At 49.0% G+C, this 52,479-nt stretch carries 37 protein-coding genes and 1 tRNA gene; 14 read left to right on the forward strand and 24 right to left on the reverse strand.

Translation table 11 applies throughout. From position 1 onward, the window contains the following. Nucleotides 1-540 precede the first annotated feature (540 nt). On the reverse strand, nt 541-1,233 hold the full coding sequence (gene cmk, locus JHU38_RS06680; RefSeq protein WP_107581181.1) for a (d)CMP kinase: 693 nt from the start codon (nt 1,231-1,233) through the stop codon (nt 541-543). Between the two features lie 17 nt (nt 1,234-1,250). Then, entirely contained in the window at nt 1,251-2,198 is a 948-nt protein-coding gene (gene porQ / locus JHU38_RS06685) for a type IX secretion system protein PorQ (protein WP_107581180.1), read from the reverse strand. 104 nt (nt 2,199-2,302) lie between these two features. Between porQ and JHU38_RS06690 the strand changes: the two genes are divergently transcribed. The 5 genes from JHU38_RS06690 (at nt 2,303) to JHU38_RS06710 (ending at nt 5,687) form a co-directional block, all read left to right on the forward strand. Continuing rightward, nucleotides 2,303-3,022, forward strand: coding sequence for an energy transducer TonB (locus tag JHU38_RS06690; RefSeq protein ID WP_107581179.1), 720 nt, complete (start codon nt 2,303-2,305; stop codon nt 3,020-3,022). A gap of 16 nt (nt 3,023-3,038) precedes the next feature. Next, entirely contained in the window at nt 3,039-4,010 is a 972-nt protein-coding gene (locus JHU38_RS06695) for a polyprenyl synthetase family protein (RefSeq protein ID WP_107581178.1), read from the forward strand. Nucleotides 4,011-4,036: 26 nt separating this feature from the next. After that, entirely contained in the window at nt 4,037-4,735 is a 699-nt protein-coding gene (locus JHU38_RS06700; RefSeq protein ID WP_107581177.1) for a hypothetical protein, read from the forward strand. Between the two features lies 1 nt (nt 4,736). Further along, the gene (locus JHU38_RS06705) at nt 4,737-5,540 is read left to right on the forward strand and encodes a TatD family hydrolase (RefSeq protein WP_107581176.1); all 804 of its coding nucleotides are present in this window, start codon (nt 4,737-4,739) and stop codon (nt 5,538-5,540) included. A gap of 59 nt (nt 5,541-5,599) precedes the next feature. Continuing rightward, nucleotides 5,600-5,687, forward strand: a tRNA-Ser gene (locus tag JHU38_RS06710). An 807-nt stretch (nt 5,688-6,494) separates the two neighbouring features. Here JHU38_RS06710 and JHU38_RS06715 read toward each other — a convergent pair. The 6 genes from JHU38_RS06715 to JHU38_RS06740 are packed head-to-tail and all read right to left on the reverse strand — an operon-like array spanning nt 6,495 to nt 21,723. After that, nucleotides 6,495-8,624: an alpha-galactosidase gene (locus tag JHU38_RS06715; RefSeq protein ID WP_107581175.1), complete on the reverse strand. Its 2,130-nt coding sequence runs from the start codon at nt 8,622-8,624 to the stop codon at nt 6,495-6,497. 46 nt (nt 8,625-8,670) lie between these two features. Beyond that, nucleotides 8,671-12,666 (reverse strand): hybrid sensor histidine kinase/response regulator transcription factor, encoded by a 3,996-nt coding sequence (locus JHU38_RS06720; protein ID WP_158267266.1) that lies wholly within the window; start codon nt 12,664-12,666, stop codon nt 8,671-8,673. A gap of 51 nt (nt 12,667-12,717) precedes the next feature. Continuing rightward, nucleotides 12,718-15,117, reverse strand: coding sequence for a T9SS type A sorting domain-containing protein (locus tag JHU38_RS06725; RefSeq protein WP_107581173.1), 2,400 nt, complete (start codon nt 15,115-15,117; stop codon nt 12,718-12,720). A 40-nt stretch (nt 15,118-15,157) separates the two neighbouring features. After that, nucleotides 15,158-16,954 carry a T9SS type A sorting domain-containing protein gene (locus JHU38_RS06730; RefSeq protein WP_107581172.1) on the reverse strand — a complete coding sequence of 599 codons (1,797 nt, stop codon included), beginning with the start codon at nt 16,952-16,954 and terminating at the stop codon, nt 15,158-15,160. Nucleotides 16,955-17,001: 47 nt separating this feature from the next. Further along, nucleotides 17,002-18,570, reverse strand: a complete 1,569-nt coding sequence (locus JHU38_RS06735) for a RagB/SusD family nutrient uptake outer membrane protein (protein WP_107581171.1) — start codon at nt 18,568-18,570, stop codon at nt 17,002-17,004. 54 nt (nt 18,571-18,624) lie between these two features. Then, on the reverse strand, nt 18,625-21,723 hold the full coding sequence (locus JHU38_RS06740; protein WP_107582301.1) for a SusC/RagA family TonB-linked outer membrane protein: 3,099 nt from the start codon (nt 21,721-21,723) through the stop codon (nt 18,625-18,627). A 1,128-nt stretch (nt 21,724-22,851) separates the two neighbouring features. Here JHU38_RS06740 and clpB point away from each other — a divergent pair. After that, nucleotides 22,852-25,359 carry an ATP-dependent chaperone ClpB gene (gene clpB / locus JHU38_RS06745; protein ID WP_107581170.1) on the forward strand — a complete coding sequence of 836 codons (2,508 nt, stop codon included), beginning with the start codon at nt 22,852-22,854 and terminating at the stop codon, nt 25,357-25,359. Nucleotides 25,360-25,467: 108 nt separating this feature from the next. Beyond that, a complete protein-coding gene (locus JHU38_RS06750; protein ID WP_107582300.1) occupies nt 25,468-26,043 on the forward strand; it encodes a manganese efflux pump MntP in 576 nt (191 codons plus the stop codon). Nucleotides 26,044-26,546: 503 nt separating this feature from the next. Here the strand turns inward: JHU38_RS06750 and JHU38_RS06755 are convergent. Next, nucleotides 26,547-28,544: an OPT family oligopeptide transporter gene (locus JHU38_RS06755; protein ID WP_107581169.1), complete on the reverse strand. Its 1,998-nt coding sequence runs from the start codon at nt 28,542-28,544 to the stop codon at nt 26,547-26,549. Between the two features lie 92 nt (nt 28,545-28,636). Here JHU38_RS06755 and JHU38_RS06760 point away from each other — a divergent pair, with 92 nt between their 5' ends. Beyond that, a complete protein-coding gene (locus JHU38_RS06760) occupies nt 28,637-29,155 on the forward strand; it encodes an Lrp/AsnC family transcriptional regulator (RefSeq protein ID WP_107581168.1) in 519 nt (172 codons plus the stop codon). A gap of 514 nt (nt 29,156-29,669) precedes the next feature. Here the strand turns inward: JHU38_RS06760 and JHU38_RS06765 are convergent. From JHU38_RS06765 to JHU38_RS06775, 3 genes are read right to left on the reverse strand one after another with little or no spacing between them, the layout of a single operon-like run. Continuing rightward, nucleotides 29,670-30,170: a dihydrofolate reductase gene (locus JHU38_RS06765; protein WP_107581167.1), complete on the reverse strand. Its 501-nt coding sequence runs from the start codon at nt 30,168-30,170 to the stop codon at nt 29,670-29,672. Between the two features lie 5 nt (nt 30,171-30,175). Beyond that, nucleotides 30,176-30,970: a thymidylate synthase gene (locus JHU38_RS06770; protein ID WP_107581166.1), complete on the reverse strand. Its 795-nt coding sequence runs from the start codon at nt 30,968-30,970 to the stop codon at nt 30,176-30,178. 4 nt (nt 30,971-30,974) lie between these two features. Further along, nucleotides 30,975-32,258 (reverse strand): methyltransferase RsmF C-terminal domain-like protein, encoded by a 1,284-nt coding sequence (locus JHU38_RS06775; RefSeq protein WP_107581165.1) that lies wholly within the window; start codon nt 32,256-32,258, stop codon nt 30,975-30,977. Nucleotides 32,259-32,431: 173 nt separating this feature from the next. On the opposite strand from JHU38_RS06775, the gene JHU38_RS06780 reads away from it, so the two are divergent. Genes JHU38_RS06780 through JHU38_RS06790 form a run of 3 tightly spaced genes read left to right on the forward strand, consistent with a single transcriptional unit; the run spans nt 32,432 to nt 33,926 of the window. Continuing rightward, the gene (locus tag JHU38_RS06780; RefSeq protein ID WP_107581164.1) at nt 32,432-33,049 is read left to right on the forward strand and encodes a DUF6249 domain-containing protein; all 618 of its coding nucleotides are present in this window, start codon (nt 32,432-32,434) and stop codon (nt 33,047-33,049) included. A 6-nt stretch (nt 33,050-33,055) separates the two neighbouring features. Continuing rightward, nucleotides 33,056-33,598 (forward strand): RNA polymerase sigma factor, encoded by a 543-nt coding sequence (locus JHU38_RS06785; RefSeq protein WP_107581163.1) that lies wholly within the window; start codon nt 33,056-33,058, stop codon nt 33,596-33,598. Then, the gene (locus tag JHU38_RS06790; RefSeq protein ID WP_107581162.1) at nt 33,579-33,926 is read left to right on the forward strand and encodes a DUF5056 domain-containing protein; all 348 of its coding nucleotides are present in this window, start codon (nt 33,579-33,581) and stop codon (nt 33,924-33,926) included. The genes JHU38_RS06785 and JHU38_RS06790 overlap by 20 nt, the downstream gene beginning before the upstream one ends. A 21-nt stretch (nt 33,927-33,947) precedes the next feature. On the opposite strand, the gene porE is transcribed toward JHU38_RS06790, so the two are convergent. Together porE and JHU38_RS06800 are read right to left on the reverse strand one after the other, a co-directional pair. Beyond that, nucleotides 33,948-36,017 (reverse strand): PorE family type IX secretion system protein, encoded by a 2,070-nt coding sequence (gene porE / locus JHU38_RS06795; RefSeq protein WP_107581161.1) that lies wholly within the window; start codon nt 36,015-36,017, stop codon nt 33,948-33,950. Nucleotides 36,018-36,037: 20 nt separating this feature from the next. Beyond that, entirely contained in the window at nt 36,038-37,894 is a 1,857-nt protein-coding gene (locus JHU38_RS06800; RefSeq protein WP_107581160.1) for a DNA topoisomerase 3, read from the reverse strand. Between the two features lie 267 nt (nt 37,895-38,161). Between JHU38_RS06800 and JHU38_RS06805 the strand changes: the two genes are divergently transcribed. Continuing rightward, nucleotides 38,162-39,268, forward strand: a complete 1,107-nt coding sequence (locus JHU38_RS06805) for a PCMD domain-containing protein (RefSeq protein WP_317196014.1) — start codon at nt 38,162-38,164, stop codon at nt 39,266-39,268. After that, nucleotides 39,265-40,017: a porin family protein gene (locus tag JHU38_RS06810; protein ID WP_107581159.1), complete on the forward strand. Its 753-nt coding sequence runs from the start codon at nt 39,265-39,267 to the stop codon at nt 40,015-40,017. Before JHU38_RS06805 ends, JHU38_RS06810 begins: the two co-directional genes overlap by 4 nt. A gap of 91 nt (nt 40,018-40,108) precedes the next feature. Here the strand turns inward: JHU38_RS06810 and JHU38_RS06815 are convergent, their stop codons facing one another. The 6 genes from JHU38_RS06815 to JHU38_RS06840 all read right to left on the reverse strand — a co-directional run bounded on the left by JHU38_RS06815 (nt 40,109) and on the right by JHU38_RS06840 (nt 46,504). Continuing rightward, entirely contained in the window at nt 40,109-40,498 is a 390-nt protein-coding gene (locus tag JHU38_RS06815; RefSeq protein ID WP_107581158.1) for a MarR family transcriptional regulator, read from the reverse strand. 10 nt (nt 40,499-40,508) lie between these two features. Then, nucleotides 40,509-41,000 (reverse strand): thioredoxin, encoded by a 492-nt coding sequence (trxA, locus tag JHU38_RS06820; RefSeq protein ID WP_107581157.1) that lies wholly within the window; start codon nt 40,998-41,000, stop codon nt 40,509-40,511. Between the two features lie 269 nt (nt 41,001-41,269). Next, nucleotides 41,270-41,524: a hypothetical protein gene (locus JHU38_RS06825; RefSeq protein ID WP_107581156.1), complete on the reverse strand. Its 255-nt coding sequence runs from the start codon at nt 41,522-41,524 to the stop codon at nt 41,270-41,272. Between the two features lie 5 nt (nt 41,525-41,529). Continuing rightward, nucleotides 41,530-42,564, reverse strand: a complete 1,035-nt coding sequence (gene queG, locus JHU38_RS06830; RefSeq protein WP_107581155.1) for a tRNA epoxyqueuosine(34) reductase QueG — start codon at nt 42,562-42,564, stop codon at nt 41,530-41,532. Next, entirely contained in the window at nt 42,542-43,153 is a 612-nt protein-coding gene (locus JHU38_RS06835) for a polysaccharide deacetylase family protein (protein ID WP_107581154.1), read from the reverse strand. Before JHU38_RS06835 ends, queG begins: the two co-directional genes overlap by 23 nt. 18 nt (nt 43,154-43,171) lie before the next feature. Further along, nucleotides 43,172-46,504, reverse strand: coding sequence for a glycosyltransferase family 117 protein (locus tag JHU38_RS06840; protein WP_107581153.1), 3,333 nt, complete (start codon nt 46,502-46,504; stop codon nt 43,172-43,174). 108 nt (nt 46,505-46,612) lie between these two features. On the opposite strand from JHU38_RS06840, the gene JHU38_RS06845 reads away from it, so the two are divergent. Further along, nucleotides 46,613-47,095, forward strand: a complete 483-nt coding sequence (locus tag JHU38_RS06845) for a hypothetical protein (RefSeq protein ID WP_146156974.1) — start codon at nt 46,613-46,615, stop codon at nt 47,093-47,095. 98 nt (nt 47,096-47,193) lie between these two features. Here JHU38_RS06845 and aspA read toward each other — a convergent pair whose 3' ends face one another. Genes aspA through JHU38_RS06865 form a run of 4 tightly spaced genes read right to left on the reverse strand, consistent with a single transcriptional unit; the run spans nt 47,194 to nt 52,295 of the window. Continuing rightward, nucleotides 47,194-48,600: an aspartate ammonia-lyase gene (gene aspA, locus JHU38_RS06850; RefSeq protein ID WP_107581151.1), complete on the reverse strand. Its 1,407-nt coding sequence runs from the start codon at nt 48,598-48,600 to the stop codon at nt 47,194-47,196. Between the two features lie 27 nt (nt 48,601-48,627). Continuing rightward, complete coding sequence (locus tag JHU38_RS06855; protein ID WP_107582298.1) at nt 48,628-49,836, reverse strand: porin; 1,209 nt, start codon at nt 49,834-49,836, stop codon at nt 48,628-48,630. Nucleotides 49,837-49,859: 23 nt separating this feature from the next. Continuing rightward, complete coding sequence (ansB, locus tag JHU38_RS06860; protein ID WP_107581150.1) at nt 49,860-50,909, reverse strand: L-asparaginase 2; 1,050 nt, start codon at nt 50,907-50,909, stop codon at nt 49,860-49,862. Nucleotides 50,910-50,948: 39 nt separating this feature from the next. Then, nucleotides 50,949-52,295 (reverse strand): anaerobic C4-dicarboxylate transporter family protein, encoded by a 1,347-nt coding sequence (locus tag JHU38_RS06865; RefSeq protein WP_107581149.1) that lies wholly within the window; start codon nt 52,293-52,295, stop codon nt 50,949-50,951. Between the last annotated feature and the right edge of the window lie 184 nt (nt 52,296-52,479).

Here is a 52,479-nt window from a genome sequence, read left to right on the forward strand (position 1 = left end):
ATCGCTTATTTTCGTCCTTCTCTTTTCTTTTTCAAAATAATGCCACTTTTTTGATAGTATATGTAAAGATAATTCAGGGTGCGGTAGATATCATCGATACTTGTAAACCCTGTCCCCACTAATTTTCTACTGCTCCACAAAAACTCTGCTGCTCACCGTAAGTCTTCAATAAAGATATACGAAAAAGGATCACTTCTCACGAAGTAATCCTCTCAAAAAAAACAGTAATTAACTCAAAATTTATAATCTAATTTCTATTTACCTTTCTGATATTATTCTTTAAATTCATAAATCCGTATTTGCCATTTCCACCTCTTTTGCTTTTTTAAAAGCTAAAGGGAGAGCAAAAGGATAAAACAAATATCAATTATTTTGTAAGAAAGACATTGCTTATTAACTTTTACTGCTGCAAAGATAATAAAACATTTGTCTCATTCCAAATATTTTTCAAACAAATTATAAGCGTAGCACGAAAAATTATTATTTTTTATCACTAATCCATTAAATAATTAATCAAAACAGCATTATCCTGTCATAAAATTACATTTTTGCTGCTTTTTTATACTGATTAAAGAGCCATGCTCTCTGTTCCTCGATCGTAAGATTACTATTATCCAACTCTATTGCGTCATCAGCCTTACGAAGCGGTGAGACCTCGCGGTGCGAATCGATATAGTCGCGTTCCTCTACATTCTTGAGAATATCGTCGTAGTTGGCTTCCATTCCCTTTTCACGCAACTCCGCAAACCTACGTTGCGCTCTGACTTCAGGACTGGCTGTGACAAATATCTTCAACTCCGCGTCGGGGAAAACAGTCGTACCGATATCACGGCCATCCATCACAATCCCCTTCTCGCGCCCCATCTGCTGCTGCTGACAAACCATAGCCTCGCGAACAAAAGGCAACGCGGCAATCGGACTGACATGAGCGCTTACTTCAAGTCCACGGATTTCCTTTTCAACAAGTTCACCGTTAAGATATGTGTCCGGTCTACCCGTTGTCGGATTAAAACGAAATGTAATCTGGATTTGGTTCATCTGCTTTTGCAGTCGGGTTTCGTCAATAGAACCATCGCTCATGAACATATTGTGGCGCAAAGCGTATAATGTGACCGAACGATACATGGCACCTGTATCAACATACACATAACCTATCTCCTTAGCCAAGTCCTTAGCCATTGTACTTTTACCACACGACGAGTAGCCATCTATCGCTATCGTAATTTTCTTCATATATAATACTGTTTGTTTTAAAGCGAGAAAGCAACATTAAAGATTAACGAACTGCTATCAATATGATATTTCCCATAGGCCAGATTCAATTTAAAGCGCTCAAGGTTGAGCCCCGCGCCAAAAGAAAGGCCGGCACCATTCGTCACGCTCGTGTCTTCGGCCGACGAAATCCTCATCTCGTGTGCCCTTCTAAAGTTATAACCGGCCCCAATCCAAACGGAAGGAGACAACAATACGTCAAGTCCGGCTTTGCAATGGTCAATGAATTTATAGTTCCAATGATTCAAATCTACCAACGTAGCATGAACTCTGAAAGGAGTATTCACCAAATGCTTGGATACGCCGAACTGAATATCAACCGGCATACGCTCAAAGTCTTCATTAAAAGCTTTCAACTGACCTCCGAGATTTTTGGCCACCAGCGAGAACGACAGTTCATTGTCCGGGAGATAATAATTAAGTCCCAGATCAACTCCGGTTGCCACCGCGTGATAAGATCCTAATGAAGAGAATATCCATTTGACGGCAACACCGCCTGCCAAATAATCAGTAAGCAAATAAGAAAAATAACCTGTCAAGGCAATATCCTTGGCTGTAAAACTGCCTGTTATCACGCCTTGCTCATCCGTTTGCTTCATCGTACCATAATGAAGGTACTGCCCAGAGACGGCCCAACTGGCTCGTTCGGTAATATTCCGATTAAAAGCAGCGGCGGCAGCGTTAGCATCATGCATATAACGCATATAACTGAAAGAGACATTCTTGTCGTCTACAGCGGAAAGAAGAGCCGGATTATGGAAAATAAGAGATGCGTCATTATCAACCAACGATATATTATCACCTCCCAAAGCACCGGCATGGGCACTTACGGGCAACCTTAGAAAATTATATCCTGTCTGGCTTTCCTGCGCTGTTGCTTGTATAAAGGCAAAGCATAATAAAAGTGACAATCCTATCTTTTTCATCTATTTTCCCTAAATATTTGGCAAAGATAATGTATTTTTCAATTATATAGCTTAACTTTGTATTATTATTTACGCTGAAATAAAGGCGCAACAGATGGTTTATCGTGGATATTAAGAAATCAAGAAAGGCAGATCTGGAGCGAAAGCGAATAACATATTATCTGTTGGGAACCATTCTTGTTCTCATGTTATTCCTCACCGCGCTGGAATATACGAGCCACAACAATAACCGGGCAATGAATGAAGAGGTCTTTGATGATATGAGCGAAGACATCGAAATGCTGCCTGCCATCGACACGAAAGACATGATTGCGACTGCTCCTTCGCTTATTCCTTCAATAAGCCAAAAGGTAAAACCCGTTGACTCTCCCACTAAATTATCTCCTAAAATCATTGCGTCCGCCCTTGATAGGCTTACGGACAGCCAAGGTTCTGCCCCTTCGACAACCGATAACGAACAAACAGACGAGCAAGCCGTGTCACAAGTTGCGGTAGACAACGACGATAATCCACTTAATTTCAGAATCGTTGAACAACTCCCAGAGTTTCCGGGAGGGATGGTTGCCTTTGTGCAATGGCTCACCCAAAACCTCAATTACCCTGTCATTGCACAAAGACAAAACATAGAAGGCAAAGTCGTCATCTCATTTATCATCAATAAAGACGGCACAATCGTAGATTCTAAAATAGCCAAATCGGCACATCCTCTACTCGATAAAGAGGCCATGAGACTTATCAGAATCATGCCTAAATGGAAACCCGGCATGCAAAACAACAAGCCTTGCCGTACAATGTTTGCAATACCAATCAATTTTAAATTGTAAAAAACAACAGAAAATTATGACCGTTGAAGAAATCTTAGCCAGCCTAAACGAAAGTATTGACCTGCTGGCTTGTGACAAAAAGCCTACCGGACTCTATGAACCGATACGCTATGTGCTCAGTATGGGCGGCAAACGAACCCGTCCTATCCTGATGATGCTGGCCTATAATCTTTACAAAGATCATATAGAAGAGGTGCTCCCTTCTGCCATCGCATTGGAAACATACCATAATTACACGCTTTTACATGATGATTTAATGGATCAAGCCGACATGCGCCGCGGCAAAGCCACCGTACATAAGAAGTGGAATGCCAACACCGCCATTCTCTCGGGCGACTCCATGCTTGTGCTGGCCTATCAATACATGTCTCAATGCAACACAAAATTCCTCAAGGAAGTGCTTGATACGTTTACCCAAACCGCGCTTGAGATTGGCGAGGGGCAACAATTAGATATGGATTTTGAGCACAGAGACGACGTCACCGAGCAGGAATACATCGAAATGATTCGCCTCAAGACCAGCGTACTCTTGGCCTGTGCGCTCAAGATAGGCGCCATTTTAGCCGACGCTCCTCAAAAGGACATTGACAATTTATACAAATTCGGCGAACAGATAGGGCTGGCTTTCCAGTTACAAGACGACTATCTCGACGTCTATGGCGATTCTGCCGTATTTGGAAAACAGATTGGCGGCGATATCGTTTCCAACAAAAAGACATTCATGCTGATACAGGCCGTGAACAGAGCAACCGGCAATCAGAAAACCGAACTCAATCTGTGGTTGAATGCCAAGACATTTAACCGCGACGAAAAGGTTGCCGCCATAACAGCCATTTATAACCAATTGCATATAGACAGGCTTGCCCAAGAGAAAATAGAATATTATTTTAATGAAAGCAAAAGGTATCTCGACGCTATACAGGTAGCGGAAGAACGCAAGCAGGAACTTGCAAGCTACGTCATGCAAATGATGAACCGAAACTATTAAATAACAACTATAAACTTCTTTCATACGTGCCTTACAGAAGATTACCCAAAACAGACGCGGCTCGTCTCAAAGCACTGAAGACCTTACTCGACAGCGATGATATCTATACGGTCAGAAACCGGTTTATAGATTGGAAGATTCTGAACCGTGCGAAAACGGCTTTTGAACGTCTACAGACAGCTGTTGAACAATACCAGATCAGCTTTCAGACGCAAACGAGGCATAACAGCAAAATCGAAAAGCTTCAGCGAAACGCGACCATGTATGTCAGTCATTTCCTGCAAGTGCTGCTGATGTGCACCGAACGAGGCGAAATCAAACGAAGCCAGCTATCGCTTTATGGGCTGGAAACGGACGCAACGTGCATCCCGAATATCAAAACCATCGCAGGACTGCTTGATTATGGCCAAAAAGCCATACAGGGAGAGAAAGCACGAATCAAAGCGGGCGGACGCCCCATTTACAATCCGCCCATCGGTATTGTGGCAACTCACCTGGACATTTTCCGAGATTTTTATAATCAACAGCAACGCCTTTCGCGGCGCACAAGGCAAGACTTAGACGATTTGGTTCAACAACGCCCGGAAGTTGACAGCATTCTTCTCGAGCTCTGGAATCAGATTGAGGCACACTTTGCTCAAGAACCGCCCGAAATCAGATACGCTGCGTGCCGCAAACTGGGCGTGATTTATTACTATCGCAAGAACGAAGAACATTTATACTGACATGATTATAGATACACATAGCCACCTCGACGTAGCCGATTTCACGGACGATCTGCCACAAGTCATCAGTCGGGCGCAAGCCGCGGGCGTGGGTAAGATATTCATTCCGGCCGTTGACCTGCCCTCTGTCTCTGCCCTATTGGCTATATGCCGTCAATATCCCAACTACGTTTACCCCATGATTGGCTTGCAACCCGAAGAGGTCAGAGCCGACTGGAAAGAGGTTTTGCAGACCATGAAGCAATTGCTCGATGCCGATCGGGCCGACAGTCATCCGCAATTCATCGCCATCGGTGAATGCGGTCTTGATTTTTACTGGAGTCGGGAGTTTGAAAAAGAGCAGTTAGCGGCATTCGAACAGCAGGTTGAATGGTCTGTCGAAACGCGTCTTCCGTTGATGATTCACTGCCGTAAAGCCCAAAACGAATTGCTGTCTATCCTCCGCAAATACAAAAACGACCTGCCCGGCGGTGTCTTCCATTGCTTTACGGGAAATCAAAAAGAGGCTCAGGACTTCCTGAGCATGCCCCGTTTCATGCTCGGCATCGGCGGAGTTTCGACCTTCAAAAGCAGCCATCTGCGCGAAGATTTGCCGGCCGCAGTACCTTTAAGCCGAATTGTTCTGGAAACCGACAGCCCCTATATGGCCCCGGTTCCTTATCGTGGCAAACGCAATGAGAGCACGTTCATAACCGAAGTTCAGAAAACGCTCGCCACGAGTTATGGTGTTTCGGAAGAGCAGATTGCCACTATCACAACAGATAATGTCAAAACTGTATTTGGAGAATTTATTAAAGAATTTTAAATAAGCCCATTGGCTAATGAGTTTTTGCAAGAAAAGCTCTACTTTTGCACATCGATTTAGGAAAGGTGCTCGAGTGGCTGAAGAGGCACGCCTGGAAAGCGTGTAATCGTCAAAAGCGATTCGGGGGTTCGAATCCCCCTCTTTCCGCAGCGAAAGCAAGTCTTTACAAAAACATTGATTTGCGTTTCACCCACCATTTAAGGCAGTGGCATTAAACGATTGTTTAGTGCCACTGCTTTTTTTATCCTCCTTCAACAGATGCTTACGATAGTTTTTGTGAACAAAAACCTTATCCATTCTCTTCGTTTTTGTATAAAAATATTACCTCAAAAGCGTTCAAAAAAATGGCGCAAATAGCGTAATCATCGCCGCCTTTTTCGCTATTTGGGGCTGAAGACGCCCCCATGATGGCATGATTTTTATGTTTTAATGGGTCATTGCTATGCTTTTATCACCCCAAAGCTATGCTTTTAGCGCGTCAAAGTTATGCTTTCGCAAGGTAAAAGGGCCACTATGAGCGGGTAAAAGCTATGCTTTGACGGGGCCGGAAGGGGTAAATCGCAGGAGCAATTTAGATAAACGACTGATTATCAAACCAATACTAAAACCGCCGTAGAATCGCGTATTTCCGGCCAAAGTCTGATTATTTTGAAATAATGCCACTTTTTTCAGCCTTTTGTAAATTTATTTCAGCCCCGCAGAGAGCACAAAACTATCTTCCCATTTTTTATAATAACAAAGGCTGTTTATTTCTTACGACTGTATTAGCAAAAAAGTAAAACTTGAGAAAAGAAGAAGAATTAAAGAACGTAATTCGTTCCGGAACTTGTCGGATGAGCTTATGAGCGTCCGGAACAGCTTATAGAAAAGCGTTCCGGACGTTTCTGTTCTCATAATCGACATGCAGCTTATGCAGAAGCAGTTGAAAAGGAATAACCATCGACCACGGAGCCTTTATCTTGCCGTGAGTTCATATACACGACTGCAAAGTTTGTTGCCGGTAAAAAGCGGCAGGCCAACTGTCATCAGATAATTGCCCGAATAGGCCGTTACGCTGCCTTGTGATCCGTCGGCCCGATTGATTTCTTTTACATGATACGTGGCGGCCGGGTCGAGTCCCTCCATAACGACAGGATATAACTTCTCACTGTAGCGGGGGTAGACGTCGAAAGCGAAGACCACAGCCCGTAGACGATCCTTTGAAACATACATGGTAGAGGCATGATTGCCTTCGTAGGGCGAAATAAGCCGGTACTGGTCGCCTTCGAGTACGAGAGGCTTGAGTCTGTTGAAATCGGTCACCGACTGCTTACAGTAAGCCAGGTCATGCGCCGACATCTCATGTAAGTTGATATCAAAACCAAGTTTGCCCATCATGGCTACGTTCACTCTGAACTTTAAACTGGCATCTTTGTTCCACGAAGTAACATGCGCACACTGCACCTTAGCAGGGAATACCTGCGAATAACCCCATTGTATGAACAGCCGTTCCACAGGGTCGGTGTTGTCGCTGGGCCACATTTCTACAAAATACTTCAATGCTTCATAGTCGGTGCGCCCCCCTCCGCCCGAGCATAGCATCATGGGCAGGTTGGGATATTTGGCCTTAACGCGTTTGAGCACACGATACAATCCCTTCACATAATCTATGTAGAGATTGCTCTGAGAGGCTTTCTGGTAAGATGAATAAATGTTGGTGATGGGGCTATTGCAGTCCCATTTGAAATAAGCAATGTCGGGATAGCGGGTCATCAAACCATCGACCACGCCATAAACATAGTCCTGTACTTCCGGATTACCGAGGTCGAGCACAAGCTGGTTACGGAAATAATACTCCTCGCGGTTATCATATCTGATCACCCAATTGCGGTGCTTCTCGTAGAGTTCTGATTTGGGACTCACCATTTCAGGCTCAATCCAGAGGCCAAACTTCACACCCTGCCGCCGGGCTTCTTCGGTAAGTCCCCCGATACCATCAGGCAACTTGTCGGCTGTAACTACCCAGTCGCCGAGTGCCTGCGTGTCATTATATCGCTTATACTTGTTACCAAACCATCCGTCGTCGAGCAAAAACAGGTCTACACCAAGCTTTTTGGCATCGCCGATGAGCGAAAGTAGCTTCGGTTGGTCAAAATCGAAATAGGTTGCCTCCCAGTTATTAAGTAATGTCATGCGGTCGCCCAGACCGTCCTTCACCTGATAACGGCGGGCCCAATCGTGCAGACTGCGGCTGGCCGTGCCCGTACCATTCAGGCTGAGCGTGAAGATGAAGTCGGGGGTTCGGAACGTTTCGCCCCGGGCAAGGGCGTATTGCGAGGCGTAAGGGTTGATGCCGCTGATGACTCTCAGTCCTCCGATATTATCAACTTCAAACGTAAACCTGAAATTTCCGCTCCATGCCAGTGTCCCCACAAGTACCTTTCCCGCGTTCTCGGTCGCTTCCCTGTCAAACGAGAGCTGAAAGAATGGGGACGTAAACATATCGGCCCGTGCCCCCAGCTTGGAATCAACAACCTTCTTGCCGAAGAGTAGCTCCTGCGTGTGCCGATGCACTTCGCTCGCCCAGTCACCATCGTATTGGGTTAGGAAATATTTCTTTGAATAAAAATGAAGCATCGACGAGGCAAACTTTTCAAGCGTCACCTTGTTTTTATTGCTAATCTCCGTCCAAGTCTTGTACACATTTTCTTTCTCATAGGCCACATAGTGCATGGCCACTTCATCGCCGTACACAGGATCGGCAAGCCGGATTATCGTCTCAGTGTATCCTTCGTGACGCGTGGTTGCGTGCGACTTATATTTCAGTAGCGTTGACGTGTTGCCATCACTGTGATTGATGTGCAGTGCCGGTTCAAAATAATCCTCCATACCATGGGTGAGATAAGCCTCCTTGCCGAGAGGCAGAAGGGCGTAATCGGCAGCATTGTCCAGCTTTTTTCCGAAATAACTTTGATACAACCGTCCGTTGTCACCGATGGTGAACACGATACTGGTGTTTTGTGTCGCTACTACAACCTGCTCTTTTGCATACGTTGCACAGGTTGCCGAGAGCATTGCGAGCACGCTTAATAGTTTTGTAATCATTCGCATGTCAATATATAAATTATGTTTTGGTCTATATTGGAGAGAGTTATGTTCGCCTTTCGCGATTCTGTCGTTCAAAATCCTTGGGACTGATACCGAACTGCGTAAAGAATATCTTGCTGAAATAAGACGGCGACGATATTCCTACCATGTAACAGATGTCGCCGATGAGGTATCTTCCCTCTTGTATCAGCTCTGCTGCTTTTTTCAGTTTCACGGTACGTATGAGTTCTATGGGCGACATGTTGAACACCAGTTTTATCTTACGAAGCAGACTGGAGTGGCTCATACACAGCAGGCCGGCCATGGTCTCTACATTAAAGTTTTCCTCACCTATATGTTCTTCTATGATTTTAGTCACCTTCTTCATAAACTCTTCATCGGCCTTAGGCATGTGCATGTTGTCGACCGTGAAGAATGGCTTCTTCGAAAACGACTCGCGCTCGCGTTGTCTGTTCTCGAGCAACGAGCAGATAAGCTGTCTGAGATATTTGATGGAGAAGGGTTTCTCGATGTAAGCCTCTGCTCCGAGCTTCAGCCCCTTGATCTTGCTCTCCATATCGTTCTTGGCAGTGATGAACACAATAGGAATATGCGAAAGATCCAGATCTGTCTTTACGGCTGTGCACAGTTCGAATCCATCCATCTCAGGCATCATCACGTCGGAGACAATGATGTCGATCCGACTGTCAGCCAATCGCCTAAGCGCCTCAAGCCCATTGTGTGCTGTCTCTGTAGTGAACGACATGTTAATTTGTTCGGCCAGGAAATTCCGCATACTGTCATTGTCTTCTACAATGAGCACGGTGTAGCCTCCGCCTTCCTCACGAACCTGATTAGAGTTGTCGTCGAGCAGATAGTCGGACGTACCTATCGCCTGAAGGTTGTTTTGACGAATGCCATCCTTATTCAGCGGAAGAGTTAGGGTGAATGTGTTGCTGACAAGGTCGCCGTCATCAAGGATTATGGTTCCTCCAAGAAGTCTGGCCAGTGAAAGTGCCAATGAGAGACCGATGCCCACGCCATTCTCACCGCATACCGACTTGTCGACCTGATAGAATGGTTCGAAAATTTTCTTTCGTTCCTCTGGTTTTATCTTTTCGCCGTCGCTCACTACGCTCACCGTAAAGCAAGTGTCGTCGGCATCAAGCTTCACCGCGATAGTGCGCCGCGCATATTTCATGGCGTTGTTAAGCAGATTGCTGAGAATCTTGGTAACAGCCTCCTTGTCAATTGATGCCACCAGCGGCTCAGTGAACCTCACATCACGCGACAGCAACTTGCCGCGTAGCATGATGGTGGGCTCAAAACGATCGGCAGTCTCGTTAACCAATGCCGCAATGTTTACATTTTCGAATTTCAGTGTTAGGCGCTTTTCTCCTATTTTCTGAAAGTCGAGCAGTTGTCCGGTGAGGTTGAGCAACCGACGCGTATTCTGTCTCGTGACCTTTAGATAATGTGCAATCTTCGGATTTGTTGTGCCTATTTCCTCGATAGCCTCAAGGGGAGCGTCGATGAGCGCAAGCGGAGTGCGTATCTCATGAGCCACCTCGGCAAAGAAGTTTACCTTATTCTGATAGAGTTCTTTCTCTTTGCTAACGGTAAATAAGCGTTGTCGTTCGCGCCATTGTGCCTCTTTGTGGTTGCGATACCACCAGAACCAGCCGGCGATGATGGCGCAAACGAGTAGCAAATAGACCATATACGCCCAATCGGAACGCCAAAAAGGTGGACTGATAACGATGGAAAGTTCCTGCTGTGCCTGCTGACCGTGGTTCTCGGCACGCACACAAAGCTTGTAGGAACCCGGCTGAAGGTTGGCAAATGACACGCGGTTGTCGCTCATGCGCACCCACTCTCCATTGCCCGGCTCAAGACTATAGCTGTAATTTCCGCTGCCACCGGCGCCAAAGTCGGGTGATACGACGTCGAGCGAGAACGTTGCCATGTCGTAGGGCAGCACCAGTTTGCGAGTGAACATAATATTCTGTTGCAGCGGCGAATCCTCTGTTCCCGGAGTTATCTCGCGGTTGTAGACACGCAGTTGTGTAAAGTAGACAGAGGGTTCGGGCACATAGGAGTCTTCGAGTTCAGGGTCGAACGTGACGACTCCGCCAATGCAACCGAAACAGAATGTTCCATCATTTAACCTAATGGCCGAGTTATAGTTGAACTGGTTGCCGGGTAGACCGTCCTTGACGGTGAATACCTTTACGGCTCGGGTGTCAGGATTGAACCTAACAAGCCCTTTATTCGTTCCGAACCATAGGTTACCCTTCTTGTCCTCGAGTATGTTATAGGCTACATCATCGGGCAGGCCTTCGGCTATTCCGAACGTGGTGAAGCAATCTCTGGTTTTATCATAGCGACTGATGCCGCCACGATCTGTAGACACCCATATATTTCCGCGGCTGTCCTCCATAAATGCGCTGATGCTGTTAGAGCGTAACCCGTTGACAGAGCCTTCACTGTAGACGTAGCTTTTGAACTTGCCCGTGGCCGGCGTGTAGCGCCATATACCATTGCCCATGGTAGCAATCCACACCATGCCGTCATGGGCTTCGAAAAGAGAAAATATCCAGTTGAACCCCGTGTCATTCACTCGCACAAACCGTTCGGTGCCGGCATCGCGGCGATAGAAGGCATAACCCAGACCTACCCATTCGTTGCCACGACTGTCTTTGAGGTAAGCATATACACTGTTGTCGGTCTCTGCAATATCGAGCACGGAGCTTGTGCCACCCGCACCATTAATCTTCACGAGTCCTCCGCGTGAAAAACCGGCGTAGATGCTGCCCGTGTAAGCTGTGAGCATGAGCGTGGTGTGGCGAAGTAGTGGTGAAGCCGCCACGGGTCTGATAGACTGTGTTTGCGGGTTGAGCATGAACAATCCGTTGTCTTCTGTTCCTATCCAGACACTGTTGTCGCGGGCCTGAGCCAAGCTGCTAACCACACGACCGCCAAGTCCTGACCAGCGGCCGTAGGCCTGAAAGCTAAACTTGTTACGCGTCATATAACTTGCTCCGCCGTGGAGTGTGCCCACCCAGGCATCACCGCTGCGCCCTCTATACAAACAGTAAATCACATTGTCTGAAAGACTGAAGCTATTGAGCGGGTCTGTACGAAGCTGCGTCTCGGACCCATCCTGTTTGTCGATAACATACAGTCCATGCTGCGTTCCCACCCACATTTCATTGTCGAAGCACTGTAGACAACGTAGGTATACACGACCTTCTCCAGAGAAAGGGATCTTGACAAACTGCTTGTGGGCCTGCCTGTAGCGAAACAGGCTGCCACTAGCCGATGAGATAACGAGTGAACCATCAGTGTCTTCGCCGATGAACGACAGATAAAGACCATCGAGTGTCTGCCCGTCGTCAGCCACCACCTTATCGAAACGATTGCCTCGCTTGTCAAACCTATAGACGCCTAACCCCGTAGTAATAACCCATACGTCTCCGTTCCGGTCTACGCAAAGGTTGGAAGGATACTTTTCTTTGAAATGCCCTTTGGCGGGTAGCACCTGATAATAATCGACCTTCTGTCCCTGATAGCGGAACACCCCAAGATCGGGCAACAGTACCCACACGGAACCTCTGCCGTCGCCGGCGATGGTCTGCACCCAATTGTTAGGATACTTGCCAGTGACCTTATCCTTTATATCCATGAAGGTGAACTGATCGGTTATGGGGTCGTAGATATACACGCCTCGGTCTGTGCCCACCCACAACTTCTTCCGTTCGTCTTCGTAGAGAGCATCAATATTGTCGTTGCCCTGCTTTTTAAGCCGGTCATAACACTTGAGCCGACGCGTACCGATGCCGTCGTAGCGGTGCAGACCATTCTTCGTGCCGAGCCACACAAAGCCATAGCTGTCTTCGACGATACTCTTGACATTGCTCGATGACAAGCCCACATTGTAATTGGCATGCATGAACGAATAGTGTCCGCCTCCCCATGACGGGATGGTGGACAATAGAAAAGCGAACATGGCGATAATGATAACCACCATCCGATATGAAAAGACGCATTTCGTTTTCATTTCCATCAAGTTCGGAAAAGGTATTTCTTATACGTTACAAGAACTCAAACATTAGCATGACAAGTTTCTGCTGACAAGTATTTTCTTCACTATCGTGCCGCCCGACCCCAGCTTTATCTTCACCATATACACGCCGGGGACGCAACTTACAGTGAGCGATATGGCGGCACGGCCCACGAAAGGCTTGCCGCATACAAGCCGGCCTTGAAGATCATACATAAAAATGGATGCTATAGTCTCCGAAGCCTTGGCAGTAAGGGTTCCGAGATTATAGCCGACGGCAACCCCGTTGTCGTCGGCATGAATAGTTGTAAGGCCTGTTGGAGTGGTTTTGTCGATACGATACAGACGCACATCCGCCTTAGGCACGGTCAGATTGAAGCCGCTACCTGAAAAGTCTATGCGCTGACCAGTCCACAGCTCCTTGATGCTTCTCACGTTCGAGGGGTCTATACCAATACGGGCAAAGTCGACCGTTTTACTATAGCTGCCCATCCGATCGTAGTTGAATACTACGTAATAGAGTGCTTCTTTGGTGTCCAGCGTAAATTCGCGGTCAGCACCATAGCTGTATTGGTAGCGTTTAAACCGCACATCAAGTTTCCCTTCGACCGGACGAAACGAACGGCCTATACGAGCAACATCGTTGATGGCAGCGTTGGTAGCAATGCGTAAGGCAAGATCGCGTTCTGCTTGGCTGCCGGGGAAAGATCCCTTCAGACTGTAATTGTCTCCCAACAGCACGGTGCCCGTCATGGCACCCATGGTGTAGCGTATGCGGGCCGCACCCTCGCTCTCGGCCCGTGAGAGTACCAGATGATCCGGATCGTTATAGCAATACACCCTATCAAGCCACCATCCAAGATTCAGACTGTTGAGTGTGTACATGCTGTTATCAAGCTCTCCCCAGCTATCGCACGATATACGGCGGGCATGTCCCTTGGCCGGAAAGACGGGGGATATCGAAAGATCTACAAACATGCCCGCCTCCTGAGCTAAGCGTAACACATAATCCATGCCGTAGGAGTATGCCTGCATACCGGTGGTGACATTGGAATCATGATAGCTATCAGCTTCAAGTGTGCCGTTGTTGATAAAGTCGAGCTTGATATATTCGAACCCAAGACTTTTGAATTTCTCAAACCGCCTACGATTATACTCCTTAGTTGCGGGATGTGTGGGATCAAGCGCAAACGATGCTATTTTACGTTTCTTGCCATTGGCTGTAAGCACTATGTCGCTCCACTTGTAGGGACTTCCGTCATAAGGTGTGTGAACACCGAGTTGTTCCTCGTCAAGCCAGCAGGAGAAAGGTGTATGATAGATACCAGCCTTCTGCCCATTGGCCTTACACCGCTGGACGAAGATGCGTAGCTGGAAGTCAGTCATATTGTCCCAATAGGAATCGAGCACGATGTAGCATACCCCTTTCTCGTTTACAAAGTTGCGTGGCATCAACTGGTTTTTGAAAAAGTCAGCTACGTCAACCGCACCCTCATAATTCACATTCTCAGCCATACCGCCCCAGCTTTGCCATGCAAAAATGGTACCACCATTCCACTGCAACTTAGGAGTCAAAGCGGCCATGGCTTCTCCAAGGTCTTCAAAACCTGTGCGCCAGTCTGTATATAAGCCGAAGAAATATCGTGGAGAGCGCACCCGCTCACCCGAAACAGAACCATGGGTCATCACCACATAGCCGTTCTTAAACTGTACGTCGTTGGTACGGTCGTTCACAACGCCTGCAGCTACGACCAACTGTCCCACTCCGTTGACAGAACAAGGAGTAATGGTAATACCACTCTTCCATGTATCATGTTCGATGGAACCCACTACGAGCCCCAATCGGCTGTCGGCATTGTATGCTCCCGACACCTCACACGATGGATTTCGACCGGCATGGTTCCCGTTAAAGGGAATTGCCGCATAACCCGCCCAGTTGTCATTGTCATGAGGCATGTCATATATATAGTTGGTACTACCTGCGGGCAAGAACGTCGTTGGCGTTTTCGATACGATAGGAGCTATATAATTGGCCATCGTCGTACCACTCACTGCCACCAAAGCTGCTTCGACGACCATGTATTTCCTATCGTGATAGATGTAGAACGACTGCTCAATATTGTCTTTACCAACAAGACCTGAGTAAGTATAAGTATACTTGGTTCCAGTTCCAAACACATCGCTCACGGCTGTCTGGGCAAGGGTCACGATCGGATAGCTTGTCGATAGCAGTGTTTCAGGCTCACTATCATGTATCTTAGTCGATTTGTGTATCTCTACATACGCCCCTTTGACAATCTCCGTTCCATGCTGCGCATAAGAGAGCGTCTTACTTTGTTCATCGAATGTTATTTTCCACGGACCATCGCTGATGTCATGCTGTGCCCACACCATAGCAGGGAAGGCAAGAAGAGCGATGGTCAATAGCATTAATTCTATTACTTTCATTCAATATAAATATTTAATACGCTTGGAAAAGGCTATTTCTTTATTTTATAATCACCTTCTTCACATCAATAACTTTTCCCGAAACAGCTTTCACTACATAGACTCCTGTCTTAAGCCCCGTCCCTACCGAAGCTCCCGCCTTTACGCGAGCCTTCATAATATTTGTACCGGCAAGGTCAGTAATAACGACATGGGCATCGGCACTCACCGTTATCACTCCTTCCTTAACACTGATGAACAGAGACTCTCCGGCATTGGTCATATCATCGATACCCGTATTCTGGTCAGCTTTTGCAAAGAGGCTTGAAAGCTTGCAACCATCAATGGTCTGTACGCCCCATTCTTCTATATCAGCTGCATTAATTTTAAGCTTATAACTTGTGGTAGTGAGCGCAGCGTCTACATGGCCTAAATGTAGTTTGCCAGTTGCAAGATCGGCAGGTACATGGGTGATAATCTTTCCATTCTTGAGCTTCACATACAAGTTATAGCGCAAGGAAGCTGTGGGACTCTCACTATCAGAAGCTGCGTTCCATGAGAAAGTCACATTACCGTCGCCCGGCAACATCTTCAAACCTGTAGGAGCAGCAGGTGCTGTATTGGCTTTAACGCCCGCACCATTCCATACAGAAAAGTGCTTCGTCAGGAAACTCTTGTCGTTGTAACCCATCACAGCAAGGTCAATGATGCCATCGCCGTTATAGTCGAAAGCCGAAACGGCGGCACCGCCTCGCGCAACTTTATTCTCCGGGAGTTCATGTGAAGAGAAAGAAAGACCGCCGTTGTTGATAGCCACAACCATATTGCTTGTATTGCTTTCGCCTGTATAGATAATGTCAATCAGGCCGTCACCATTCACATCGGCCCAATCAACACCACCCTTGCAAGCACCGTTGGGATTGACAGCTGTCTTGGTTTGGAAGGTTCCGTCACCATTATTTTTAAACACATACGCCACCTTAGCCCATTTCTCGGGGCATGACTCTCCCGTGACAAAGAGATCAAGATAACCATCGTTGTCGAGATCGGCCAACATAATACCACCTTTCTCCACTCCAACAATATTCTCAGAAACTACTGTCGAGAAAGTTCCATCCCCATTGTTCTTATTAATCACGCACACGTCGTTGCTAATTTCATCAGACCATCCGCTCACAGCTACATCGGGATAGCCGTCATTATTGAAATCGCCAACAGCCATCGTACCGCCGCGTACTTTCGCAAGGTTTGAGTTACTCATTTTCGTGAACGTTCCATCACCGTTGTTCCTGTAAAGCACAGGGTTGCCTCCACTGTCTTTGGACAGAATGTCCTGTAAGCCATCAAGATCAAAATCAGCTGTAAGGGTCAGTCCTGTATAGTAACGTTCCGTGGTCTTCTCACCGGCATTTTCATCGTCATTAAGACTGAAATGGTCTTCAAGCGTGAAGTTTTCTACCTTTGTAAACGTGCCACCACCCCTATAAAGCAACGGTGTACCATAGCAACTCAGTAGAATATCGAGATTACCATCGTTATTATAGTCAAACACATTAAGGTTGCTCTCGTAAATATCCATATTCTCAAGCAGCGTGCTACCCTTGGAAAAGCCAGAGGCACTGCCCATGGCAATCTGCACTTTAGGCGCCCATCCGCCGTCAAGGTCGCGTCCTTTGATAATAAGATCCATATAGCCATCATTGTTGATGTCGGCAAACACTGCGCTTCCACGGAAGAAGCCTTCACTTATACCGTTGGGCAACACGACTTTGCTAAATGTCGGAACGGTACTTTGTGCTCCTGCTGTTAAAGCTACAGAGGCAAGCATGGTTAAAAGAAGTAACGATTTTGGTTTCATTGGTTTCTTGGTTTAAATGGTAGACATTGATTATATAGATTTTTCTTTTATCTATACCCTTCGTTCTGGTCTTTCTGCGAGATATCCGCATTCTGGTTGATCTCCGTTTGCGGTATAGGCCATAGGGCATTGAACGCCTGTATGGTGCCACTGCGCTTTGTCCATTTGTTGTGGGCTTGAGCAGCCTCAACAAGTTTGCCTGTACGCACAAGGTCGAACTTGCGCCAACGTTCACCAAAGAGTTCGCGCACACGCTCGGTCATGACGTCAGTGCGGAACTGGCTCTGACTCATGCTTTCGCTCCAGGCCTTATCGGCAGGAAGACTGTTTCCCCAAGCACGTGAGCGCACTTTGTTCACAACATTCACTGCTGCAGCTGTCTGTCCCTGTTCATTCAGACACTCTGCGTAGAGCAGCATAGCATTGGCATAGCGCAGATAAGGGATATTCTTGCCTGAGTGCCACATATTATTTATACCAAAGCTTGAGAACTGATCAGTACGATAATCTTCATACTTTTTGATGTGTGGCTTCAACTCATCGTGATCTTCACCGATGTTCTCCCATAAGCAACCGTTGAGTGTGGCCGCTATGCCCATGTAGGTATAATCGTAGCGTATGGAGATGTTCTTGCGCAAGTCGCCATCTTCCCAAATGCCACCGTCAGCAACCCCGCTATAAGCCCACTCAGTAGGAACGGCATGATCATAGCCTGCAAAATAACAGCCATCGCCTCCAAACGAATTTTGAGCAGCACGCGAACCAAGCTGAAATTGCAATTGATTGGGGTTTGTCTGTGGATCAAACTGCCATTCGAATATTGATTCTTTGGTATTGGGTTTCTCATAATCAAACAGGTCGGCATAAGCTACGAGCTGAAACGGCCCATCAACAACAACTTTCAATGCGTCCGCAGCCTTGGCAAAGTTGCGTAGTCCGGTATCTTCGGGGGCCGACATGTGGGCATACCCAAGCATCATACTGGCTGCATAGCGCGTGGCCCGCTGCGGTTCGTTCTTTTCCGGACAGTATTGTGCGGCATGTTCCAAGTCAGAAATGATAAACTGCCACACATCCTTGAGCGGCTTGCGCCCATATCCCAGCTCACCGGCACGGGCGACATCAATAATAGGAATACGTCCATAGAGCATCGTAAGCTCCATGTTAAGGCAGCCTCTAATGAAGCAGGCCTCACCATACATCCTTGCTATGTCTGCATTCTGAGATAGGTTGGCATCTTTGAGAGCATTGATAATCTTTGCAGCTTCTCCCACTGAAGGCCAACGCTTTTCCCAAGGCTCGGTAATGTAAGACAACTCGGCGGTGAGCAGAGCGTTATACATGTCAAGTGCGCCACGGCGGTTGTTGTCCTCCATGAGTGCCTGATAGGCTCCGGACTGAATCTCATCTGTCCCGACCATACACTCCCACAGATGACGATCCTTGAACACACCCTCCCAGTTGGAGTAGAGTTTTTTCAGTGTCGACTCAACCTTTGTCGTGTCAGAATAAACATCGGCTTCTGTAAGCGACGTCTTCGGCCTTTCATCAAGGAAGTCTCCACATGATGATAAGGCTATGACAAAAACGGCTATCAATATATTTTGTAGTTTCATTGCTTATTTTTTGTTGCGGTAGCCATTGTTATGGCCACCTGATTCGTTTAATATTTAGAAACTGAAGTTTAAACCAATAGTATATGACCTTGTGGGCGGGTAGTTGTAGTCGCCCTGTTCTGGGTCAAAGCCCTTGTAACCCGTGATAGTAAACAGATTACTTGCTGTAAAATAGAGTCGTACCGACTTCATGTTTACACTCTTAAGCCAATGTTGCGGCATATTGTAGGCCAACGTGAGAGTTCCCAGTCGCAGGTAGGAAGAACTTTGAATGTAGTGATCGGTCTCTCCAGCCTGAAACTTTGAATAGCCCTCTGTGCCTGCCATCACGCGCGGGAAGCGTGCGTTGGTGTTGGTAGTGCTCCATCGATCGAGCAAATCGGGTGAAGCATAGCTCTCACCCACTGAACTGACAAGGCCCTCATAGTAGGAACTGATGCGGTGTCCCCCGAGCGAATAGTTGAACACGGCATTGACCGTAAGTCCCTTCCAACTGAAATCAGTAGAGAATCCACCATAAGCTTTTGGATCAGTATTGCCATATATGTATCGGTCGTAGGCGTCTATCACACCATCGGGCTTGCCGTTAGGGCCACTAATGTCAAGCACGAAGAGGTCTCCCAGTCCCACTGTACGGCCGTTAAAGTTCTTGTTTTCCCACAGCTCGCGGTTGTTTTCGTTGGCAATTCCTCCTGATTTATAGGCGTAGACGTTGCTCAGCGACTCACCGATGAAGATATTACCCTGGCGGTTGGTACCATTCAGAATGTGATCTACGCCGCCATAAAGCTTTGTCACCTTATTGCGGTCGAGCGAAATATTCGCGCTGATATTCCACTGAAATTCCTCCGTACTGATCACTGCGGCCCGAAGCGTGGCCTCAAATCCCTTGTTGGTCAGCTCACCGATGTTCTCGGTAGTGTACGTATAACCGGAAGTTGTGGCCAGCGAGTGACTCATGAGAAGGTTGGAGTTCTTGATGTAATAGTAATCAAGGGACAGACTGACGCGATTTTTGAAGAATCCGACATCCAAACCCACATTGGTTTGCTTCTGTTTTTCCCATGTGAGGTTGGGCGTTCCGCGCCGACCATCTGTGCCATAATAAGCTTCGCCGTTCGATTGTTGAGGCAAATAGAGTGTGGCATACAGATAGTTATCGATATCTTGATTACCAACAACACCATAGCCGGTACGAACCTTGAGGCGCGAGAGTACGTCCTGCTGTGGGAAGTACTTCTCATTGGTAACGTCCCATGCCAGGGAGAACGATGGCATGAAGCCCCAGCGATGGCCCACGGCAAACTTTGACGAACCATCATAACGACCTGTTAAAGTCAGGAAATAGCGATAATCATAGTTGTAGTTGACCCTCCCTACAAACGACATGAGGGAACTGGTTTCGTAATCAGATTCTATTCCACGTGTTTTAGTATCGGCCGAAGCCTGAAGCACGTTGTAACCCAGTTCGTTGCCTGCAAAGCGACGGCCGCTGCCTTTGAGCACGCGGTAAGCGTAGCGCGATGATGACGTACCAACGAAGGCATTAAGGTTGTGCCTCTCTTTTATCTGCGTATCATAACTCAGGGTGTTGTCCCACTGCCACTGTGTCTCTGCAAAACGCTGTTGAGTAGCATAATTATCACCACCATAATAACGTGCAGCTTCCTGTATGGTGTTAGGAATAAACTGATTCCAGCTCTGCTCCGCACGGTTGACAGCCAATGTAGAGCGCAGGTTCAGCCCCTTGAGCGGATTAATATTAACATAGCTAGACGACGTGAAGTGGTAACGCTCGCGGTCGGTCTGTATGTCCATTGAATTAAATGGATTGAAATTGTTGTTATTGTCGCCACTGTCGTGTACGCGCCAATAAGTAAAGAGATAATAAGGTTTGTAGCGCGTGGCATCGCTCATGTAAGGCGCATAATCGATGAGAGGATTCGACTTTTGCAGTGCATGGTTATACACCGCGCCACTGGGTATCTTGTCTTTCATATATGTATATGACGTGTTCGTACCAATCTTGAGCCACGGTTTGATAGAACTTTCGGCATTGACACGACCATAATACTTGTCTTGCTCTGTACCCTTTACCACGCCGTCAAGACCACTATAGCCGAGACTGACATACAAGCTGCTACTATCGGAAGCCTTGGAGAAGCTCATACTATGGTTGTGCTCCATGCCGGTCTTCGTCACCTGCTTCAGCCAGTCGTAGCTCTTTCCGCTGCGATAGGTAGCCATCTCCTCTTCAGAGAAGATCGTTTTGGAACCCATAATTGTCTTATCCCAGTAGTCTTTCAGTTGTTCAGCCGATGCTTTCGGGTGGTTATAGGCATAACCGTTCATGTAGGCTTCGGCACGCAGGTCGAAAGTCTGTTGCGCGGTCATCGTTTTGGGGCGGTGTCCCATTGTCGAGAACGACACCCAGCCGTCGTACGCAACCTGCCCCGTCCCTCTCTTGGCTTTCTTCGTCGTGACAACAATCACACCATTGGCGCCTCGCGAACCATAGAGAGCCGTGGCCGAAGCGTCCTTGAGCACCTCTATCGACTCAACATCGTTTACGTTGATGGCATTATAAAAGCCAAACTGATTGTCCATAACCAGACCGTCAACAACATAAATGGGTGACGATCCGGAATTGATGGTGTTGGTTCCGCGAATCTTCAGCGAGCCGTCGTCGCTCGGCGTGACACCCTTAGTGACATAAAGACCTGCCACACGGCCTTGCAGTGCTTCGCTGATATTGGTGACAGGCTTCTCGGCAAGTACGTTGGCATCGACATGAGACACTGCACCCGTAAGATCGCTTTTCTTCATAAGCACACCCACCACGACCACACCGTCAAGTTGATTGTCATCGCTCTTCAGGATAATTCGCATTTTTCTTTGGGTGATGGCCTTCACTTCGCGGGTATTGTATCCAAGATACGACACCTCCAACGTTGCGCCTTGCTCTACGGTCAGTGCGAAATTGCCGTCAACGTCGGTTGGAGTACCGGCTGACGTGCCTTTCACTCGCACGGAAGCCCCGACAAGTGGTTCGGAACTTTCGTCCAAAACCTGGCCCACGACCTTCAACTGTGCGAAAGTTACCTGTGCGCACAACCATATCAGAGCCGACAAACATAGTAGTCTTCTTTTCATTATTATCATATTAGTATTTAACAAGTTTGAGATCAGCCTTTTAAAAGGAATATATTTTTAGGTTTAGATCTTATCCGCACCTTGCAAAAACAATCCTTTTCATAAGGCAAAATTAAACATTATATTCTCCCAAAAATAAAAAAAATATAGCAGAAATTACCAAAATAACGCCAAAAAAGCCAAATATAAAGGTATAAGAAGCTTTCTTAAAAGATCGTTTATAGAAGATATGACGCTCTGAAAGAACTGATTATAAAATATGTTGCTATTATCGAGCACAGACAATATATCCACTATGACTCATTACTTCAAGCAGATTGTGCTAATATTAATACCGCAAATTGTGATTCAAGGTTATTCATTCTCTCTTTGAAAGTACCGATACATGATCTATTTTGTCAATCTTTTATCATGTTTTCGTCGCAAAAAAAATGATGCAAATAGCGTAATCATCGCCGCCTTTTTCACTATTTGGGGCTGAAAACGCCCCTATGATGGCATGATTTTTATGTTTTAATGGGTCATTGTTATGCTTTTATCACCCCAAAGCTATGCTTTTAGCGCGTCAAAGTTATGCTTTCGCAAGGTAAAAGGGCCACTATGAGCGGGTAAAAGCTATGCTTTGACGAGGCCGGAAGGGGCAAATCGCAGGGGCAATTTAGATAAACGACTGATTATCAAACCAATACTAAAACTGCCGTAGAATCGCGTATTTCCGGCCAAAGTCTGATTATTTTGAAATAATGCCACTTTTTTCAGCCTTTTGTAAATTTATTTCAGCCCCACAGAGAGCATAAAATTATCTTCACGCTTTTTATAACAACTGCTGTTGCTGAGTGAATAAAAATAGACAAATCCCTATCTTTTGAGTGCATGAAGGCAAAAGGGCGATATTTAACGGGGCCTGATTGCGCGCGAAAAACATAGTCGGAACGTGATGAATTCCCCAGAAATAATCGGCTGTTTCGTGATTACAGATTTTCTTTTTGCGCCAAATTGACATTTAAAGCCGCCATTTTGGCATACAATTTAGTATAGGAATAACCTTTGATAACTTGAGAGTGTAGTTCGCAAAGAATTATACAAATCTATCAATAAGACATATATCATTAAGAAAGGAGATTAAATATGACATTCGACAAGTTTACAATTAAAGCGCAAGAAGCCATACAAGAAGCGGTGAATATTGCGCAACAAGCCGGCCAGCAAAGCATAGAGTCTATTCATTTGCTTGCCGGAGTAATCAATAAAGGGAAAGATCTTACCAACTTTATGTTTCAAAAGCTTGGCATCAACAGCCATGCTATCGAAACCGCCGTACAGCAAGAGATTGCCCATTTACCGAAAGTGCAAGGAGGACAGCCCTACTTCAGCAACGACGCGAATACCATTCTGCAACACGCAATGGATTATTCCCAGAAGTTAGGCGATGAGTTTGTGAGCATCGAACCGATGCTTTTGGCTATTCTGAACAGCAATAGCGCCGCCGGACGGATACTGAAAGACGCGGGCATGACCGAGAAAGAGGCCATGAAGGCCATCCAAGAACTGCGTCAGGGACAGAAAGTACAAAGCCAAAGTGGCGACGAGAACTATCAGGCTTTGCAGAAATACGCCATCAATCTGATAGAACGGGCCCGACAGGGGAAGCTCGATCCGGTAATCGGACGTGACGATGAGATTCGCCGTGTGTTGCAGATTCTGAGCCGACGCACCAAGAACAACCCTATATTAATAGGTGAACCGGGAACCGGAAAGACGGCTATCGTAGAAGGATTGGCCCAGCGAATCGTCCGTGGCGACGTGCCGGAGAACCTGAAAAACAAGCAACTCTACTCGCTCGATATGGGCGCGCTCGTGGCAGGAGCCAAGTATAAGGGCGAATTTGAGGAGCGGCTCAAGGGCGTTATCAAAGAAGTGACCCACGCCGAGGGCAATATCATCCTCTTCATAGACGAGATTCACACGCTCGTAGGTGCCGGAGGAGGCGAAGGAGCAATGGATGCGGCCAACATATTGAAGCCTGCTTTGGCCCGGGGAGAGCTGCGGGCCATCGGCGCTACGACCCTGAATGAGTATCAAAAGTACTTTGAGAAGGACAAAGCGCTTGAGCGTCGCTTCCAGACGGTGATGGTTAATGAGCCCGATGAGCTTGACGCCATCAGCATTCTCCGTGGTCTGAAAGAACGATACGAGAACCACCACAAGGTAAGAATACAGGATGACGCCTGCATCGCCGCCGTCAAATTGAGCGAACGCTATATTTCCGACCGCTTCCTGCCCGACAAAGCCATCGACCTGATGGACGAAGCGGCGGCCAAACTGCGCATGGAACACGACTCCGTGCCCGAGGAATTAGACGACTTAGAACGTCAACTGAAGCAGAAAGAGATTGAACGCGAGGCCATCAAGCGGGAAAACGACACCGACAAACTGGCCCTTTTGGATCGTGAGATAGCCGAACTGAAAGAGAAAGCCAACGCTTTCAAGGCTAAATGGGAAAGCGAAAAGACGCTCGTCAACCGGATTCAGCAGGATAAACAACAGATAGAGAACCTCAAGTTTGAGGCTGAACGGGCCGAACGGGAGGGTAACTACCAACGCGTTGCGGAGATTCGGTATGGCGAACTGACCCGATTGGCCGATGATATCAAAGCCATTCAGGCCCAACTGGCTTCAACCCAGCAGGGCGAACAGATGGTACGGGAGGAAGTAACGGCCGATGACATCGCCGAAGTGGTCAGCCGTTGGACGGGTATACCGGTCAACCGAATGCTGCAAAGCGAACGGGAGAAGTTGCTCCATTTAGAGGATGAACTCCACAAACGGGTCGTCGGACAACAGGAAGCCATCACGGCCGTGAGCGACGCGGTAAGACGCAGCCGTGCCGGACTGCAGGATCCGAAGCGCCCGATTGCCTCTTTCATCTTCCTCGGAACGACCGGTGTCGGCAAGACAGAGCTGGCTAAGGCGCTGGCCGAATACCTTTTCAACGATGAAAACATGATGACGCGCATCGACATGAGCGAGTATCAGGAGAAATTCAGTGTCACCCGCCTCATCGGAGCGCCTCCCGGATATGTCGGTTACGACGAAGGCGGCCAGCTGACGGAGGCCGTTCGGCGCAAACCGTACAGCGTCGTGCTCTTCGACGAGATTGAAAAAGCCCATCCCGACGTGTTCAATACGCTGTTGCAGGTACTCGATGACGGACGGCTGACCGACAACAAGGGGCGAGTGGTGAACTTCAAGAACACCATCATCATCATGACGAGCAACGCCACGCGTGAACAGCTTCGCCAGTTGATGCGTCCGGAATTCCTCAACCGTATCGACGACATCATCACCTTCAAGCCTTTGACCAAGGAGGAGATTGCCCGCGTGGTGGAAATGCAGATGAACCGTGTGAAGACCATGCTTGAGCCGCAAGGCTACAACCTGCAATGGACGCCCCAAGCCATTGAAACGCTGGCCGAGGCAGGCTACGACCCGCAGTTCGGCGCCCGTCCTGTGAAGCGCGCCATTCAAGACATGGTGCTCAACGAACTGAGCCGCAAGATTCTAAGCGAGGAAGTTACGCGTGAGAAACCTATTCTCATCGATTCCTTCGGCGAAGGTCTCGTTTTCAGAAACTAAGGCTTTGATTCTCTTATATATACAGAAGGATGTGTCATTTTGGCACATCTTTTTTTATACGCTCCAAACAGCCTTTTTTCAATTCAAAAGATTATCTTTGCAGTCATGATGCACTTCATAGATTTGATCTTGCTGGCCGTTGCCCTAAGTATGGACTGCTTCACGATATCCATCATCAGCGGCGTCACCCTGCGCCGCAGGCTGTGGCCCGCCATTCTCCGCATGTCATTCCTGTTTGGCTTTTTCCAAGCGCTCATGCCGCTGTTGGGCTGGTTGGGCACCACCCGCTTCAGCCGCTACATTGAGGCTTACGACCATTGGATAGCCTTCGGCCTGCTGGCGTTTCTGGGCGGGCGCATGATTCGCGACTCGTTCTTGCCCGAAGCGTCGAAGACTTTCGACCCCGTAGGGCTCAAATCGCAACTCTTCCTGGCCGTGGCTACCAGCATCGACGCCTTAGCCATCGGTATCACCTTCGCCTTCACGGGCTATCATACACTCACCGATCTCACGCTCCCACTGGCCGTCATCGGCTTCACCTCGCTGCTTTTCAGTATCATGGGCAACCTGCTGGGCATACGGTTTGGCAAGCGCATCTGCCGACGTGTCAGGCCCGAGCTTATCGGCGGCCTCATCCTCGTGGTCATCGGCTTCAAGGTTCTGATTAGCCACCTGTGTCAATAACGGTCAATCAGCCGGCATGAAGAACGGGTTGAAAGGGGATTATCAAACGTATTGGAAAGAGAAAAGTCGCAATAACTTTCGAATTGAAAGAGCTTGACATCCGTCAAGAAATATCACGCTTTCACGAATATCATGCGTTGGGATTTTGAGAATCAGGTTTCTTCTTCTTAACTTTGCCCACGGTTTCGAGAGAGACCGTCAGGATAATCAGACCCGAAGAGTGGGTCTGGATTTAGGATAACAATTAAAGGGCGCTGCCGGACAGTGCCGATAGGAGATTAAGAAAATGGAAAGATTAACACAAAATGTAAAGAATGGATTGAGAAAATTTGCCGCTTCTTACGTAAAGGCAATGACGCTATACGGTGAAGCTATTCTCGCCAGCAAGGGTATCGCTTAATGAGCATACCGATCGATTAGAAAATAATTTGGTAAAAAAATAGTCCCTCCACGGTTTTGAAGCCATGGAGGGATTTTTGTTTGATAAGGGATAAGCCCGATTGCTATGCTTCGGTCTTCTTGGTTTGCCGAATGAAGAAAAGGATGAGGCAGACATAGGCGACGAGTGAGCAGATTTCTGACAGCGGATTGGCCAACCAACTCTCACTGACGGGATTGAAGCCTCCGAAGCGCAACAAGGCACTGACCACGCCCATGAGGGCGCCGCCGGCAATGAAACCGCTGGCAATGAGAGTCCCCTTCTCGCCACGGGCCTGATTCAGAGCCTCATTCTTGCTGCGTGTCGTCACAAACCAGTTGACGGCTCCGCCCACGAGAATGGGCACGTTGAGTTCCAACGGAATGAACATACCCAAGGCGAAGGCCAGCGCGGGAATCTTGCAGAACGTGAGAATGATGGCAATGAGCGCGCCAATGCCATACAACACCCAGGGGGCGCCGGCCCCATTCATCATCGGTTCGATAACGGCCGCCATGGCGTTGGCCTGCGGCGCGACAAGATGGCCGGTCTGATTGGGGTCGAAACCGTAGGTGTCGTTGAGCAACATCATCACTCCGCCTACTGTAGCGGCACTGACCAACGTGCCCAGAAACTTCCAGGTCTCTTGCTTTTTGGGCGTGGTGCCGAGCCAGTAGCCTATCTTCAGGTCGGTGACAAAACTGCCGGCCATGCTCAACGCGGTGCAGACGACGCCACCCATAATCAGCGCGGCCACCATGCCTCCGGCTCCATTGAGCCCTACGGCCACCATGACGACACTGGTCAGGATGAGCGTCATCAGCGTCATACCCGACACGGGATTGCTGCCCACGATGGCAATGGCATTGGCAGCCACGGTCGTGAAAAGGAAAGCGATGAGCGCTACCAGCAGGATAGCCACGATGGCATAAAGCAGGTTGTGCATCACGCCCAGCCAGAAGAAGACGAAAGTGACGGCGATGGCCGCCAATGAACCGATGGCTATAATCTTAAACGAAATGTCGCGTTGTGTGCGAATCACTTCCTCGCTGCCATTACTCTTTCCACCCATTTCTTTCGCGGCCAGTCCGACGGCACTCCGAATAATGCCCCAGCTCTTGATGATACCGATGATACCGGCCATGGCGATGCCGCCTATGCCAATACTCTTGCCGTAAGTAGAGAAGATTTGTTCGGGTGTCATGGCGCCGACAGCCGTCGTCACGGTCGTTCCCCCGATATTCAGAATGGTGTCGGGGAAGAGTAAAGCCATGCCGGGCACGATGAGCCACCACACGGCAACCGAGCCCATGCAGATGATGAAGGCGTATTTCAGGCCGATGATATAGCCCAAGCCCAGCACGGCGGCACCCGTATTGACCTTAAACACCAGTTTGGCATGGTCGGCCAACTGCTGTCCGAAGCCCACGACACGCGTCGTGAAGTTCTCGTTCCACCATCCGAAGGTGGCAACGGCGAAATCGTAAAGACCGCCCACAAGGCCCGAAATGAGCAAAGGCCTGGCCTGGTTGCCGCCCTTGGCGCCCGAGACGAGCACCTGCGTCGTGGCCGTCGCTTCGGGGAAGGGGTATTTGCCGTGCATGTCGCTGACGAAATACTTGCGGAATGGAATCAGGAAAAGAATGCCGATAATGCCGCCGAGGGCCGAACTAAGAAAGATTTTAAAGAATGAGGCGGTCATGTCGGGGTACTTCGCCTGCAGGATATAGATGGCGGGAAGCGTGAAGATGGCACCGGCCACTACGGCTCCCGAGCAGGCGCCGATACTCTGAATGATGACGTTTTCGCCCAAAGCCTTGGAGCGCTTGGCGGTCGTAGACGCGCCGACGGCGATGATGGCGATGGGGATGGCGGCCTCGAAGACTTGCCCCACCTTCAAGCCCAGATAGGCCGCGGCCGCGGAAAACAACACGGCCATGACAATTCCCCACGATACCGACCACAAGTTAACCTCCGGATAAACCTGCCGAGGCGACATGACGGGTTCATACTGCTCACCACTTTTCAACTCCCGAAAGGCATTTTCAGGCAATTGGATTGATTGTTTTTCCTGTTTTTTCATAATGATTTTTACAAGTTTAATTGCAAAGTTAAAGCAAATGGGTAGAAAACCAAAATAATTATTGTAACTTTGCACCCAAATATATAAAACAAATGGGACATCACAATTTAGATTCTTTAGACAGAAAGATCCTCAGACTTGTGTCGGAGGATGCACGGATTCCGTTCTTGGAAGTTGCGCGTGCATGCAATGTGAGTGGCGCCGCCATTCATCAGCGTATGCAGAAATTATCAAACCTCGGTATAATCAAGGGGTCTCAATTTATTATCGATCCGGAGAAGATTGGCTATGAGACCTGCGCTTATATTGCTTTATACCTGAAAGATCCTTCGGATCATGATCGGGTAATCAAGGCGTTGAAGAAGGTTCCCGAAGTGACAGAGTGCCACATGACAACCGGTGGTATGGACTTATTTATCAAGCTGTATGCCCGTAACAACCATCACTTGATGGAAATGATTCATGACGAGCTGCAGCCACTGGGCCTGTCGCGCAGCGAAACGATTATCTCTTTCAGTACTTCGTTCGACCGTCAGTTGCCCATCTCATCTATCGAAGAAAGATTGGCCAAGGAAGAAACCGAAGATGACGGTGAGATGATAAAGGATTAATCCTCCTGTGGGAAAACGAAGAAATCCTGCAACCCGTATTTGCGCCGGTTGCAGGATTTCTTTTTTATTTATCTTTCGGTCGTTGCCGAAGTGTGGTTTCATAAGCGGTTCGGAATAAGTTTTTCTCTAAAGAGCGATTCGCGTCTACCGGAAACCGGCGTGGCGTGAGCCGTAGGAACGTGATTCATCATGTTCCGCCCGGGCAATCAAGCCGTGACGTTTGCCCGGGTTGGGCAAGGCTGCCGTCATTTGCCGGGACGTTTTTCCGAACCCCGGCATTTAACATCTGTTTTACTTTGACGTTTGCCGAACTCCGACATTTAACACCTGTTATACCTTGGCGTTTGCCGAACCTCGGCATTTAACATCTGTTTTGCTTTGACGTTTTCCGAACCCCGGCAAATCTCCCGTCATATGCCGTGATGTTTGCCGAACTTCGGCAAGACCGCCGTCATTTGTCGGGACGTTCCGCCTTGGTAATTAAGCATTAAACGCTGTTGGCTTTAGAAAAAACTTATTCCGAGCCGTGGGCGCATGTTCTTTCGTAGTCTGCGAAGTCGTAGTCATAAGCGTGTTTCTCGTCTTTGTCGTGATGTTCTCGGGTTCTCGGTGTCCAGTCGTCATAGGGCGGAAAGAAAGCGTCGGCCTTTTGGGGCGTGTCGTCAATCTCCGTCAGGTAGAGACGATCGGCCAGTTTGATGGCTTGGGCATAAAGAGTGGCGCCGCCGATGATGTAAATGTCTTCATCAGGGCGGCAGTGTCTGAGCGCTTCCTCCAGCGACAGGAAGCATTCGCAGCCCGCAAACTGCCGTGGGGCGCGACTCAGTACGATGTTGCGACGGTTGGGCAAGGCGCCCTTGGGTAATGATTCGAAGGTGCGGCGGCCCATGATGATGGTGTGGCCGGTGGTGAGTTGCTTGAATCTTTTCAGATCGTTTGGCAACCAATACAGAAGTTTATTCTCGAAGCCGATGGCTCTGTTGCGGGCCACGGCAGCTATCATGTTGATGTGCATGTTACTTATACGGATACTTGGGCCGGGATATGGGGCCATGGTTGATAGTCGGTCAGTTCAAAGTCCTCGTAGCGGAAGGCGAAAAGGTCTTTCACGTCGGAATTCAGTTTCATGACAGGCAGCGCCCGCGGCGTGCGGGTCAGTTGCAGCCGGGCCTGCTCCAGATGGTTCAGATATAGGTGGGTGTCGCCCGTCGTATGGACGAACTCGCCCGGTTTGAGTCCCGTTACCTGCGCCATCATCATGAGCAACAGCGCGTAGCTGGCTATATTGAAAGGCACGCCTAAGAACGTGTCGGCACTGCGCTGGTAGAGTTGCAGGCTAAGTTTGCCGTCGGCCACGTAGAATTGGAAGAGGCAGTGGCACGGTGGCAGTGCCATTTGGTCGACTTCGGCAGGATTCCAGGCCGAAACAATCATGCGGCGGGAGTCGGGCGTGTGTCTGATCTGGTCCAGAACGTTCTGGATCTGGTCGATGGCGCTCCCCTGGTAGTCGGGCCACGACCGCCATTGGTGGCCATAGACGGGGCCTAGCTCGCCGTTTTCGTCGGCCCATTCATTCCAGATTCTTACACCGTGTTCCTGCAGATATTTCACGTTGGTGTCGCCTTTTAGAAACCACAGCAGTTCGTAGATAATGCTCTTCAAGTGTAGTTTCTTGGTGGTGAGCAAGGGAAAACCATCTTCTAAGTTGAATCTCATTTGATGACCGAATACCGACAGGGTGCCGGTGCCGGTGCGGTCGCCTTTTTGGTGACCCTCCGTCAGTATGCGGTCAAGTAATTCTAAATATTGTTTCATTGCTTTATGATTTTATTTTCAATATAGGAATAAGTGGTTGTAAGTGACTGCTTTTGATTTTCCACTCCTGTGGAAAGAGATTATTGGCCCTGTTGCCGATGTTCTTTGCGAAGCCGAGTGGCTGTCCTTGATAGGTGATTAGAATGATTCCGCGGGGAGCTTGCGGGGAAAGGGTGATCGCTTCGCGACGCAGATAGGCAATGGCTGTGGGGTAGTCGATGTCGACAGCGGTGTAGCGGTCTTTGTCGGGTAGGATAGAGAGCGCCATTGATATATCGGGCATTAAGTCTTTGCCTTTCTGCTGCGGCGCGTTGATGCCATGGGTCAGGACGCGGAGTCCTTCCAGGTCTTTCTCTTTCCAAGCGCTCAGTGGCTTGTCAGGCGTGGGAAAGACTTCTTCCGCGGTTCCCCGTTTTCTCAAAACGGCCAGAAAGAGGCCTTCGCCACGGGTCTTTCCGGGAATGAAACGGTACATCGGATGATTGTCTGTCAGACTTCCCGTGATGTTCCATTCGGGCTTGGTGGGGATGGAAACAAAGTCGGCACCCAGTTTTTGGGCTATCCGGTTGACGTTTTCCTCGTTTTCGTGCGCGTTGAAGGTACACGTGGAGTAGATGAGATAGCCGCCGTCGTTGAGACATGGCCAGATGTCGCTGACGATTTCGCGCTGTAATCGGGCACATTTCTCTACATTGGCGGGGCTCCATTCCTCAATCGCGTTTTCGTCTTTGCGGAACATTCCCTCGCCGGAGCAGGGCACATCGGCGAGAATAACGTCGAACTTGAGCCTTGTTTTCTGATAGTCACGGGCGTAGTTGTTCGTTACGTATATGTCGGGATGACCGAATTTCTGAATGTTTTCAGTGAGAATCCGGGCCCTAACCTGCATGGGCTCGTTGCTGAAGAGCACACTTCCCGGAGGAAGCGCCGACATGGCACACGTTGATTTGCCACCCGGAGCGGCACAAAGGTCGAGCATGTGGACGGGAGAACGGACCAGTTGCCTGATAACATGGGCAACAAACATGGATGAAGCTTCCTGCACATAATAGGCTCCGCAGTGCAAGAGCGGGTCGAACGTGAAGTTGGGGCGGTCTTTCAGATAGACACCCTGGTCGCACCAGCCTACCGGTTCATAGTCAATATCCATGTCAAAGCAGGCCGTTTTGAAAGGATTCAGACGGATGCTGATCGGTGGAGACGACGCAAGCGCTTGCTCAAGGCATGAATAGAGTTCATTGCCCATCAGTCCGCGTGTATATGTAACAAATGCTTCGGGAAACTTCATATTGCTTGCAAAAATAAGAAAATAATATAGTATGTAGCCATCCGGACTTCCATATTTTAGAAAAAATGTGGTTACTTTGCAACCAGAGTCCTTTGCTTTGCGTCTAAACAATAAATCATTTGATAAAATCAATAGAAATGAAAAAATATTTTGTAACCCTGATTTTGAGTTTTATGCTGGGAACAGTTGCGGTCAACGCAGCTCCTAAGCACCGTCATCACCCTGTTGCCACGGCCGTGGCTGACTCCTTAAACAATGGCATAGAGGCCTATTCTGACACTTCGAGCGTCGCTGCCGGAGAAGATACGGCCGTTGTAGATGGAGATTTCGAATCCGATTGGGAGGACACATCGGATGCGCGGTTTCTGAGAAATCTCTTTACCGGTGTGGTAAATGCCGGTGGTGTATGGCTGGCCCTGTTGATGATCGTATTTGTTTTTCTGTTACTACTTTCCCCCTTCGTTATATTGGCGCTGATTATTCGTTTTATGCTGAAAAAGCATAATGACCGGGTGACCATTGCGCAGCAAGCCATGGCGTCAGGACAGCCTGTTCCTGAAGCCGTAAAGCCGGTGGATAAGCATACCGATTCGTTTCTTTGGCAGAAAGGCGTGAAGAATGTGTCGCTGGGTGTGGGCTTGGCCGCGTTCTTCTCTTTCCTTGGCGCTTCGCCTTTGGTTGGCATCGGCTTTTTAGTAGCGTGCTTGGGAGCCGGTCAAATCTATATTGCCAAGAAATCATCGCGTCATGATAAGACGAAAACAGACGAAGGTCAAACTCCTGAATTCTGATAAAAGTTGAAAGAATTGGACGATATCTCTCTCGTTACGCAGGTGGCTGTGTTTCATAACCGCAAGGCTTTTGACAAGCTGGTTATGAAATATCAGTCACCTATACGGCGCTTCTTCCTCAACCAAACTTTGGGAGATGGGCCGTTGAGTGATGATTTGGCCCAAGAATGTTTTATCAAGGCTTATGTAAATATTACGCAATTCAAGGGCTTGTCGGGCTTTTCCACTTGGCTGTACCGTATCGCCTACAATGTGTATTATGACCATGTGAGGCGAAATAAGCTGACTTCTGACATCGATACGGTCGAAGTGAGACGAATGAACGCGGGACAGTCGGTAATAGGAGAGCGGATAGATATTTACGGAGCGCTTGAGATTCTTTCCGAAACAGAGCGTACTTGTATCACATTACAATTGATGGAAGGGCAGCCTATTGATAAAATTGCCGACATCACGCATTTCCCGCAGGGTACGGTGAAGTCGCATTTGTCGCGCGGTAAACAAAAACTTGCAATCTATTTAAAGCAGAATGGATATGAAACTAAATGATGAACAATTGGTAGAGCAGTTCTTTGCTGAGCATATTGTGGAGATTGCGGACAACGGTTTTACGAAAAAAGTGATGAAACGGTTGCCTCAATCCGCTTTGCGGTGGAACAAACTGTGGACAGCAGGATGTTGGGCTGCTGCCATTCTTCTGTTTTTCCTGTTGGATGGCATCAACTCCGTCAAGGCAGCTTTTATACATGTGACCGGAGATTTATTGGGAATGTTGGCTTCTTTCCAGTTTGACAGCTTTTCTCCTTTCATTATCTACTTAGGCATTTTGTCCACGACGGCCGTCATTGCTTACAATGTCATTGAGAATTCAAACTAATCTTTGCAACGTCATGGGGACTTATTGAACCAGAATATAGTCGTCATCGGAATCTTCATTCTGCTTTTTGGAGGGACGCTGAGGCTTGTCAAGCAGTTTCCCATCTTTGTCTAACAGACCGTAAGTGGTCTTGATTACCCTGAATTCCGTGCGCCGATTCAGTTGGTTACATATCTCTTGATTGTCTTTTTGTTGCTTTTCTATAAAGCTTTCTGTCAGCGTGTCGCCGGTTTTGAGCCATTGATATTTCTCTGAAAGTTTGCGGTTTACGCTTTTGGGAATGCTCTTTCCGTAACCTTTAGCTACGAGACGCTGTTTTTCAATACCTTTTTCTATAAGATAATTGATGACGGATTCTGCTCTGCGTTGAGAGAGATGCAGATTATATTCGGCTGTTCCCCGATAGTCGCAATGGGCTCCCAATTCTATGACCACGTGTGGATTGTCGTTAAGAAGTTGTACAAGTTTGTCGAGAGCCTGCGATGATTCGGGCCTTAGTGTCGCTTTGTTGAGATCATAGAAGATATTGTCGATGAGCACCGGAGCCGTGATCGAAGCCAAAGGGAACTGCAATACGTGCTCCTCGCTTTCCTTGCTCCTCTCGATATGTATCTCTTCCTTGTGATTGAGATAACCTTTACAAGTAGCCAACATAACATAGTCAACTCCCGGTTGAACCTCCTGCGTAAACGAACCGTCACCTTTGACACCCACTTTCACATTGGTTCCATCATTGCCGACCAAGTAGACCTGTGCCTGTGGCAGTTCATAGCCGTCCATTTCATATACCCAACCTTTGACTGTTTGGATGATTTCCGGGTTCTCAAAAGCGTAAAGATGGTCCCATCCATGGCTGTCGTTTCTGTTGGAAGCAAAAAATCCTTTATTCTTAAAGCCTTCGAATGTCATTCCGAAATCATCTGCCATACTGTTGAGGGGGTACCCCGGATGGATGATTTTGTAGTGTCGACGCGTGTTGTCGTATCGGGCAATGAATATGTCCAGTCCTCCCATGCCGGGATGGCCGTCACTTGAAAAATACAGATCACCGTTAGGTCGAAATGTCGGGAACGCTTCGTTGCCTGGCGTATTGATCGGAGGGCCTGGATTTTCCATGCCTCCCAGTCCACTTTCGGTTATTCTGACGCGCCAGATATCCAGCCCTCCCATGCCTCCGGGCATGTCGCTCGTGAAGTAAAGCCATTTTCCATCGGGCGAAATGGCAGGGTGGGCGAAAGACGAAAGGGTGTCATGGCTGATTTCTAATTTTGTAGCTTTACTCCATTGGGCGTCCTGCCGGGTGGCTGTCATGAGTTGCGCGGAGCGCGGATAAGTAGGATCGACGGCGCATTGTGTAAGATACATCGTTCGCTGATCAGGAGAAAAGACACACGCTCCTTCATCGAATGCCGTGTTCAATTCGCCTTCTACCGCCACGGGTTTCTTCCAATAACCTTTGCTGTCTTTCTCACTTCTGAAGATATCGCCCGATTTTGTTCCCGTGATACCATTGTTGTTAGCTCCTTGGGCGTCATCTCGTGTGGAGGTGAAATAAAGATATTCCGATTGGTCTCCCATGAGCATGGGACAATATTCTGCCCTTTTCGAATTGAAAAGAGCCATTTTTTTTACTTCATAACGGCTGCCGGCCTTCTTCCATTGGGGTGCCATTCGAGCCGATATGAGACCGTTGGCAATGAGCAGAGAGTCGTTGTTATGTTCTGTTTGTAAAGCAATAAAAAGCTTTTCTGCCTCCTTGTATTGACCGTTTTTGAGTAATAAACGACCCAAACGCAGCTGTTCGTCGCCCGTCAATTTACGATATCGTCCGGCATTATGGTAGGCTGCGATCGCTTTCTGCGTCAGATTGATTTTTTCATAGCACAAGGCCATCCGCTCTGCGATCATGCCTCGTTGTTCCCGTTTCTTGGCAGGAGTTTTCTGATAGGCCTGCTTAAATTGAGTGCCCGCGTCAAAATACTCACCCAAGGCCAGGTGTTCTTCACCTTTTTTGAGATTCTGTTCGGCGCCACAACCTGTCAGAATGAACAGGAAAAGCGCCAACCCTATTTTAAAGTAGCGGATCTTCATCGTGATAATAACGTATCGGCTTACTTTCTATTGTCTTTTTCCCCCTCTTTTATCATGGTGATACGGCGATTGCTATTATCGCTCAAGACATCGTTCACGATTTCCGTTATCTGGGCTTTCAGCTCATTGATAAACTGGGCTGGATCATATTTCTTGTGTTCGATATCCCGTAATTTCTTTTCCCAAATGCCCGTCAGTTCACAGCTTTTGAGCAGTTCTTCATGAATCGTGTCAATCAGTTCGATACCTGTTGGGGTAGCCATTAGGTTCTTACGTTGCCTTTTGATGTAGTGGCGTTTGAACAAGGTCTCGATGATACCGGCTCGGCTGGAAGGCCTGCCTATACCATTTTCTTTCAAAGCGGCCCGCAGTTCTTCGTCTTCCACAAACTTTCCGGCCGTTTCCATGGCTCTGAGCAGCGTGGCTTCCGTATAATATTTAGGCGGTGTAGTCTGTTTTTCTGTCAGTGTCGGCCGGTGAGGACCACTCTCCCCTTTGACAAACGTAGGCAGCGTACGCTCCTCGTCAGTAGGCTTGGTGTCGTCCTGAATTTCCTGTTCTTCCTTTTGGGGGCCGTAAACGATGTGCCATCCCGGATCAAGAATTTCTTTTCCCGTGGCTTTAAAGCCAATTTCGTCGATTTCTCCCAAAACAGTGGTCGTCGAAAACTTGCAGTCAGGATAGAACACACTGATGAAACGGCGGGTGATCAGGTCGAAAACCTGGCGTTCCATATCGCTCAATCCCTGGGGCACAACGCCGGTAGGGATGATGGCGTGATGGTCAGTCACCTTGCTCGAGTCGAACACTTTCTTGCTCTTCGTCAAAGACTTGCCTCCCAATGGCCTCACCAGATCGGCATAAGGAGCCGATCCTCCGAATTTAGTTTGGAAGATACCGTTCATGATTTGGGGACATTTAGGATAAATGTCGTCGCTTAAATATTGCGTATCGACACGTGGATAGGTCGTAATCTTCTTCTCGTAAAGACTCTGTATCAAGTTGAGTGTGGTCTCTGCCGAGTATCCGAACTTCTTGTTGCAGTCCACCTGCAATGAGGTAAGATCGTAAAGGTGGGGCGGATTCTCTACGCCTTTCTTCTTGCTGACGCTTGTAATGGTGAAAGGCTTGCCCTCAATCGTGGCAAACGCTTGCTCTCCTTCCTCCTTACTCGTGAATTTTCCTTTCGTGGCAGTGAATTGCGTGTCGCGATAAATCGTAGCCAGAATCCAGTAAGGCTCGGGCTTGAAATTGTCAATCTCTTTCTGTCGGTTGACAATGAGGGCCAGTGTAGGGGTCTGGACACGGCCGATACTCAGCACCTGGCGGTTTTGTCCGTATTTTAGAGTGTAGAGCCGTGTGGCGTTCATGCCCAGAATCCAGTCGCCAATAGCGCGCGACAAGCCGGCCAGATAAAGCGGTTGATAGTTGCTTTGGTCTTTCAGATTCTGAAACCCCTCACGAATAGCTTCGTCGGTCATCGAGCTTATCCATAGTCTTTTGACGGGACACTTGGCCTGCGCTTTCTGCATCACCCACCGTTGGATGAGTTCTCCTTCCTGTCCGGCGTCACCACAGTTGATGATACCATCGGCAGCCTGCATCAGTTTCTCAATCGTGGCAAACTGGTTCTTGATACCTTGGTCGTCGATGAGCTTGATACCAAACCGTGGGGGAATCATAGGCAGGGCGGCTAAGCTCCAATGTTTCCAGTTTTCAGAATAGTCGTTGGGTTCTTTCAGACAACATAGATGACCGAAAGTCCACGTCACCTGGTAGCCATTGCCTTCCATATAGGTCTTTTTGTCGGTTGTGGCACCGATGATTCGTGCGATGTCTCGGCCCACGCTGGGTTTCTCAGCTATGCAAACTATCATTGTTTTTCTTTGCTTCGGAATGCAAAGATACATGTTTTAATTATCATGACAAAGGCTCACCTTTATCTTTTGGATAAAATAACGGCCGCCGATTAGTTACTGATTAGCACTGATACAGCTCTGGTAAGAGCTTTTTAATAGTTCTCTTTTGATGTTGTTTACCATCATTTTTGTACCTTTGCATCTATATTTTAAATAGGTATTATGATTAAAATGTTATTAAAGATGATATGGGCGTTGGTTTTATGTGTCCTTATATCATCATGTGTGAAAGACGAACCACTTAATGCCGAGTGTGACATTGAGACGGTTTCGTTTCATTTAAGTCAACCTGACGATGTGTTCTACAGCGCGACCGACACCCTGCAAAGCGTATCATCAACCGTTTCTGAAATTATAATCAATGTGCGTCGCAAGGCCGATATCACGGCGTTGGCTCCCGTTTTCAAACTTACGGAGGGCGCGGTGGTCAGTCCTGCCAGTGGTTCTGTGCACGATTTCAGCCAGGGACCGGTCACCTACACCGTCACTTCGCAAGACGGCGCCTATCGGCGTGTCTACCAATTGGCCGTGAAACCCGTAGCCCAAATGGTGAACGATACGGTGATGTTTGATTTCGAGCATACCATTTTGTCGGATATCGGTAACGGTGTGCCCTATCATGAGTGGCAGGAGCAGCATGTCGACGGCACCCTCTCTACCGATTGGGGGACGGGTAACGGTGGGTTTGCCCTCACGGCTTGGGACAAAACCACGGCCGACTTCCCCTCGGTGTCAATCGACAATGGCATGGATGGCAAGGCCGTACAGCTCACAACCCGTTCGACGGGCGCGCTCGGTACCATAATGAAAATGCCGATTGCGGCCGGAAATCTCTTCTATGGCTTCTTCGACCTGCAGAAAGCCGCTATGGATCCGTTGCATGCCACGCAGTTTGGCAAGCCTTTCGACCGCAAGCCTATTCATTTCACGGGCTACTATCAGTATAAACCCGGCGATAAAGTGACCGACCGCACCGGGAGCGTGCTGGACAACCAGACCGACAGTGCCTCGGTTTACGCCGTGTTCTATCGCAACCACGATGCCCAAGGCAAGGCGTTTGTGCTGGATGGTACCAACGTGAAGACCAGTAAACAGATCGTGGCCATGGCTGATCTTGGCTATGTGCCCCCCACGGATAGTTGGACGGCGTTCGACGTAGAGTTCAACTATACGGCTGATCTCGACCTCGATTTGCTTTCGAACCGAGGCTACAGCTTGGCGCTGGTGTTCTCTTCGAGCAAGAAGGGCGATGGCTTCATCGGTGCCGTAGGTTCGCGTTTACTGATTGATAAAGTAAGAATTATTTGTGAAAAGGAGGATGTGAAAAAATGAAAAAGATATTTTTAATGGCATGCACGGTCATGTTTTCGTTAGCAGGTCATGCGCAGCAATGCAGTCTGCGCGATGTGAAAATCGACGCTCGGCTGGGTTATAACCTTGGCGGAACGTCGCCCGTGGGGCTGCCCGCTTCTATCCGCGAACTGAAAAGCTATGAACTGACACCCAGTTTCTTGTTTGGTCTCGACGCCGAAATGTCAAAGTGTGGACGTTTTGGCGTACTTCTGGGCATGCGCTTCGAGAATAAAGGGATGAATGTTGACGCTCGTGTGAAGAACTATCACATGAAAATCAGCAAGGGACAACAGCAAATGGAAGGACAGTTCACAGGCGACGTGAAGACTAAAGTGACGGAATGGATGCTGACGGTGCCCCTCCAAGCCACCTGGCATCCTGCCGAAGCATGGCGTCTGCGTTTCGGTCCCTATGTGTCATACGTGTTTTCGCGCGATTTTTCGGGCTATGCCCACGACGGCTATCTGCGTGTAGGTTCTCCAACGGGTGCTAAAGTAGATATTGGCAATGGGCCCGGACAGCGTGGCGACTACGACTTTTCGAGTGACATGCGTCGGCTGCAGTGGGGACTTTCACTGGGGGCAGACTGGAAATTTTACGACCGTCTGGGCACGTTCGTCGAACTGAACTGGGGCCTGAGCGGCATTCATCATTCGCACTTTAAAACCATCGAGCAGACGCTTTATCCGCTCTATGGAACCATCGGCCTGAATTATACCTTACGGTAAGAGGTGTTTGGCCGTATTATATAATCAAGGTGTCATCACGGAATCGGCTTCCTGATGACACCTTATTTGCTTTATTACTTTTACTTATTTCTTAAAATGAGCGATCGTGTTCTTGTGGCTCAACCTGGTCTGACAACTTTTGCAGGCTGTGAGGCAGTTGTAATGAATCGCAGGTAAGCCGGTGAAGCAGTTCTTCACCTTTCTTCGTGACGCAGAACTTCATGCAACGCTTGTCCTCCTTACAGGCTTTTCGGCGGATGAGACGACCTTTTTCGAGCGCGGCGATGACTTTCGAAGCGTTCGATGGCGTGAGATTCATCTCGCTCGCTATCTCACCCGATGAGATATGAGCCTTGTCGGCAACGAGGCACAGCAGCATGGCTTCGTTGATATTGAGGCCCAACTCCTGTTGGAGCGAGGCCTCAAACTGCGCGATAGCGCGGTAGATGTTTCTGATGCGGCAAATACATTCCTGGTTCATCAGTCTGCCATTACTTTAACAGGGTCGACTTGATCGCGGCCTCAAACTGCTGTTTGTTCATGGCGCCTACCTGCATCTGGGGATTACCTTGCTTTGGAATGAAGAGCAAAGACGGGATGGAGCGCACGCCAAACAGAGCGGCCAGCTCCTGTTGCTGGTCAACGTCCACCTTATAAATATCTAACTTGCCGGCATAGTCGTTGGCCAATTCCTCTAAAATGGGGGCTGTGGCCTTGCAGGGACCGCACCATGTGGCGTAGAAATCGATGATGGCAGGTTTGTCGCCTTCGAAAACCCACTCCTGCGGGTGCTTGTCGAAATCCATTACTTTTTTCTTGAACTCGCTGGTTGTCAATTCTGTTACAGTCATATTTTTTTTCTCCTTTACTTTTAATTCTTTATTTACGTTGTTTGTTGTTTGATGATTCTTTTTGTTTTGCGGTGAGCAGGCGGTCAATGTCAGGGTTGTCGTCACCAGTAAGACGAAAGTCGCTTTCTTCATGCGTTGATAGATGTTGATGGTTTATATCTATTCGTTCTTTTTATTTTCCATAGGAAAACGATGCAAAGGTAACGGAAGGGAATCAAACTCGCAAATTTTCCTATGGAAAATAAATCTAAATTAACTATATTTGCCATGCTGTTAACATTTTCCGGTGGAAAACAAATGTCGCCGTAGCAGCCGGTTTGCGGCGTTAGGTGTCTGTCGGATCGATTCAACAGAATGTTCTCCGGTCTTTTGTTGCCGTGTAGTCAGCCGCTGACGACGCGCTAAGGAAGTCGTCCTTCAAGCAAAATCGTAAAGTTGTGTCTGTACGCCTCTACCATCATCTTGTAACGTTCAGAACCTTCGGGACATGCCTTGAAAGTCTGGGTACGGGCAAATGCGGGATAGATGTCTTCGTAATGCTCCAGCATAGCCTGTTTTATGGCCCGTGGGTCGGTTGCGTCGGCCTTCGCGTCGTTGATGACTTGCAATGCGAACGACCTGAAAAACGCTTGTATTTCTTGTTCTAATTCATTCATATCTTTTATTGTTTATCGGCTGTTTGAGCCGTGTCGGGCTTGTCAATAACTTGTTCTCTTGCTGCTTCCGCTTGCGCGGCCGCGTCGATATTGCGCTTTAGTCCGGCATATTTGGCCCGCTTCACGGCACTTCCCTTGAAGAGTTTGCGGTATTGTTCTTCAGTCAGTTGTTGCCAGTTGGCACGTTTCATGGCCAACAACTCGGTGCTTGGCTGTAGCTCGGGCGTCGTATTGGGTGTGGCAAAGCGATTCCACGGACATGCCTTTTGGCAGCGGTCGCATCCATAGATCGTGTTGTCCATGGCCTGTCGCGCTTCTTTCGACAGCGCTCCACGGTTTTCTATCAGCTGATAGCTTAGGCATCGCTCTGTATCAAAGGTGGAAGGAAAGTCTTGGATGGCTCCCGTCGGACACGCGTCAATACATTTATGGCAGTTGCCACAACGGTTTGGCGTGGGACTGTCGTATTCCAGCTCTACTGAAAGGAAAAGCTCGCCGAGGAAGAACATGCTTCCGGCGAACGGAATGATGAGTTGATGGTTTTTGCCGATCCATCCCAAGCCCGCTTGTTCTGCCCAATAGCGTTCCAAAACAGGTCCGGAATCGACGAAGACGCGGCATCGGATGAGCTTGTTGTCTGTGGTTTGCGAATCATTTTCCGTCTGTTCATGGAGACAATCCACTGCTCCTATACTGTTGGCAAGCTGTCGCAGCTTTGCCTTTACAATGTCATGATAGTCCTTACCCAATGCGTAGGCGGCCAATTGATATTCATGCTCGTCCGGATTTTGCCGTGGCGCGTAGTTCAGAGCCACGCAGACGATACTTTTAAGACCGGGCATGAGCAGTCGCGGGTCAAGCCGCTTGTCGGTATGGTTGGCCATATATTCCATACCGGCATAGCCGCCGCTTTCCAACCAAGCCCTCAACTGCTGTGCCATCTTGTCGTTGACGGGGCCGGCCTTGGCTATTCCGCATGCAAAAAAGCCGAGACGGGTAGCCTCGGCTTTGATTTTATCAGTCAAAAGTCTTGAATTCATATCCTTGCTCCTTCAGCCATTCGATAGATTTGGGCAGTGCGTATCTGAGCTTGTCAATGCTTTTAAGCGAATCGTGAAACGTGATAATACTACCGTTGCGGGCATATCGCTTCACGTTATTGAAGACATCTTCGCCCGTCAGCCACTTGGAATAGTCGCGTGTAACCAAGTCCCACATCACAATCTTGTACTGCCGGGAGAGCCACCAATATACACTTGGACGCATCCAACCATGAGGCGGACGAAACAGATTGGAGTGAATCAGTTCGTGGGCCTTGCTGGTATTCATCGCATAGCTTAATGTCCAATGCTTGAACGAGCCCATGTGGTTGAATGTGTGGTTGCCTACCTGATGGCCGGCGTTCACGATATCGTTGTAGAGGTCGTGATAGCGGAGTACGTTTTCGCCCACCATGAAGAATGTGGCCTTGACATTATATCGGGCTAATGCTTCCAGAATGAAAGGCGTTGACTCAGGTATGGGCCCATCGTCAAACGTTAAGTAGACAGAATGGTCGTTCTTGTCCATTCGCCAGAGCGCGTGGGGATAGATCCATCGTAGCCATTTGGCCGGCTGTTCGATTATCATAGTCGGTCTGCCGGCGGGTTATTCTTTGGGCAGAACACCGCCCTTGCCCACATAGAGCTTGTAGAAGTGCTCAAACTGCTCGCCTTGTTTCACTGCCAGACCGGCGTCGACAAGTTGCGTCGTCTGTATGATATTCTGCATGATATTCATTTGCCGGAGGCAAGACGACATGGAGAGGTTGAACTTGTCGCCCGTGAGGAGCAGATACCAGTTGATATACTGCGTGGCTTCCCGCCAAACGGCATTGACGGCTTCCCGTGCCTTGGCCTTGTTGCCCAACAGCGCATAGGCTTGAGCCATGTCGGTTCCACCGCTCAGGAAGCTGTAGGGAACGTTGTAGGTAGGTATCTCGGCCTCGCATTTGGCCAACACTTTCCGGGCCTTGTCCAGCTTGCCTTCCTGTATCAGATGTATGGCCAGTTCCGCAAACAGGCGCCGATGAGTGTAGACAAGGCGCAGAACCGTCTCGTCGAGATAGAGTCCGCGCTGCTGCAGATTACCGTATTTGTATCGGTTCATCAAGTTGTTATAAACCTTCTCGGTGTCATAGCTCTTATTACCGCTCTGCGGTGTCGTGGTGAAAGGCGTGATACGGTTGGCCAAGCCTTCCTTGACGAAGTTGTCGCCTAAGTTCATATAGTTGTCTTCACCTACGGTCAGAGCTACATAGAGCGGTCTTATCCAGTTGGCATTGGCGATTATTTCGAGCATCATCAGATCGCCCTTGTAAAGCGCGTTCTTCTTAGCCAATGAGATAACCATGCGGTCCGGGATGGAATCGCCGGCCATCATCATGCCACTACGCTTCACGGCCGCCTTGTCGATCGTCACATATACCGTGTCGGTGGGGATGACATGTAACTCGTTCTTGCCGTTGCGAACCCAGTATTTCAGGATGTTTTTCAACTCGAAAGGCTGGTCGCCGAACTGCTGTTTGGCCTGTTCGGGGTTTTCTTTGTAGAATTGCAGCACTTGACTTTTCAGCTCCGGCTGGATTGTTATGTAATCATTGGTGCCCGAACAGTATTCCAGACGCGACCAGGAGATAGGAACGGAGGGTGAGGTATAGGCCGGACGCTTCATCTGATCGATGTACCAGTCGGTCTGCAGGTAGCTCAGGTTGCACACACGTGTGTCCTGGCGCACCCCTTCTACGTCTTGATTGTACCATAGGGGGAAGGTATCATTGTCGCCATTGGTGAAAATGATAGGGTTACCTTTATCCTGTAGCGTCATCAGATAATTCTGTCCGAAGTCACGGCAGGTATAACGGCCCGAGCGATCGTGGTCGTCCCAAGTCTGGCTGGCCATCTGAATAGGGACGAGCAGGCACAGGACACCCAGCACGGAGGCCAGCGCTACGTCATTGATTTTTATATATTTCTTGGCCAGGTCGATGAGCGCTGCCACGCCGATACCACACCAGATAGCGAACGCGTAGAATGATCCCGCGTAGGCATAGTCGCGCTCACGTGGCTGCATAGGCGTCTGGTTCAGATAGATGACGATGGCCAATCCGGTCATGAAGAACAGGAAGAATACCACCCAGAACTGACGAATGCCTCGCTTACCACGCCACGCCTGCCAGAAAAGTCCGATGATACCCAACAGCAACGGCAGGCAATAGAACACGTTATGCCCCTTGTTGGCTTTCAAGTCGTCGGGCAGCTTGCTCTGGTCGCCCAAGCGTGCGTCGTCGAGCAGGGAGAAACCGGTTAGCCAGTTGCCGTGTTCGAGTTCACCACTGCCTTGAATATCGTTCTGACGCCCCGCGAAATTCCACATGAAATAGCGCCAATACATGAAGTTGCATTGGTAGGAGAGGAAGAAGCGTATGTTTTCCAGCTGTGTCGGAACCTTGACGGTCATCGGCTCTCCACAACGGTCGTAAGGTACGTTGTTACCGTCTACGCCGCCCATCCAGTCTTCGTAAGCCTGGGAATGAGCACTGCTGTACATGCGTGGGAAGAGCATGTTCTGGGCATATACGTAGCGGTTCTTGTGAGACACGATGAAATAGGAATCTTTCTCGTTGGCCGATTTCTTTTCCTTACGGGCGTAGATCGGAGCTCCTTCATCGCTGACGGGCCTGCACATATTGCCCTCCTGCGTCAGTTTCACCTGTCCGGTATACGGTTGACCGTAGAGAAGCGGACGATCGCCGTATTGATCACGGCTCAGATAGCTGCCCAAGGTGAAGATATCTTCGGGTGAGTTCTGGTCCATCGGTGGGTTGGCCGATGAGCGGATGACGATGAGCGCGTAGCTTGAGTAGCCGATCATAATCATCAGGAATCCCAGCAAAGTTGTGTTTTTAATACGTGATGAAACCAGCGAAACTTTCTGTTTATCGACAACTTTCTTATAGTTGAGCACAAACCACAGTATAGCTAAGACGATGACGCCAATGACGGCGGCGCTCCAACCATAGCCGTAAAAGGGAATACCTAAGAGCGCGACGCTCAAAACAAAGGAAATGTTCTCCCGTTTCTCGTTGCGGTGGTTGTAACTCTCGTATATCGCCCAGATGACGGTAGCTACCAGCAGGATGATATAGATGATTTCACCGGTGTTGAATGGGCAACCCAGTATGTTGACGAACAGCAGTTCGAACCATCCGCCCACGGTAATGATACCCGGAACAATGCCGTAGAGTACACAGGCAACAATGAAGAACGACACGAGCAGGGCCAACAAGGAGCCTTTCACTTCGATGTCGGGGAACTTACGATAGCAGAATACCAGTACGATAGCCGGAATACAGAGCAGGTTGAGCAGGTGAACGCCGATGCTCAAGCCCGTCATGTAGCAGATCAGAATGAGCCAGCGGTCGCTGTGAGGTTCATCGGCATGATCTTCCCATTTCAGGATGAGCCAGAATACAATGGCCGTGAAGGCCGATGAATAGGCATAAACTTCACCCTCGACGGCCGAGAACCAGAACGTATCGCTGAATGTGTAGATCAGCGCGCCCACCAATCCGGAAGCCTCAATGGCTATCAATTTACTCAAATTCAGCTCGCTCCAGTCTTTCAGGATGAGCTTGCGGGTGAGGTGTGTGATGCTCCAGAACAGAAAGAGAATTGTGGTGGCGCTCAACAAGGCACTCATCGTGTTGACCCAGCGGGCCACCTGAGAGGCGTCGCTCGCGAAATGAGAAAAGAGATTGGCCGTAAGCATGAAGAATGGCGCTCCGGGCGGGTGACCGATTTCGAGCTTGTAACCTGTAGTGATAAACTCCGGACAGTCCCAGAAGCTGGCTGTCGGTTCAATCGTAGAGCAATATACGAACGCGGCAATTAAGAAAGCCAGCCAGCCCATCATATTGTCTACCAATCTGTACTGTTTCATTGTTGTATCTGTTATTCGAAATATCTTCGTGGAAAGATCGTGTAGCTGTCGGCAAAAAGGCCTTGCCGGTAGGCACAATCTAACCTGTGCAAAGATACTATATATTTTTTGAAATGCAAATTTTTTGGCTTATGGTTAAGGTTTTCTAATGTTTCATGCCGTTTCGGTCGCTTGGGCGTCTCGAAGGAACAGTTTGATCGTGGGGTTATCGAGGCGGAAAAACAAGGACCGTGCATACCGGTAGAGCCTTCGGAAAAATCTTTACACGAACCCCTCAAATGCTTGCGATATTTTAAAACGGCAGGCGCTCGGTCGCAAATTCTTGATTTTAAGCCGCTTTTATATATTGTTGATAATCAGTATGTTGCGCTTTTTGCTTGGCCAAAGTGCCGCTTTGGGCTTGCGATTACGGGTGTTTTGGTGGCTTTTTGTGGCCTTTTTGCACGGTCAAAGCATTGCTTTGAGCAGTTAAAAGCAATGCTTTTATCTCCTCATCGCGCATGTAATTGCTCGCTGATTGTATTTTTTTGCGTGAAAAAAGGTGCCGGCGGTCTCTTGGAACTACTGGATGAGTCGTGCCGGAAGTGTTAAAAAAGCATCTTCTTTTCTTACAAAGTGCATTATAAAACCCTCGATAGCCGGTGTGAAGAGCTATCGAGGGTATGAGAAATTGGCGTGTGTCAGCGCTGTTAGAACTTATGCGAAACGAGCATGTTCTTCGGGTCGAGGGCTTCGTCGAGCTTGTCCTGGGTCATCAGTCCCTTTTCGAGCACGATGTCGTAGACCGAGCGGTTGGTTTCGAGCGCTTCCTTGGCAACCTTCGTACTGTTCTTGTAGCCGATGTAAGGGTTGAGGGCCGTCACGATACCGATGGAGTTCTTGACCATTTCGAGACAACGTTCCTTGTTGACGGTAATGCCCAGTACGCACTTCTCGGTGAAGGTGTCGAGCGCGTTGTGGAGCCAGATGAGGCTTTCGATGAGGCACTCCGTGATGACCGGCTCCATCACGTTCAGCTCCAACTGGCCTGCTTCGGCGGCGAAGCTGACGGTCGTGTCGTTGCCGATCACCTTGAAACAAACCTGGTTGGTCACCTCGGGAATGACGGGATTGACCTTGCCCGGCATGATGGAAGAGCCCGGCGCCATCGGCGGGAGGTTCACTTCGTGCAGGCCGCAGCGGGGCCCCGAGGCCATGAGACGGAAGTCGTTGCAGATCTTCGACAGCTTGATGGCCAGGCGTTTCAGGGCACCGGAGTAGCTGACATACGCGCCGGTGTCGGGCGTAGCCTCCACCAGGTCGGTGGCGGCGACGAACGGTTCGCCCGTCAGTTTGCTCAAGTTGGCCGCGCAGAGCTTCGTGAAGCCGGGCACGGCGTTCAGCCCCGTGCCGATGGCCGTGCCGCCCATGTTGATTTCATGCAGCAGTTTCACGTTGCGGTCGAGGTTGAGTATCTCTTCTTCCAGGTTGTTGGCGTAGGCGTTGAACTCCTGTCCGAAGGTCATCGGGACGGCGTCCTGCAGCTGCGTGCGCCCCATCTTCAGCACGTCCTGGAACTCTTCGGCCTTGTAGCGCAGCGCGCTGATGAGTCCGGTGAGCGAGGCCACGAGGGTCTTGTTCATGCGGATGATGGCATAGCGTATCGTGGTGGGGTAGACGTCGTTGGTGGACTGGCCGCAGTTGCAGTGGTCGTTGGGCGAGCAATACTGGTATTCGCCCTTCTTGTGGCCCATGATTTCGAGCGCGCGGTTGGCGATGACCTCGTTGGCGTTCATGTTGACCGACGTGCCGGCGCCGCCCTGCATCATGTCGATGGGGAAGTTGTCGTGCATTTTGCCGTCGATGAGTTCGCGGCAGGCCTGTGCCATGGCACTTGCAATCTCGTCGTTGATGACACCTAAGGCGTGATTGGTCTGCACGGCAGCCAGTTTCACATAAGCAATGGCGATTACATAGTCGGGGTAGTCGCGCATTTTTTTGCGTGAAATGTGGTAGTTGTCGATACCGCGCTGTGTCTGTACGCCGTAGTATGCTTCCTCCGGTACTTTCAATTCGCCTAAAAGGTCTGATTCGATTCTGAATTTTTGTTCTGACATAATATTATACTTTTTGAGTTTATGAGTTTAAAATGCTTTGATTCTATACATGAAGCCCAACTCCACACGGTTGGTGTTATAGTCTTTCAGCTTGCACTCGTCGCTGAAGTTGAACTTGCGGCCCACGTAGGCCAGGAAGATACGGAAGTCTTGGTCTTTCACGGGATAGTATTCCAAACTGCCCATGTAGCCGTAGCTCTTGCGATAGTCCTTGCAGGCTTCAATCTTCGTGACGCTGGCAGTCTCGTACATGCCCTTGACCATGAGGTTCCACTGTGGCGCGAACTGCCAGTTGGCTTTGGTAATGAAACTGTTGTAGTGGACGTCGCTGAAGTAGGTAGGCACATTATCGCCGAATGTCGGCTTCAGTTCGGCGGTGGCAATGCCCAACCGGTCGAGTCCGTCGAAGGCTCCCATATAATCCAGATACCACTGGAAGCGGGGTAGGTTGAGCTGTTGGCCGAGAACGAGCATGCGACTGTACTTGTGTTCGGCCTGCGTCTGAATGCCCCAAGACCAGCGCGTGTTCAGCTTTCCGCCTAAAAAGCTACCGTTCCAGTTGACGATGTAGGTGAGTGGATGGTTAGCCTGCTTCAGTAAGCGCTTTCCGCTTCCATCGCTTTCCACCGAGTAAGCGGGACTGCCGTAGACGTCGCTCAGCTTATCCGTATTGGCATCGGAAATCTCGACGGCCAGTTCCTGTGTGGGAACAGGCTTGTACGACGCCACGATACCGGCCATGAAGTTGTCCATGTTGTCCACCATGTCGCTGTACTGATAGATATACATCGGGTTCTCATCAAACTCGAATCCACCCCATATCTGGCATAACTTACCGGCCTGGATTGTCATCTTGTCGTTGAATTTCCAACCGACCATCATGATGTCGGTGGCTTTCGCGAAGTTGTCCTCGGTTCGTGCCTGATCGGCTTTGTTGAGACGGTGGCGGATCCGATAGAAAAGGTGATCGCCGAGGTTACCTTTCATCTCGATGCGCAGCTGCTTGTTGGCAAAGCCCGACGTAGCGTCGTCGTTCAGACTGTTCTTTTCCAATCGGTAGCTGGCCGCGTAATTGAAGTACAGGTTGAAAGCTTCGGTCTTCTTTTCGAGCTTGGCTACCTTTTCGGCCAGTGACTTGTAGTCGCCGTCATGACCGCCCATGCCGGTGTTGCCGCCTTGCGCGTTCGCGGTCGTTGCCGCCGCCAGAAGGGCGACGGACAGCATTGTCTTTTTCATCTTCATAAGCTTTGAGGGTTTGGTCAATATTCCTGGAAGTATTTCTGAATCTGCTGCCAGTCGTGTGTCTTGGTCAGTGCCAGCTGCAACAGCACGCGGGCTTTCTGCGGATTCAGGTTGAGCGCGGCCACGAAGTGGTACTTGCTGTCGTCAACTTCACCGTTGAGACAGGTCGGTCCTGTGGGAACACGGCTGGAGCGAACGATCTGAATGCCGCTGTTTCGGGCTTTCAGCGCCACGTCGAACACGTCCTTGTAGAAGTTGCCGTCGCCTACGCCGGCCAGAACGATACCGTCGAACTTGGCATTCACGAAGGCCTGCATCGGCAGGGCTGAAGCGTTGGCATAGCCATAGACGATACCTACCTGGGGCAACTTGTCGAGATTATCCACGTTGAACTCGCTGCGAGTGGTGTGGCGGTAGGTGGGTTCGGAGGTGTAATAGGCCTTTCCGTTGTAGACATAGCCTATCTGTCCGTATGTACCCTTAAAGGTGGCGCAGTCGGTGGTGTGGCTCTTGTAGAGGCTCTTGGCGTCGATAAGCATGTTGTTCATGCAGGCCATCACGCCATGCCCTTTGGAAGTGGGATCGCAGAGCGCTGCCACGCCGTTGTAGAGGTTGGCCGGTCCGTCGGCGCTGATGGCCGTCGAGGGACGCATGGAGCCTACGAGGATGACAGGTTTGTCGCTGTGTACGGTCAGACTGAGGAAGTAGGCGGTCTCTTCCATTGTGTCGGTGCCGTGGGTAATGAGTACACCGTCGTAGCCTTCGGCATTGAGAAGCTGATTGACGCGCTTGGCCAGTTTGAGCCAAACCTGGTCGTTCATGTCCTGTGAACCGATGTTAACAAGCTGCTCGCCGCTCACTTCGGCTAAATCTTTTACCTGTGGGACGGCGTCGATGAGGGTCTGAATGCCCACCTGTCCGGCCGTATAGGCTGATGAAGAGGACGACGCGGCTACACCGGCAATGGTTCCGCCCGTAGCGATAATGCGGATTTTGGGCTTGGCGCAGAGCGTAATGCTGATGACTAACGCAACGAACACTAACATGGTGAATCTTAAGTTTCTCATAATCTTATCGTTTTTAGTTATAGATAGTGGGTGATGATTTTAGTAAAGGAAAGTGATGATTAGGTAGCCGACGCCGATAGATACAAAGGTCGTGATGAAACCGGCTACCTGGAAACTGTGGTTTAGCACATACTTACCGATGCGGGTGGTGCCTGTTCGGTCGAAATTAATGGCCGCTACTTCGGTAGGATAATTGGGAAAGAAGAAATATCCGTTGACGGCCGGAAACATGGCAATGAGTGCCAGTGGCGCTATGCCCAGTCCAATGCCGAGCGGATAGAGCGTGCGAACAGTGGCCGCCTGAGAAAACAGCATGATCGACATGATGAAAAGAGCCACAGAGAAGAGAAAAGGATATTGCGAAACGATATCGGCGATGTGGCTTTTGAAGAATGCCAGATTACCGTTGAAGAAGGTGTCGCCCATCCAGGCGATACCGAAAATGCTGACCATAGCGTTCATTCCGGCCGCGAACACGTTGCCTTGTACGGCTTTTCTGACATCGGCTTTGCCCACCAGCAGAATGATGGCGGCTATTGACATCATGATGATTTCAATGGTTTCGGGCATACCAAGACGTGTCAGTTTGCCATCGATCATGAATGAGGGACGAAGAGAGGGAACCGAGCCGAACAATACAACGAGGAATACGCCGAAAAGAAAGGCTATGACGGAATATTTGGCATGCTTGTCGGGGTTCTGTTCCATCTGTTCCATGAGTCGGGCGTCTTCTTCGGGATTGATGATTCCTTCTTTGACGCGGCGTATATATTCAGGATCTTTCTCCAAGTCCTTGCCGATAAAGTTCTGGACGAATGAGGCTACAAGGATAGCGATGAGCGAAGCAGGAATGCAGATGATGAGGATATCTTTGAGTTCAATACCCAGACCGCCTAACAGATCCGTACTGATGGCGGCTGCCGTGGCAGCCGAAACCGGGCTTCCCGTGATTCCAAGCGACGCCGCTATCGTGGCAACACTCATCGGCCGTTCGGGGCGGATCTTGCTGTTGGTGGCAATTTCGGAAATGATAGGTAACAGGGAGTAGGAGGTATGGGCCGTTCCGGCAACGAGACAGAAAAGCCATGTGGTCAGCGGACCGTAGAAAGTGATGTGTTCAGGATGTTTCCGAAGAAACTTCGCTGCCAGTCCTACGAGATAATCAAGGCCTCCGGACGCCTGTAAAGCTGCCGCCGCCGTGATAACCGACACGATGATGAGCATGACGTCGATAGGCAGCTTGCCCGGTTGGAGACCAAAAACAAAGATGAGGATAAAAACGCCGACCATGCCATAGATACCCAATCCTATGCCGCCCACTCGGGCACCAATGAAGATGAGGGTCAGTACGATGAACAATTGTAGTAATACTAAGGTAGTTGCCATACAGGTGTAATTGTTTCGTTAGTTCCGGATTGTTATATATCCGCAAAGATATGGATTTCTACGAAGTGCGTATTTATAAATTTCTTACTTATTTTTGTAAATTTCAAAACAAATCGTATATTTGTCTATTAGTACTGATGCGATAAAATCGCATTTAAGTTTTACATATCGTTAAATAGTAGCA

The sequence above is a fragment of the Prevotella illustrans genome (genome assembly GCF_017426725.1).
GTDB lineage: Bacteria > Bacteroidota > Bacteroidia > Bacteroidales > Bacteroidaceae > Prevotella > Prevotella illustrans.

Excerpts from the sequence above, each read along its gene's own strand:
- cmk (WP_107581181.1), bottom strand. The coding sequence starts at position 1,233 with ATGAAGAAAATTACGATAGCGATAGATGGCTACTCGTCGTGTGGTAAA.
- porQ (WP_107581180.1), bottom strand. The coding sequence starts at position 2,198 with ATGAAAAAGATAGGATTGTCACTTTTATTATGCTTTGCCTTTATACAA.
- JHU38_RS06695 (WP_107581178.1), top strand. The coding sequence starts at position 3,039 with ATGACCGTTGAAGAAATCTTAGCCAGCCTAAACGAAAGTATTGACCTG.
- JHU38_RS06705 (WP_107581176.1), top strand. The coding sequence starts at position 4,737 with ATGATTATAGATACACATAGCCACCTCGACGTAGCCGATTTCACGGAC.
- JHU38_RS06715 (WP_107581175.1), bottom strand. The coding sequence starts at position 8,624 with ATGATTACAAAACTATTAAGCGTGCTCGCAATGCTCTCGGCAACCTGT.
- JHU38_RS06720 (WP_158267266.1), bottom strand. The coding sequence starts at position 12,666 with ATGAAAACGAAATGCGTCTTTTCATATCGGATGGTGGTTATCATTATC.
- JHU38_RS06725 (WP_107581173.1), bottom strand. The coding sequence starts at position 15,117 with ATGAAAGTAATAGAATTAATGCTATTGACCATCGCTCTTCTTGCCTTC.
- JHU38_RS06730 (WP_107581172.1), bottom strand. The coding sequence starts at position 16,954 with ATGAAACCAAAATCGTTACTTCTTTTAACCATGCTTGCCTCTGTAGCT.
- JHU38_RS06735 (WP_107581171.1), bottom strand. The coding sequence starts at position 18,570 with ATGAAACTACAAAATATATTGATAGCCGTTTTTGTCATAGCCTTATCA.
- JHU38_RS06740 (WP_107582301.1), bottom strand. The coding sequence starts at position 21,723 with ATGAAAAGAAGACTACTATGTTTGTCGGCTCTGATATGGTTGTGCGCA.
- clpB (WP_107581170.1), top strand. The coding sequence starts at position 22,852 with ATGACATTCGACAAGTTTACAATTAAAGCGCAAGAAGCCATACAAGAA.
- JHU38_RS06750 (WP_107582300.1), top strand. The coding sequence starts at position 25,468 with ATGCACTTCATAGATTTGATCTTGCTGGCCGTTGCCCTAAGTATGGAC.
- JHU38_RS06755 (WP_107581169.1), bottom strand. The coding sequence starts at position 28,544 with ATGAAAAAACAGGAAAAACAATCAATCCAATTGCCTGAAAATGCCTTT.
- JHU38_RS06760 (WP_107581168.1), top strand. The coding sequence starts at position 28,637 with ATGGGACATCACAATTTAGATTCTTTAGACAGAAAGATCCTCAGACTT.
- JHU38_RS06765 (WP_107581167.1), bottom strand. The coding sequence starts at position 30,170 with ATGCACATCAACATGATAGCTGCCGTGGCCCGCAACAGAGCCATCGGC.
- JHU38_RS06770 (WP_107581166.1), bottom strand. The coding sequence starts at position 30,970 with ATGAAACAATATTTAGAATTACTTGACCGCATACTGACGGAGGGTCAC.
- JHU38_RS06775 (WP_107581165.1), bottom strand. The coding sequence starts at position 32,258 with ATGAAGTTTCCCGAAGCATTTGTTACATATACACGCGGACTGATGGGC.
- JHU38_RS06780 (WP_107581164.1), top strand. The coding sequence starts at position 32,432 with ATGCTGGGAACAGTTGCGGTCAACGCAGCTCCTAAGCACCGTCATCAC.
- JHU38_RS06790 (WP_107581162.1), top strand. The coding sequence starts at position 33,579 with ATGGATATGAAACTAAATGATGAACAATTGGTAGAGCAGTTCTTTGCT.
- porE (WP_107581161.1), bottom strand. The coding sequence starts at position 36,017 with ATGAAGATCCGCTACTTTAAAATAGGGTTGGCGCTTTTCCTGTTCATT.
- JHU38_RS06800 (WP_107581160.1), bottom strand. The coding sequence starts at position 37,894 with ATGATAGTTTGCATAGCTGAGAAACCCAGCGTGGGCCGAGACATCGCA.
- JHU38_RS06810 (WP_107581159.1), top strand. The coding sequence starts at position 39,265 with ATGAAAAAGATATTTTTAATGGCATGCACGGTCATGTTTTCGTTAGCA.
- JHU38_RS06815 (WP_107581158.1), bottom strand. The coding sequence starts at position 40,498 with ATGAACCAGGAATGTATTTGCCGCATCAGAAACATCTACCGCGCTATC.
- trxA (WP_107581157.1), bottom strand. The coding sequence starts at position 41,000 with ATGAAGAAAGCGACTTTCGTCTTACTGGTGACGACAACCCTGACATTG.
- JHU38_RS06825 (WP_107581156.1), bottom strand. The coding sequence starts at position 41,524 with ATGAATGAATTAGAACAAGAAATACAAGCGTTTTTCAGGTCGTTCGCA.
- queG (WP_107581155.1), bottom strand. The coding sequence starts at position 42,564 with ATGAATTCAAGACTTTTGACTGATAAAATCAAAGCCGAGGCTACCCGT.
- JHU38_RS06835 (WP_107581154.1), bottom strand. The coding sequence starts at position 43,153 with ATGATAATCGAACAGCCGGCCAAATGGCTACGATGGATCTATCCCCAC.
- JHU38_RS06840 (WP_107581153.1), bottom strand. The coding sequence starts at position 46,504 with ATGAAACAGTACAGATTGGTAGACAATATGATGGGCTGGCTGGCTTTC.
- aspA (WP_107581151.1), bottom strand. The coding sequence starts at position 48,600 with ATGTCAGAACAAAAATTCAGAATCGAATCAGACCTTTTAGGCGAATTG.
- JHU38_RS06855 (WP_107582298.1), bottom strand. The coding sequence starts at position 49,836 with ATGAAAAAGACAATGCTGTCCGTCGCCCTTCTGGCGGCGGCAACGACC.
- ansB (WP_107581150.1), bottom strand. The coding sequence starts at position 50,909 with ATGAGAAACTTAAGATTCACCATGTTAGTGTTCGTTGCGTTAGTCATC.
- JHU38_RS06865 (WP_107581149.1), bottom strand. The coding sequence starts at position 52,295 with ATGGCAACTACCTTAGTATTACTACAATTGTTCATCGTACTGACCCTC.